46 protein-coding genes, 1 tRNA gene and 1 pseudogene (2 of these 48 cut by a window edge) are annotated in these 57671 nt (G+C 68.2%); 28 read left to right on the top strand and 20 right to left on the bottom strand.

Going from position 1 to position 57671, the window contains the following annotated elements:
- Together ABD693_RS03255 and ABD693_RS03250 are read right to left on the bottom strand one after the other, a co-directional pair.
- Nucleotides 1–636, bottom strand: partial view of a M1 family metallopeptidase gene (locus ABD693_RS03255; RefSeq protein ID WP_344695564.1) — the start only. The gene continues 1278 nt to the left of window position 1, outside the view; only the first 636 of its 1914 coding nucleotides appear in the window; it begins with the start codon at nucleotides 634–636; the stop codon falls past the left edge of the window.
- Between the two features lie 55 nt (nucleotides 637–691).
- Nucleotides 692–1276: an HD domain-containing protein gene (locus ABD693_RS03250; RefSeq protein WP_344695563.1), complete on the bottom strand. Its 585-nt coding sequence runs from the start codon at nucleotides 1274–1276 to the stop codon at nucleotides 692–694.
- A gap of 48 nt (nucleotides 1277–1324) precedes the next feature.
- On the opposite strand from ABD693_RS03250, the gene ABD693_RS03245 reads away from it, so the two are divergent.
- The 3 genes from ABD693_RS03245 to ABD693_RS03235 are packed head-to-tail and all read left to right on the top strand — an operon-like array spanning nucleotide 1325 to nucleotide 5722.
- The gene (locus ABD693_RS03245) at nucleotides 1325–2515 is read left to right on the top strand and encodes a sensor histidine kinase (RefSeq protein ID WP_344695562.1); all 1191 of its coding nucleotides are present in this window, start codon (nucleotides 1325–1327) and stop codon (nucleotides 2513–2515) included.
- A 29-nt stretch (nucleotides 2516–2544) separates the two neighbouring features.
- Complete coding sequence (locus ABD693_RS03240; protein ID WP_344695561.1) at nucleotides 2545–3348, top strand: LytR/AlgR family response regulator transcription factor; 804 nt, start codon at nucleotides 2545–2547, stop codon at nucleotides 3346–3348.
- 55 nt (nucleotides 3349–3403) lie between these two features.
- A complete protein-coding gene (locus tag ABD693_RS03235) occupies nucleotides 3404–5722 on the top strand; it encodes a PAS domain-containing protein (RefSeq protein WP_344695559.1) in 2319 nt (772 codons plus the stop codon).
- Here the strand turns inward: ABD693_RS03235 and ABD693_RS03230 are convergent.
- Nucleotides 5719–8052, bottom strand: coding sequence for a putative bifunctional diguanylate cyclase/phosphodiesterase (locus tag ABD693_RS03230; protein WP_344695558.1), 2334 nt, complete (start codon nucleotides 8050–8052; stop codon nucleotides 5719–5721). The genes ABD693_RS03235 and ABD693_RS03230 overlap by 4 nt on opposite strands.
- A gap of 56 nt (nucleotides 8053–8108) precedes the next feature.
- Nucleotides 8109–9113 carry a 2-dehydropantoate 2-reductase gene (locus ABD693_RS03225; protein WP_344695557.1) on the bottom strand — a complete coding sequence of 335 codons (1005 nt, stop codon included), beginning with the start codon at nucleotides 9111–9113 and terminating at the stop codon, nucleotides 8109–8111.
- Nucleotides 9114–9321: 208 nt separating this feature from the next.
- Between ABD693_RS03225 and trpD the strand changes: the two genes are divergently transcribed.
- From trpD to ABD693_RS03185, 8 genes are read left to right on the top strand one after another with little or no spacing between them, the layout of a single operon-like run.
- Nucleotides 9322–10392, top strand: a complete 1071-nt coding sequence (trpD, locus tag ABD693_RS03220) for an anthranilate phosphoribosyltransferase (protein WP_344695555.1) — start codon at nucleotides 9322–9324, stop codon at nucleotides 10390–10392.
- On the top strand, nucleotides 10389–11732 hold the full coding sequence (gene trpCF, locus ABD693_RS03215) for a bifunctional indole-3-glycerol-phosphate synthase TrpC/phosphoribosylanthranilate isomerase TrpF (protein WP_344695554.1): 1344 nt from the start codon (nucleotides 10389–10391) through the stop codon (nucleotides 11730–11732). Before trpD ends, trpCF begins: the two co-directional genes overlap by 4 nt.
- The gene (gene trpB, locus ABD693_RS03210; protein WP_344695553.1) at nucleotides 11722–12903 is read left to right on the top strand and encodes a tryptophan synthase subunit beta; all 1182 of its coding nucleotides are present in this window, start codon (nucleotides 11722–11724) and stop codon (nucleotides 12901–12903) included. Before trpCF ends, trpB begins: the two co-directional genes overlap by 11 nt.
- Nucleotides 12900–13718 (top strand): tryptophan synthase subunit alpha, encoded by an 819-nt coding sequence (gene trpA / locus ABD693_RS03205; RefSeq protein WP_344695552.1) that lies wholly within the window; start codon nucleotides 12900–12902, stop codon nucleotides 13716–13718. The genes trpB and trpA overlap by 4 nt, the downstream gene beginning before the upstream one ends.
- On the top strand, nucleotides 13702–14577 hold the full coding sequence (locus ABD693_RS03200; RefSeq protein ID WP_344695551.1) for an SDR family NAD(P)-dependent oxidoreductase: 876 nt from the start codon (nucleotides 13702–13704) through the stop codon (nucleotides 14575–14577). The genes trpA and ABD693_RS03200 overlap by 17 nt, the downstream gene beginning before the upstream one ends.
- 2 nt (nucleotides 14578–14579) lie before the next feature.
- Entirely contained in the window at nucleotides 14580–15668 is a 1089-nt protein-coding gene (locus tag ABD693_RS03195; RefSeq protein WP_344695550.1) for a 3-deoxy-7-phosphoheptulonate synthase, read from the top strand.
- Nucleotides 15572–16951: a 3-phosphoshikimate 1-carboxyvinyltransferase gene (gene aroA, locus ABD693_RS03190; RefSeq protein WP_425567288.1), complete on the top strand. Its 1380-nt coding sequence runs from the start codon at nucleotides 15572–15574 to the stop codon at nucleotides 16949–16951. The genes ABD693_RS03195 and aroA overlap by 97 nt, the downstream gene beginning before the upstream one ends.
- Entirely contained in the window at nucleotides 16948–17859 is a 912-nt protein-coding gene (locus ABD693_RS03185) for a chorismate synthase (protein WP_344695549.1), read from the top strand. The genes aroA and ABD693_RS03185 overlap by 4 nt, the downstream gene beginning before the upstream one ends.
- A gap of 198 nt (nucleotides 17860–18057) precedes the next feature.
- Here the strand turns inward: ABD693_RS03185 and paaD are convergent, their stop codons facing one another.
- From paaD to hppD, 3 genes are all read right to left on the bottom strand, one after another.
- Nucleotides 18058–18507, bottom strand: coding sequence for a 1,2-phenylacetyl-CoA epoxidase subunit PaaD (gene paaD / locus ABD693_RS03180; RefSeq protein WP_344695548.1), 450 nt, complete (start codon nucleotides 18505–18507; stop codon nucleotides 18058–18060).
- Nucleotides 18507–19709: a 3-oxoadipyl-CoA thiolase gene (pcaF, locus tag ABD693_RS03175; protein WP_344695547.1), complete on the bottom strand. Its 1203-nt coding sequence runs from the start codon at nucleotides 19707–19709 to the stop codon at nucleotides 18507–18509. Before pcaF ends, paaD begins: the two co-directional genes overlap by 1 nt.
- A gap of 108 nt (nucleotides 19710–19817) precedes the next feature.
- Nucleotides 19818–20906, bottom strand: coding sequence for a 4-hydroxyphenylpyruvate dioxygenase (gene hppD, locus ABD693_RS03170; RefSeq protein ID WP_344695546.1), 1089 nt, complete (start codon nucleotides 20904–20906; stop codon nucleotides 19818–19820).
- A 36-nt stretch (nucleotides 20907–20942) separates the two neighbouring features.
- Between hppD and ABD693_RS03165 the strand changes: the two are divergent.
- Nucleotides 20943–21215: pseudogene (locus ABD693_RS03165) on the top strand (4a-hydroxytetrahydrobiopterin dehydratase); the annotation flags it as partial.
- Here ABD693_RS03165 and ABD693_RS03160 read toward each other — a convergent pair.
- Together ABD693_RS03160 and ABD693_RS03155 are read right to left on the bottom strand one after the other, a co-directional pair.
- Nucleotides 21209–21361: a hypothetical protein gene (locus ABD693_RS03160; protein WP_344695545.1), complete on the bottom strand. Its 153-nt coding sequence runs from the start codon at nucleotides 21359–21361 to the stop codon at nucleotides 21209–21211. The pseudogene ABD693_RS03165 and the gene ABD693_RS03160 overlap by 7 nt on opposite strands.
- 14 nt (nucleotides 21362–21375) lie before the next feature.
- Complete coding sequence (locus ABD693_RS03155; protein WP_344695544.1) at nucleotides 21376–21705, bottom strand: DOPA 4,5-dioxygenase family protein; 330 nt, start codon at nucleotides 21703–21705, stop codon at nucleotides 21376–21378.
- Nucleotides 21706–21920: 215 nt separating this feature from the next.
- Between ABD693_RS03155 and ABD693_RS03150 the strand changes: the two genes are divergently transcribed.
- Nucleotides 21921–22673, top strand: coding sequence for a phenylalanine 4-monooxygenase (locus ABD693_RS03150; protein ID WP_344695543.1), 753 nt, complete (start codon nucleotides 21921–21923; stop codon nucleotides 22671–22673).
- A 27-nt stretch (nucleotides 22674–22700) separates the two neighbouring features.
- Nucleotides 22701–23135: a hotdog fold thioesterase gene (locus ABD693_RS03145; protein ID WP_344695542.1), complete on the top strand. Its 435-nt coding sequence runs from the start codon at nucleotides 22701–22703 to the stop codon at nucleotides 23133–23135.
- On the opposite strand, the gene ABD693_RS03140 is transcribed toward ABD693_RS03145, so the two are convergent.
- On the bottom strand, nucleotides 23132–23842 hold the full coding sequence (locus ABD693_RS03140; RefSeq protein ID WP_344695541.1) for an alpha/beta fold hydrolase: 711 nt from the start codon (nucleotides 23840–23842) through the stop codon (nucleotides 23132–23134). The genes ABD693_RS03145 and ABD693_RS03140 overlap by 4 nt on opposite strands.
- Complete coding sequence (gene serS / locus ABD693_RS03135; RefSeq protein WP_344695540.1) at nucleotides 23833–25092, bottom strand: serine--tRNA ligase; 1260 nt, start codon at nucleotides 25090–25092, stop codon at nucleotides 23833–23835. Before serS ends, ABD693_RS03140 begins: the two co-directional genes overlap by 10 nt.
- Nucleotides 25093–25237: 145 nt before the next feature.
- Between serS and ABD693_RS03130 the strand changes: the two genes are divergently transcribed.
- A complete protein-coding gene (locus tag ABD693_RS03130) occupies nucleotides 25238–26203 on the top strand; it encodes a DUF808 domain-containing protein (protein ID WP_344695539.1) in 966 nt (321 codons plus the stop codon).
- On the top strand, nucleotides 26200–26571 hold the full coding sequence (crcB, locus tag ABD693_RS03125) for a fluoride efflux transporter CrcB (protein ID WP_344697559.1): 372 nt from the start codon (nucleotides 26200–26202) through the stop codon (nucleotides 26569–26571). The genes ABD693_RS03130 and crcB overlap by 4 nt, the downstream gene beginning before the upstream one ends.
- On the opposite strand, the gene ABD693_RS03120 is transcribed toward crcB, so the two are convergent.
- Nucleotides 26568–27086: an acyloxyacyl hydrolase gene (locus tag ABD693_RS03120; RefSeq protein ID WP_344695538.1), complete on the bottom strand. Its 519-nt coding sequence runs from the start codon at nucleotides 27084–27086 to the stop codon at nucleotides 26568–26570. The genes crcB and ABD693_RS03120 overlap by 4 nt on opposite strands.
- A gap of 119 nt (nucleotides 27087–27205) precedes the next feature.
- Here ABD693_RS03120 and ABD693_RS03115 point away from each other — a divergent pair, with 119 nt between their 5' ends.
- Nucleotides 27206–27682, top strand: coding sequence for a DUF4142 domain-containing protein (locus tag ABD693_RS03115; protein WP_344695537.1), 477 nt, complete (start codon nucleotides 27206–27208; stop codon nucleotides 27680–27682).
- On the opposite strand, the gene ABD693_RS03110 is transcribed toward ABD693_RS03115, so the two are convergent.
- Together ABD693_RS03110 and dmeF are read right to left on the bottom strand one after the other, a co-directional pair.
- A complete protein-coding gene (locus ABD693_RS03110) occupies nucleotides 27679–28236 on the bottom strand; it encodes a DUF2585 family protein (protein WP_425567244.1) in 558 nt (185 codons plus the stop codon). The genes ABD693_RS03115 and ABD693_RS03110 overlap by 4 nt on opposite strands.
- Nucleotides 28227–29123, bottom strand: coding sequence for a CDF family Co(II)/Ni(II) efflux transporter DmeF (gene dmeF, locus ABD693_RS03105; protein ID WP_344695534.1), 897 nt, complete (start codon nucleotides 29121–29123; stop codon nucleotides 28227–28229). The genes ABD693_RS03110 and dmeF overlap by 10 nt, the downstream gene beginning before the upstream one ends.
- Before the next feature lie 67 nt (nucleotides 29124–29190).
- Here dmeF and ABD693_RS03100 point away from each other — a divergent pair, with 67 nt between their 5' ends.
- Nucleotides 29191–30171 (top strand): magnesium transporter CorA family protein, encoded by a 981-nt coding sequence (locus tag ABD693_RS03100; RefSeq protein WP_344695533.1) that lies wholly within the window; start codon nucleotides 29191–29193, stop codon nucleotides 30169–30171.
- Here the strand turns inward: ABD693_RS03100 and ABD693_RS03095 are convergent.
- Entirely contained in the window at nucleotides 30168–30365 is a 198-nt protein-coding gene (locus ABD693_RS03095) for a hypothetical protein (protein WP_344695532.1), read from the bottom strand. The genes ABD693_RS03100 and ABD693_RS03095 overlap by 4 nt on opposite strands.
- A 148-nt stretch (nucleotides 30366–30513) precedes the next feature.
- Between ABD693_RS03095 and ABD693_RS03090 the strand changes: the two genes are divergently transcribed.
- From ABD693_RS03090 to ABD693_RS03080, 3 genes are all read left to right on the top strand, one after another.
- Nucleotides 30514–30966 (top strand): low affinity iron permease family protein, encoded by a 453-nt coding sequence (locus ABD693_RS03090; protein WP_344695530.1) that lies wholly within the window; start codon nucleotides 30514–30516, stop codon nucleotides 30964–30966.
- A gap of 83 nt (nucleotides 30967–31049) precedes the next feature.
- On the top strand, nucleotides 31050–33728 hold the full coding sequence (acnA, locus tag ABD693_RS03085; protein WP_344695529.1) for an aconitate hydratase AcnA: 2679 nt from the start codon (nucleotides 31050–31052) through the stop codon (nucleotides 33726–33728).
- The gene (locus ABD693_RS03080; protein WP_344695528.1) at nucleotides 33725–33991 is read left to right on the top strand and encodes a CBU_0592 family membrane protein; all 267 of its coding nucleotides are present in this window, start codon (nucleotides 33725–33727) and stop codon (nucleotides 33989–33991) included. Before acnA ends, ABD693_RS03080 begins: the two co-directional genes overlap by 4 nt.
- On the opposite strand, the gene ygfZ is transcribed toward ABD693_RS03080, so the two are convergent.
- Nucleotides 33988–34686, bottom strand: coding sequence for a CAF17-like 4Fe-4S cluster assembly/insertion protein YgfZ (ygfZ, locus tag ABD693_RS03075; protein WP_344695527.1), 699 nt, complete (start codon nucleotides 34684–34686; stop codon nucleotides 33988–33990). The two genes, ABD693_RS03080 and ygfZ, sit on opposite strands and share 4 nt — an antisense overlap.
- Nucleotides 34687–34805: 119 nt before the next feature.
- Between ygfZ and pyrC the strand changes: the two genes are divergently transcribed.
- Nucleotides 34806–35837, top strand: coding sequence for a dihydroorotase (gene pyrC / locus ABD693_RS03070; protein ID WP_344695526.1), 1032 nt, complete (start codon nucleotides 34806–34808; stop codon nucleotides 35835–35837).
- On the opposite strand, the gene ABD693_RS03065 is transcribed toward pyrC, so the two are convergent.
- Nucleotides 35838–36596: a Crp/Fnr family transcriptional regulator gene (locus tag ABD693_RS03065; protein ID WP_344695525.1), complete on the bottom strand. Its 759-nt coding sequence runs from the start codon at nucleotides 36594–36596 to the stop codon at nucleotides 35838–35840.
- Between the two features lie 292 nt (nucleotides 36597–36888).
- On the opposite strand from ABD693_RS03065, the gene ABD693_RS03060 reads away from it, so the two are divergent.
- Nucleotides 36889–36981, top strand: a tRNA-Ser gene (locus ABD693_RS03060).
- Between the two features lie 25 nt (nucleotides 36982–37006).
- Here the strand turns inward: ABD693_RS03060 and ABD693_RS03055 are convergent.
- Entirely contained in the window at nucleotides 37007–37582 is a 576-nt protein-coding gene (locus ABD693_RS03055) for a response regulator transcription factor (protein ID WP_344695524.1), read from the bottom strand.
- Entirely contained in the window at nucleotides 37579–39591 is a 2013-nt protein-coding gene (locus ABD693_RS03050) for a PAS domain-containing hybrid sensor histidine kinase/response regulator (protein ID WP_344695523.1), read from the bottom strand. The genes ABD693_RS03055 and ABD693_RS03050 overlap by 4 nt, the downstream gene beginning before the upstream one ends.
- 303 nt (nucleotides 39592–39894) lie before the next feature.
- Here ABD693_RS03050 and ABD693_RS03045 point away from each other — a divergent pair, with 303 nt between their 5' ends.
- Entirely contained in the window at nucleotides 39895–40473 is a 579-nt protein-coding gene (locus tag ABD693_RS03045; protein WP_344695522.1) for a YMGG-like glycine zipper-containing protein, read from the top strand.
- A gap of 54 nt (nucleotides 40474–40527) precedes the next feature.
- Complete coding sequence (locus ABD693_RS03040; protein ID WP_344695521.1) at nucleotides 40528–41772, top strand: L,D-transpeptidase family protein; 1245 nt, start codon at nucleotides 40528–40530, stop codon at nucleotides 41770–41772.
- Here the strand turns inward: ABD693_RS03040 and ABD693_RS03035 are convergent.
- Nucleotides 41769–42491 (bottom strand): energy transducer TonB, encoded by a 723-nt coding sequence (locus ABD693_RS03035; RefSeq protein ID WP_344695520.1) that lies wholly within the window; start codon nucleotides 42489–42491, stop codon nucleotides 41769–41771. The genes ABD693_RS03040 and ABD693_RS03035 overlap by 4 nt on opposite strands.
- Nucleotides 42492–43129: 638 nt before the next feature.
- On the opposite strand from ABD693_RS03035, the gene ABD693_RS03030 reads away from it, so the two are divergent.
- From ABD693_RS03030 to ABD693_RS03020, 3 genes are all read left to right on the top strand, one after another.
- Complete coding sequence (locus ABD693_RS03030) at nucleotides 43130–54721, top strand: Ig-like domain-containing protein (RefSeq protein ID WP_344695519.1); 11592 nt, start codon at nucleotides 43130–43132, stop codon at nucleotides 54719–54721.
- A 72-nt stretch (nucleotides 54722–54793) separates the two neighbouring features.
- Nucleotides 54794–56293 (top strand): TolC family protein, encoded by a 1500-nt coding sequence (locus ABD693_RS03025; RefSeq protein WP_344695518.1) that lies wholly within the window; start codon nucleotides 54794–54796, stop codon nucleotides 56291–56293.
- Between the two features lie 26 nt (nucleotides 56294–56319).
- On the top strand, nucleotides 56320–57671 hold the 5' portion of the coding sequence (locus tag ABD693_RS03020; protein ID WP_344695517.1) for a type I secretion system permease/ATPase. It continues 814 nt past the right edge of the window; the window shows 1352 of its 2166 coding nt (coding positions 1–1352); the start codon lies at nucleotides 56320–56322; its stop codon lies beyond the right edge, outside the window.

Genomic DNA, 57671 nt, shown 5'->3' with positions numbered 1-57671 from the left:
GTTCTGGCCGCCCTGCACCCCGCCGCCCGGCGCACTCATCACCGCGGTCAGCGGATAAGGAACCCGGATCGTCGCCGACCAGGTCTGGCGGATGCCGGGGCTGTCCTGCGTCGGAATCCAGCCGCGGTTGAGGATTGCCTGGCCCTGGCTGAAGAGGAAGGGCTGGCGCTTGCCGGCGGTCTGCGAAGGGGCGAGCCACTGCAGCGCCTCGGCATTGCGCGCGACATAGGCCACGCGGACCTTGCGGGTGCGCGGGCCGAGCTGGATCGTCAGTGGCCGGCCGAGTTCCGGGTCGGCCTTGCCGAAGGCGAAGGCGAGCGGACGGCCGGTCTCGGCATCATTGACCTTGGTGACCTGATAGCCCTTGCTGTCGAGGACCAGCGCGCCGGCGCCGGGGCGGCGGGCGATGTCGAGGGTGGCGCTGCCCGCTACCGAGCGTTGCGCGAAATTGACATCGAGATCGAGCGCGACGTGGGTCACCCGTGCCTCGCGCGGCCGGGCGAAGCTGTGCGGATCGACCGCGTCGGCGGTGGCGAGGACGGGCGCAATCGCCGGCGCTTCGCGCATCTGGGCGGGGAGGGCAGCCGGCGCGGAAAGCGCGAGGGCCGAGGCGAAAAGGAGAGCGTGACGGGTCATGGGAAACTCCTAGACTTTCCCGTGCACTAACCCCGACTGAACGGGGCGAGAAGCCTCAGTCGATCGCCCGGGCGTAGATGCTGTTGCGCGGCGCGGCCATCACCCGGCGCACCATCGGCTCGAAGAAGTCGAGCGGTGCGCTGTCATAACCCGGATCGAACGCGGCCTGGTCGTACAATTCGCAGAAGCGGGCGGTCGCCTCGAAGTGCGGGTGTCCGCGAAAGGCTTCGCGCATGTCGCGGTCGAGCCCGAGATGATGGAAGAAATAATAGCCCTGGAAGATGCCGTGCTGAGCGGTGATCCAGTGCAGTTCCTCGCTCACGAACGGCTTCACGATCGCCGCTGCGATATCAGGATGATTGTAGGAGCCGAGCGTGTCGCCGATGTCGTGGAGGAGAGCGGTCACCACATAATCTTCGCTTTCGCCCGCCCGGTGCGCGCGGGTGGCAGTCTGGAGCGAATGCTGGAGCCGATCGACCGGGAAGCCGCCATAGTCGCCGTCGAGCAATCGCAAATGATCGAGCACCCGGTCGGGCAGGGCCTTGGCGAAGGGCGAGAAGTGGCTGGCGATCGCCTGCCAGTCCTCCGCTGTTCCGTCCTCCATCGCGGTGAAACGGGCCTGCGCGGGATGCTCGGTCATGCTGTGACTCCTCAGGGCTTGTTGTGTCACCGTGCCCTGCCGCTCGCAATGGCGGGAGGCAGGGTCTATATGGCGGCGATGGCGACCGACAGCGCCCTGTTGACCGAACGGCCGCGACGGCCAGCGCGGGCGCTCGCGCCGCGCAAGGGGCCGATCGCGCGCACGGTAGGACTCGATGTCCCTTTCTTCGCCGACAAAAACCGCGCTTTTTGGGTACTCCAGTCGGCGGGCTGGATCGGCTATTTCATGCTCCGGACACTGGGCGGCGTCGCCAATGGCGTGCCCGCGATGTTCGTCGTTCATGCCCTTCTGCTGACGGCCACCGGCTATTCGCTGACCCTCCTGCTGGCCAGCCTCTACCGCCGTCTGATCACCATGCGGGCGCTCTACACCGTGATCCTGAGCCTCGGCGCGGTCCTGCTCGCGTCGGCCGCCTTCTCGGTCATCGAGACGTGGAGCAACGCGACCTTCGTCAAGCCGGGCGGCAGCGTCGTCGGGGTTCAGTGGTTCGGCGCGATCCTGCTCAACTTCGCCCTGCTCGCGGCCTGGTCGGCGCTCTATTACGGGATCAACTATTACCTCCTCCTTGAAGAGGAGATTGATCAGCGCGCCCGGCTCGAAAGCCAGGCCTCGACCGCGCAGCTGGCGATGCTGCGCTACCAGCTCAACCCGCACTTCCTGTTCAACACGCTCAACAGCATCTCGACGCTCGTCCTGTTGAAGCAGACCGAGCGGGCCAATGCGATGCTTGCGCGGCTGTCGTCGTTCCTGCGCTACACGCTCGCGAACGAACCGACCGCGCAAGTGACCCTCGCGCAGGAAGTGGAGACGCTGAAGCTCTACCTCGAGATCGAGAAGATGCGCTTCGAGGACCGCTTGCGGCCGCATTTCCGGATCGAGGCGCAGACGATCGGCGCGCGGCTGCCGAGCCTGCTACTTCAGCCGCTGATCGAAAATGCGATCAAATATGCGGTGACGCCGAGCGAAACCGGCGCCGACATCTGGCTCACCGCAGTGCCCGAGGGCGAATATGTCCGGATCGAAGTCGCCGATAACGGGGCCGGGGGGCAGGACGCGCTGGTCGCGACGCAGTCGACCGGCGTCGGTCTGGCGAACACCCGGGACCGTCTGGCGCAAGCCTATGGCGAGCGGCACCGGTTCGCGACAGGCAAGAACGAACATGGGGGGTTCAGCGTTACCGTCGAGATTCCGCTCGACGCCCGCCCGCTGACGGGCTGACGAGCGGCACGAACAACATAAGGACTTTCATGACGATCCGAACCATCCTGGTCGATGACGAACCCCTGGCGACCCAGGGCCTTCTCCTGCGTCTCGAGGCGCATGACGACGTCGAGGTGATCGCCACCGCCAGCAACGGTCGCGAGGCGATCCGCGCGATCAAGACCCACAAGCCCGATCTCGTCTTTCTCGACATCCAGATGCCGGGCTTCGACGGCTTTTCGGTGATCCAGGGCCTGATGGACGTCGATCCGCCGCTGTTCGTCTTCGTCACGGCCTATTCCGAGCATGCGCTCCGCGCCTTCGAGGTGCAGGCGGTCGACTATCTCGAGAAGCCGGTGCTCGAGGACCGGCTCGCGACGACCATGGAGCGGGTTCGCCAGCGCCTCGCCGAGCGTAATGCCGCGAGCCACGCGGTGCGGCTTCAGGAAGCGCTCGCTGAGCATGCGCCCGAAGCGGCCGAGGAACTCGAGGACGGCGCGCCCGCCGATCTCGCCCCCGGCCGGTTCGAGAAGATGATCAACATCAAGGACCAGGGACAGATCTTCCGGGTCGATGTCGACACGATCGAGCGGATCGACGCCGCCGGCGACTACATGTGCATCCAGACGGGCGACAACACGCTGATTCTGCGCGAGACGATGAAGGACCTCGAAAAGCGTCTCGACCCACGCCGCTTTCAGCGCGTCCACCGGTCGACCATCGTCAACCTCGATCTCGTCCGGCAGGTGAAGCCGCACACCAACGGCGAATGCTTCCTTGTGCTCAATTCGGGCGCGCAGGTGAAGGTCAGCCGGTCCTACCGCGACGTCGTTGCGCGCTTCGTGCACTGACGCAACGGTTCGCCAGGGCCTTGTGATCTTGCTGGATCGGCGGGATTGAGGGGGCATGAGCGGCACGTCTGACAGCGAAGCGATTGCGGGCGGCTTTGATTTTGCCCGCGTGCTCGGGATCGCCGACGCGCTGCCCATGCCGATCGCTTATGTCGACCGCTCGCTCCGATATCGCTTCACCAACAAGGCGATGGCCGAGTTCTTCGAGCGGAAGCGGAGCGACATTCTCGGCCGGAGCGTGATCGACAATCTCGGCGAGGAGGCGTTCCGGATCCGCGAGCCGATGCTCCGCGCGGCACTGGCCGGCGAGCGGCAGTGGTTCGCGGCGCATTATGACCATCCCTCGCGCGGACCGATCGCGCTCCAGACCGAATACCTCCCGCAGACCGATTCCGCCGGAAACGTGCTCGGCATCGTCATTATCGTCCAGGACGTGACCGAGCAGCGGGTCGCCGAGCGGGCCCTGCGCGAATCCGAGGCGCGTTTCCGCCGGATCGCCAACAATGCGCCGGTGATCATGTGGGTGACTCGGCTCGACCGGCACCGCGAATTCGTCAACGACGCCTATCTCGAATTCGCCGGGATCGCCCGCGAACAGGTCAACACCCACGAGTGGCGCGAGTGGATCCATTCCGAGGATTTCGAGCGGATGGTGGCCGAAAGCATCGCTGGCGAAGCGAGCCTCCAGCCTTTCTCGCTCGAAGGGCGCTACAAGCGCGCCGACGGCGAATATCGCTGGCTTCGTTCGGTTTCGAGCCCGCGCTTCGGTCCGGACGGCGAACTGATCGGTTTCATTGGCGCGGCATTCGATGTCACCGTGGCCAAGCAGGGCGAATTGCAGCTCAAGGCCGAGGTCGAGGCCCGGACCGAGGCGCTGGTGGACAGCGAGGCACGGCTCCGCGCCATCTTCGACAGCATCCGCGAGGTGGTGGTGCTGCTCGAACCCGACGGCACGGTGGTCCAGCTGAACCGCACCCGGACGAACTGGCGGCAGGCAGATCCCGACCAGGCGGTCGGCAAGAAGCTGTGGGACGCCCCGACCCTCCAGATGTTTCCCGAGCACCGGCCGCTGATCAGGCGCGCGGTCGCCGAGGCGGCGCAGGGAAAGGTGGTGCAGACCGAGATCGTGATGGAGCGGCCGGGCCAGCCGGGGGTGACGCTCGACATCTCGCTCAGTCCCGTGGCGGGCAAGGAAGGGGCGGTCACCTACATCCTGTTCGAGGCGCGCGATCTCACCGAACTCAAGCGCGCGCAGGAGCAGCTTCGCCAGAGCCAGAAGATGGAAGCCCTTGGCCAGCTGACTGGCGGCATCGCGCATGACTTCAACAATCTGCTGACCGTGGTCGTCGGCGGGCTCGATCTTATCGTCAAACGCGCCGAGGATCCCAAGCTCGAACGCTATGCCCGCAACGCACTCGAAGCAGCCGAGCGCGGTGCCCGCCTGACGGCGCAGCTGCTGGCCTTCAGCCGGGTCCAGCGGCTCGAGGTCAAGCCGACCTTCGTCGCCCCACTGATCGAGAACATGCGGCCGCTGCTCCGCAACGTCCTCGGTCCGGGGATCGAAAAGCGCTTCGATCTCGATACCGACATGGTGCCCGTGCTCGCCGACCCGACCCAGCTTGAGCTGGCGGTACTCAACCTCGCGATCAACGCGCGCGACGCCATGCCCGAAGGCGGGCGGCTCACCTTTGTCACCCGCACGACCGCGATCAGCAGCGATCCCGAGCTCGAACCGGGCGATTATATCGAGCTCAGCATTTCCGACACCGGCACCGGCATGACCGAGGAGGTGATGAACCGCGCCTTCGATCCCTTCTACACGACCAAGGAGGTCGGGCGCGGCACGGGCCTAGGCCTGTCGATGGTCTATGGCGTGGCGCGGCAATCGGGCGGCACTGCTCGGATCGAAAGCCGGGTCGGCGAGGGGACGACCGTTCGGCTTTACTTCCGGAAGGCGGACGGCGCGGTCACGGGGGAGCCGGGAGGGGCACCCGAAGCGGTCGAACCCGCCAAGGCCGAACCGACTGCCGACGTGCTGGTGGTCGATGACGATCACGATGTCCGCGGCTTCATCGTGGCGAGCCTCGAGGATCTCGGCTATTGCGTGCGCGAAGCGGTCGACGGTGCCTGCGGGCTCGAGGAATTTCGCCGTGCGACGCCCGACCTCGTGGTGCTCGACTATCTGATGCCGAACCTCTCGGGGGCCGAGGTGGCGGCGATCATGCGCGAGGAGCGGCCGGGTCAGGCGATCCTCTTCGTTTCGGGCTACAGCCAGACTGATGCGATCCGCGCCGCGGCGCCCGACGCCTTGCTCCTGCCGAAGCCCTTTCGCGCCGACGCGCTTGGTGCGGCGGTCAGGAAGGCGCTCGCCTAGCTCGCGAGCTTGCGGGCCTTGAGGCCAAGCACCAGCTGGTTCGCCCGCTCGTAGGAGAGCGGCTTGCCGAACAGATAGCCTTGGATCGTGTCGCAGCCGAGTTCGCGCATCCGCTCGAAGTCCTCGGCGGTCTCCACGCCCTCGGCAGTGACCGACATGCGGAAGTCTTTGGCCAGCTGCACGATCGACTTGATGATCGCGACATTCCCCGGGCGGGTGCCAGCGTCGCGCACGAAGCTGCCGTCGATCTTCAGTTTGTGGAACACAGCCTTGTTCAGATAGCCGATCGACGAATAGCCGGTGCCGAAGTCGTCGAGCGCGATCCCGACGCCGAGCGCGCGCAGCCGACCGAGGATGTCGAGGCTGCGGGTTGAGCTGTCGAGGAACACGCCCTCAGTCACTTCGAGCTCGATCCGGTTGCCCGGCAGCCGGTGGCGCGACAGCGCCTGGCTGACGACGTTCGGCAGGTTCGGCAGGATGATCTGCTTGGGGCTGACGTTGAGCGCGACGGTGATCGGCTCGGGCCAGCTCGCGGCAGCGCGGCAGGCTTCCTCGATGATGAATTCGCCAAGCGGGCCCATCAGGCCGCAATCCTCGGCCACCGGGATGAAGACGTTGGGTGGCACGAAGCCGCGGCGCGGGTGGTTCCAGCGGACCAGCGCCTCGAAGCCGACGAGCTTCTGGTTCTTCGCGCTGACGAGCGGCTGGAAGGCGAGGTGAAACTGCTTTGCCTCGAGCGCGGAACGCAGGTCGGCTTCGAGCCGGACGCGGTCCTCCTGCTCGCTCTGGAGCTCGGAACTGAAGTAGCGGACCACGCCGCGGCCGGCGTCCTTGGCTTCGTAGAGCGCGAGGTCGGCCTTGAGGATGAGGTCGTCGACGGTCGCCCCGTCGATCGGGCCGAAGGCGCAGCCGACCGAGACGCCGATGCGGATCTCGGTCCCGTCGACCATGAACGGTTCGGCGATGGCGACGATGATCCGGTCGGCGAGCTGCTCGATCTTCTTGCGGCTCTGCGCGTCCGGGATGACGATCGCGAATTCATCGCCGCCGAGGCGTCCGACATGGCCGTCAGCCGAGACTTCGTCGCACAGCCGTTTGGCCACCGCCTGGAGGACCGCGTCACCCTTGGGATGCCCGAAGGTGTCGTTGACCGGCTTGAACCCGTCGAGGTCCAGGAACATGATCGCGCAGGGCACATTGCCCGCCGTGGCGGCGCGCAGCGCTTCGCCGAGGAGCTGGCGGACGCGGCCGCGATTGGGCAGGCCAGACAGCACGTCGACATTAGCAAGGTGGGTCAGGCGCTCCTGCGTGTGGCGGACGTCGGTGACGTCGAGTCCGACGCCGCGGAAACCCTCGAACCGGCCGGCGGTGTCGATAATCGGGTCGCCCGACAGCGCGATCCAGCGATGGCCTCGCCCGGTCTTCAGCTCCATCTCGAGATTGGTGAAGGGCTGCTTGTTGAGCAGCACCTTGCCCAGTTCCGAATGGCCACCAAGCAGCGAGGGCAGCGAGTGGCCGAGGATCTGGGTCGAGGGCCGACCGATCAGCGCGCCCATCCGGCTCGAGATATAGACCACGCGGTTTTCGGCATCGACCTGCCACAGCCAGCCCACGCCGCGCTGCTCATACTCCTGGAGGAGGAGCGTGGCGCTCTCGGACTGCGAGCCCATGTCGGCATTGGTCTTGAGCTGGCCGGCGGCCCAGCGCGCGACGGTCAGCACCCCGAAGATGGCGACGCCGAGGACGAAGAGCATCGCCAGCAGTTGCTGGAACTCGACCGTCGACTTCATCAGCAGCAAGGCGACCGAAAGGCCCGCGGTGAAGGCGCTCATCCAGGCGACGGCGCAAGCAAAGGTAACGACGAGGCCAAGCCCTGCGATGCCGACGCCTGCGATGAGCGTGCCGGCGATGATCTGGCCAGGCGTGCCGAGCGTCGGGAACAGATACAGCGGAAGGCTCAGCCACACGGCCGCGCGCACCAGCACGTCGCCGATCATCAAGGAGACCGGAACCGAATGGCCGGCCCGGCCGACGCAGCTGACCGCCTGGCTCTGGCTCCAGCGCATCGCGACATAATTCAACAAGCACACGGCACCCGACCAGCCGAGCAGCCAGCTCGCCGGCACCGAGCCCCAGAGCGCGACGGTGAACAGCACGGCCGCGACGCCATTGGCGAGGGCGAAGAAGGGAGCGAGCTGACCGCGGGCGATCAGCTGGACGTCACGCAGCGGGGAAGATGCCGAATCATTGTCGCGGGCGAACGCGGCCGATTCGCCATCGGGAAGGCGAGCAGCGATCATGCGCTTGTAGCGGTCGGGGGCCTCGTACATCGTCTCGATCTGACTCCTGTCAGAGGCGAGCTAGCCCGAAGAGGGTTGAGACCGAGTTAAGAGACGCGACTTAACAGCACGTCCGGCGAGAGCCCGGGGCTGCCGGCGCCGGCCTGTTCGGCGGCACGGATGGCGTCCGCGATGACGCGATTGACCGGGGTCGCGATCCCGAGCTTTTCACCCCGGCGGATGATCGCCCCCTGAAGGTCGCCGATCTCGGTCGGGCGTCGCCGTTCGAGATCCTCCCACATCGACGATCGCGCGGTGCGGTCGATCCGGACCCCGCGCTTCGCCACCTGCCGGAACAGGAAATTCGGCAGCCGAAGCATGCGCGGCATCCGTGTCACCGGAATCTTGCTCATGCTCCACGGCGCGAGCCCCTCGGCCCGGAACACCGCCAGCGCCTCGTCCTGCGCGGCGGCGAAGAGCTTGCGCCAGCGCCGGTCGGCGAGCTGCTCGGCGAGCGTCAGGCCCGACAGGGCGTTGAGCGCATTATTCAGGTTGTAGAGGAGTTTGCCCGCCAGCACCTCGTCCATCCGCGGGTGGCAGACGAGATCGAGATGCGGCGCCACGAACAGCGGGCACTCGCCGCCGACGTCCTCGATCACCACCGGCCCGCTGGTCCCGCGATGGAAGACCCCGTCGCCGCGACCGAGCACGTTGAAGCTCACCATCCCGGCATGGATCCGGCGACCGGGCAGCACCGCCCGCAGCCGCGCTGCATTGTCGAGCCCGTTCTGAAGGCTGACCACCACTGCCGTCTCGGGCGCATGTGTCGCGATGAGGCGGCCCATTTCCTCGGTCTGCCCGCTCTTGACTGTGACGAGGATCAGGCTGGCGTCGGCGAAGGCGGCCTGAGGGTCGGCGGTGACCGCGACGTCGCTGCTCGAAATCGCCTCCGAGCAGCCTTCGAAGCTCGTCAGGGTCAGGCCCTTCGTCGCCACCGTGTCAACCAGCGTCGGCCGCCCGAGCAAGGTCACCCGGTTGCCGCCGAGCGCGGCCAGCCCGCCGACGAAACAACCGATGCTGCCCGCGCCCGCGATGGTGATCCTATGGTCCATCGGCCGTGTCGTGGCGTGCGTCCAAGGCATTGACAAGCATGGCGCGTGCCGGAAAGAAGGCCGCCATGATCCAGCAGTGGCATCAGTGGCGGAACATGGTGGCGGCAGCGCGATGGCGTTGGCGGTGAACTGAAGTCGTCACCGTCCTTCCAAGCGAACAGCCGCCCGCCCTCATCAGGCGGGCTTTTTCATGTCCGAAAGCATTTTCATGAGCCCCACTGCCCAATATACCGCCGTCATCCCGCCCGCGCCGCCGGTCGATACCGGACCCGTACCCAATCCCCTGCCGCGCCTGCTTGCGGGCGAGGACCTCAGTGCCGAGGATAGCCAGCACCTGTTCGAGCGGCTGGTTCTCGGCCGGCTCGAGCCGGGAGAGATCGGTGGGATGCTCATCGCGCTTCGAATGAAGGGCGAAACGCCCGAGGAAATGATCGGTGCAGCCCAGGCCCTCCTCGCCGCCGCCACGCCCTTCGAGCGCCCGGACGGGCAGTTCGCCGATTGCTGCGGCACCGGCGGCGACGGGTCGGGGACGATCAACGTCTCGACCGCGGCCGGGCTGGTCGCGGCGGCAGCGGGCCTCAAGGTCGCCAAGCACGGCAATCGCTCGGTCTCGAGCAAATGCGGGTCGGCCGACGTCCTCGAAGCGCTCGGGGCAAAGCTCGAGCTCAGCCCGGCGCGGGCCCGCGCAGTGCTCGACGAGACCGGCTTCACCTTCCTGTTTGCGCCGGCCTATCACCCGGGCATGCGCCACGCCGCCGTCGTCCGACGCCAATTGTCGGTGCGAACGGTGATGAACCTCCTGGGCCCTTGCGTGAACCCGGCCCGTCCGCCGGTTCAATTGCTCGGCGTCGCCGACGTCCGCATGCTCCGCCGGATCGCGCAGGTTCTCCAGGCGCTCGGCGTCGAGCAGGCGCTGGTGGTCCATGGCAGTGGCCTCGACGAGGTTGCGCTTCACGGTGAGACCCGGGCCATCCGACTCTCGGGCGGCGAACTCGAGGAACTGACCCTGTCGCCCGAGGACGCCGGCTTCGAGCCGGTCGCGCTTCATGCGCTCGAGGGCGGCGATCCGGCCGAAAATGCGCAGCGCTTGCGGGCTCTGCTCGACGGCGGCGGATCGGACGCCGAGAATCAGGCGGTCGCGCTCAATGCGGGTGCCTTGCTCTGGACTGCGGGTCGCGCTCCCTCCTTCCGCGATGGCGTCGCCCACGCCCTCGATCTGCTGCGCTCGGGTGCGGCCGGACGAACCCTCGACGCCTTCGTCGCGGCGAGCCGCGCATGAGCGTTCTTGCCGAGATAGTCGCGCACAAGCGCCGCGAGGTCGCCGAGCGTCTCCGCGACTTCGATCCCGCCGGCGTCGCGCCGACCACCCGCAGCATGCGCGCCGCGCTGGCCCGGCCAGGCGCCCGCTTCATCATGGAAGTGAAGCGCGCCTCGCCCTCGGGGCATCGCTCGCGCCACGACGTCGGCAGCGCCATCGCCGCTTATGCCGGGGTCGCCGATGGAGTCAGCGTCCTGACCGACGAACGCTATTTCGCCGGCTCCTTCGCTGCGCTCGACGAGGTTCGCGCCAGGTTCGATGGCCCGATCATCGCCAAGGACTTTGTGGTCGTCGCGGCCCAGGTCGGCGAGGCCCGCCGCCACGGCGCTGACGCGGTGCTGTGCATGCTCTCGGTCCTCGACGACGACGAGGCGAAGGCGGTGATGGCTGAGGCGCAGCGGCTCGGCATGGACGTGCTGGTCGAGGTCCATGACGAAGCCGAACTCGCCCGTGCGCTCGGCCTTGGCGCAACCCTTGTCGGGATCAACAACCGCGACCTCAAGACGCTGAAGACCGATCTCGCGGTGACCGAGCGCCTCGCCGCGCTCGTGCCGGACGGCGTCACTCTGGTGAGCGAATCAGGCGTGGCGACGCGCGCTGACGTCGAGCGGCTCGGCAGCCATGCCAACGCCTTCCTCGTCGGCTCCTCGCTGATGGCGGCCGACGATGTTCACGAGGCGGCGCGGGCGCTGGTCTTCGGGCGGGTGAAGATCTGCGGGCTGACCCGGGACGAGGACGTCGAGGCCGCCGCTGCATCGGGTGCGACCCATGCCGGCCTCATCATGGTTCCGGGTACGCCCCGCGCGCTCTCCCTCGAGCAGGCGCGACCCCTCGCAGCCGCTGCCCGCACGGCCGGCCTCAAGCCCGTCGGCGTCTTCCGCGACCGACCTGCCGACGAGATCGCCGACACCGCCGAAGCGCTCGGCCTCACTGCGGTCCAGCTCCATGGCGATGAAAGCGCGGCCAACGTTGCGGGGCTCCGGGACCGCTTCGAAGGCGAAATCTGGACTGCCGGCTTTGCGGATCGCGGCGGCGACCGCCTCGTCTTCGACAGCCCCGGCGGCGGCACCGGCGAACCCTGCGACTGGGACGCAGTTCGCGCCCATCCCGACAGGGTCCGTGCCTTCCTCGCCGGCGGCATCGGTCCCGACAACGCGCGCGCGGCGCAAGCCACCGGCGTCTACGGCCTCGATGCCAGCTCGCGTCTCGAAAGCGCGCGGGGAATCAAGGATCATCACAAAGTGCGGGCGCTATTCGACGCGCTTCGCCTCCCCGACCGGAGTCAGACAAATGAAGCATGACGGACGTTTTGGCCGCTTCGGCGGATGCTTCGTGCCCGAGATTCTGGTCCCGGCACTGGAGCAACTCGAAGGCGCTTTCCTCGAAGCCGAGGCCGATGCGGGCTTCCGCGTCGAGCTCGACCATCTCCTCGCCACTTATGCCGGCCGTCCGACCCCGCTGACCCGCTGCCGCAATCTCGGCGCCGACACGCCCGCGCGCATTTACCTCAAGCGCGAGGACCTGCTCCACGGCGGCGCGCACAAGACCAACCAGGTGCTCGGCCAGGCCCTCCTCGCTAAGCGCATGGGCAAGACGCGCCTCATCGCCGAGACCGGCGCCGGCCAGCACGGCGTCGCGACCGCGCTCGCCGGGGCGTTGTTCGGTCTCGAGACCGAAATCTACATGGGCGCCGACGACGTCGCACGGCAACAATTGAACGTCTTCCGGATGGAGCTGATGGGGGCGAAGGTCATCCCCGTCACTGCCGGCGACCGGACCCTCAAGGATGCCGTCAACGAAGCGCTCCGCGACTGGACCGCGAGCTTCGCCAATACCCATTATCTGCTCGGCACTGCGGCCGGCCCGCACCCCTTCCCGACCATGGTCCGCCAGTTCCAGCGGGTGATCGGCAAGGAAGCGCGCGCGCAGGTGCTCGAGGTCGAGGGCCGCTTGCCCGACGCGGTCCTCGCCTGCGTCGGCGGTGGATCGAATGCGATCGGCATGTTCGCCGACTTCCTCGAGGATGACAGCGTCCGGCTCGTCGGCTGCGAGGCGGCGGGCAAGGGTCTTCACGGCCACGAGCATGGCGCGACCATCCTCAAGGGGACGCCGGGCATTCTCCACGGAACCGAGACCCTGCTGCTCCAGGATCGCGACGGGCAGATCGCCGATACCTGGTCGATGTCGGCCGGGCTCGACTATCCAGGTGTCGGCCCCGAGCACGCCTATCTGCGTGACATCGGCCGCGCCGACTATGTCGGGGTGACCGACGAGGATGCGCTCGCCGCTTTCCAGGCGCTGTCCCGCTCCGAAGGCATCATCCCCGCCTTCGAAAGCGCCCACGCCATCGCATACGCCCTCAAGATGGCGCGCGAGGCCGAGCGCGAAACCGTCATCGTCCTCAATCTCTCGGGCCGCGGCGACAAGGACATGGCGAGCGCGGTCAAGCTGCTGAAGGGCGACGCGCAATGAGCCGCTATGACGAGATGTTCGCCCGCCTGAAGCAGAAGGGCGAAGGTGCGTTCGGGGCCTTTCTCATGCTCGGCGACCCCGACAAGGTGACCAGCGCCGGCCTCCTCGACACATTGGTCGAAGCCGGCGCCGACATGATCGAGGTCGGTATTCCCTTCAGCGATCCCGTCGCCGACGGCCCGGTCATCCAAGCCGCCTCGGAACGCGCATTGCGCTCGGGCATGCGGGTCGACGACAGCTTCGCCCTCATCCGCGACTTCCGCGCCCGGCATCCGGCGGTGCCGATCGGCATCCTTACATACGCCAACATCCTCCACGCCCGCGGCCGGGAACAGTTCATGGCGGACGCGGCGGCGGCCGGCGCCGACTCGATCCTCGTCGCCGACGTCCCGAGCCTCGAAGCGCCGCGCTACAGTGAGGCGGCGAAGGCCGCCGGGCTCGACCTCGTGATGATCGCCGCGCCCAACACGCCCGCGCCCGTGCTCGACCGCATCGCTGCGCTGTCGAGCGGCTACACTTATTGCGTCGCCCGCGCCGGGGTCACGGGCACGAGCGAGCAGCTAACCCTCGATCACGGGCCTTTGTTCGAGGGCCTCGCCGGGGCGGGCGCGCCGCCGCCGATCCTCGGCTTCGGCATCTCGACCCCCGAGCAGGTCCGCGAAGCGCTCCGGAGCGGTGCCGCAGGCGTCATCGCGGGCTCGGCGCTGGTCAAATGCGGGACCGACCGCGTCGCGCTCGACAGCCTTGTCACCGCCCTCAAGGGCGCTACGAGCCTGCTCGAAACCGAAGAGGAACATCATGGCCGTATCGCTTGAGGGTCGCACCGCCATCGTCACCGGCGCCGGAGGCGGCCTTGGCCGCACCCATGCCCTGCTGCTTGCGCGTGCCGGCGCCCGGGTCATCGTCAACGACATCCCCCAGTCGCTTGGCAACGCCGAGGCCGTGGTCGCGGAGATCGAGGCCGCCGGCGGACAGGCCGAGGCCTTCGGCGCGAGCGTGACCGACGAAGCCGCGGTCGCCGAGATGGTCGCGCACGCCGGCGCCGTCGACATCCTCGTCAACAATGCCGGCATCCTGCGCGACAAGAGCTTCGCCAAGATGAGCCTCGACGAGTTCCGGCTCGTCATGGACGTCCACCTCATGGGCAGCGTCATCTGCACCAAGGCGGTGTGGGACGGGATGCGCGAGCGCAATTACGGCCGCATCGTCATGACCACCTCGTCGAGCGGGCTCTACGGCAATTTCGGCCAGAGCAATTACGGCGCGGCCAAGATGGCGCTCGTGGGCCTCATGCAGACGCTGTCGATCGAGGGCGCCAAGAACAACATCAAGGTCAATTGCCTCGCGCCGACCGCGCGCACCGCGATGACCGAGAACCTGCTTCCGCCGCAGGCGCTCGAGCTGCTCGGTCCCGAATATGTCAGCCCGGCGCTCCTCGCGCTGGTCGCCGACCATGCGCCGAGCCGGACGATCCTCGCTGCCGGTGCCCAAGGCGTCGAGCAGGCGCATGTCACGCTGACCAAGGGCATTTCGATCAAGGGCATGGACGACCTCGAGGCCGCTTCGGCGATCCTCGACCGGCTGGGCGAGATCGGCGATCCCGCCACCGCGACCATTCCCGCCTCGGGTCTCGAGCAGGGCCAGGTCGAGCTCGGCAAGGCCCTCGGCGCCTGATCATGGGCGAGGTCTGGCATCCGGCTCTCTGGCGATCGCGCCCAGCGGCGCAGCAGCCGGTCTATGCCGATGCCGAGGGCCTCGCTGCCGTCGAGGCTGACCTCGCGAGTGCCGACGCGCTCGTGACCCCCGAGGCGGTCGAAGCGCTCCGGCGCCGGCTGGCCGAGGCTTCGGACGGCCGGGCCCTGCTCCTTCAGGGGGGTGACTGCGCCGAGACCTTCGCGCCCGCCGACGTCGCCGGGCTCGTCGCCTTATTCGACCGCCTGTCCGACGCGCTGCCGCTGCCGGCGGTGCCGGTCGCGCGCCTCGCCGGCCAATATGCCAAGCCACGCACGGTCGAGGGCGAGGTGTGGCGCGGCGAGATCGTCAACAGCCGTGATGCACTCACGCCCGACCCCGCCCGGATGCGTACCGCCTACGCGCATGCGGCGGACACGGCGCGGAGGGTGCCCGATGGCCTCTTCCTCAGCCACGAGGCCTTGCTTCTGCCCTACGAGGAGGCGCTGGTCAGGGAGGGGCTGGATGGCCGCTGGTGGAGCGGGTCGGGCCACATGCTGTGGATCGGCGACCGGACCCGGCAGATCGATGGCGCGCATCTCGCCTTTGCCGCCGGCATCGCCAACCCGCTCGGGGTCAAGCTCGGCGACATTGGCGCCGACGAATTGCTGCGGCTGTGCGACCGGCTCGATCCCGATCATCGGGGGGGCCGACTGACATTGATCGTCCGGATGGGCGCCGCGATCGGCGACCGCCTGCCCGGGCTGATGCGCGCGCTCCGCTTGGCAGGGCGCCAGCCGCTGTGGGTCAGCGACCCGCTTCACGGAAACACCGAACGCGGCGGTCCGCGCAAGATCCGGCGCCTCGAGACCATCCTGCGCGAGGTCGCGGCCTTTGTCGCCATCGCCCGGAGCGAAGGCGTGCATCCGGGCGGCCTCCACCTCGAGATGACCCCCGAGGACGTCGCCGAATGCACCGGCGGCCTCGAGGGCGCTGGCTGGACCAGCGCCTGCGATCCGCGGCTCAACCCGCGCCAGGCGCTCGCCGTGGTCGGAGCCTTCGCCGCCGCCATCGAGCAGCGAGACGCGGCCTGAAACTGCGCGCCACCTCAGCCGGCCCTCTGAGCGGCCGCTTCGTCGTTCCCGGCGACAAGAGCCTGTCGCACCGGGCGCTGATTCTCGGCGCGCTTGCGAGGGGCGAGACGGTGATCGCGGGGCTGCTCGAAAGCGAGGACGTGCTCGCGACCGCGGCGGCACTGCGCGCCTTCGGGGTCCGGGTTGAGCAGTTCGGGCCGGGCCGCTGGCGTGTGCTCGGCGGCGACTGGACCAGCCCGAACGAGCCGATCGACTGCGGCAACAGCGGGACCGGCGTCCGGCTTCTGCTCGGCGCGGCGGCGGGCCGCGGGGTGAGGGCGACCTTCACCGGCGACGCAAGCTTGAGCAAGCGTCCGATGCGGCGGGTCAAGGCGCCGCTCGAGGCGATGGGGGCGACCTTCGAGGGCGGCGACACGCTGCCGCTGACGCTGACCGGCGGGGTGACGCACGGGATCCGTCACTTGAACGTGCCAGCGAGCGCGCAGGTCAAGTCGGCGGTGCTGCTTGCGGGGCTTGGCATCGACCAGCCGGTCGAGGTCGCCGAGCCCGTCCCGAGCCGCGACCATAGCGAGATCATGCTCGGCGAGTTCGGGGCCGAGCTCGAACGCGACGGCGATGTCGTCCGCCTCGGCGCGCGGCGGGGGCTGACCGGCCGGCTGGTCGAGATCGCCGGCGATCCGTCCTCGGCAGCCTTTGCGCTCGGCGCGGCGGCGATCGTGCCGGGGAGCGAGGTCATGGTCACCGACGTGCTTTTGAACCCGCATCGTTCGGGCTTCGTGATGGCGCTCCAGCGGATGGGCGCGGACCTTGCGATGAGCAACATCCGCGGGCGTGGCGGCGAGACGATCGGCGACGTCCGGGTCCGCTTCGGCCCGCTCTTTGGCGCCGAGTTCACGGCCGAGGAGATCCCTTCGATGGTCGACGAGATCCCCATCCTCGCGGTGGTCGCGGCGGGAGCGCGGGGCGAGACCCGGATCGAGGGATTGGACGAGCTCCGCCACAAGGAGAGCGACCGGCTGGCGCTGATGGCCGAGGGGCTGGCCGCCTGCGGGGTCGACGCCTTCGCCGACGGCGACGCGCTGGTGGTGCGTGGTGGTTCGATCCGCGGCGGGGCCAGTGTGCGAACCGAGGGGGATCACCGGATCGCGATGAGCCACCTCGTGCTGGGACTCGCGGCCGAGCAGCCAGTTACCGTCGACGCGGCCGAAATGATCGCCACCAGCTTTCCGACCTTCCGCGAGGCGATGCGGGGGATCGGCGCCAGGATCGAGGAAGTGGCATGAGCTGGAACAGCTTCGGGCGATTGTTCCGCTTCACCACCTGGGGCGAGAGCCATGGGCCGGCGATCGGGGTGGTGGTCGACGGCTGTCCGCCGGGCATCGCGCTGGGCGAAGACCATGTGCAGGGCTTCCTCGACGCGCGGCGGCCGGGAACGGGGCGTAACGTCTCACCGCGGCAGGAGCCCGACCGGGTGCGGATCCTGTCGGGGGTGTATGAGGGACGGACGACCGGCACGCCGATCGCGATGACCATCGAGAATGTCGACGCGCGTTCGAAGGATTATGCCGGCCTGCCGCCGCGGCCGGGCCATGCCGATGCGGCCTATGACGCCAAATATGGCTTCCGTGATCCGCGCGGTGGTGGCCGGGCGAGTGCCCGGGAGACCGCGATGCGGGTCGCGGCCGGCGCGGTGGCGCGGCTGGTGATCCCCGAGGTGACGATCACGGCCCGCGTGGCGGAGATCGGTGGCGAGGCGGATGCGGGCGCATGGGACGCGCTGCTTGACGCGGCGCGGGGCAACCAGGACAGCCTCGGGGCAATCATCGAAGCGACCGCCGAGGGCGTGCCGGCGGGGTGGGGGGCGCCCATCTATGCCAAGCTCGACGCCGAGCTGGCCGCGGCGTGCATGGGGATCAATGCGGTCAAGGGCGTCGAGATCGGCGAGGGCTTCGCGGCGGGCCGGGCACGGGGCCGGGAAAGCCTTGCCGCGATGCAGGCCAGCGGGATCGACGGCGGCATCTCGACCGGGCAGCCGATCCGGCTCCGAGTCGCGTTCAAGCCGACCAGCAGCATCGGCATCGGCGGGCGGCACGACCCCTGCGTCGGGATCCGCGGGGCGCCGGTGGTGGAAGCGATGGTGGCCCTGGTGCTGGCCGACCAGAAACTGCTGAATCGTGGCCAATGTGGTTAATCGGCCACAGCAAAGGTCTCGAAGGTCCCAGGGTAAGCGAGTCGAAATCGGCGTTTACGGGTTCTATTACTAAACACCTAAAGCGAACCGCTCCGGTACTTAGATCAGGTGAAATCATACTTTGCAAGGGGGTTGCGTGTGGCTTCTTCACCCCCTCGCTGCGCGGAGTGGTGCCCCCGTTACGGGAAGGAGCTCACTTCAATGACATTTGAAGCGGTCGAATGGCTCGAGGCAGTCGCGGCAACGCCATTGGCTCTTGCAGGGGGTCGAGCCGAAGCGGCTGACTTCCTCGACCGCTGACGAGCCGCATTGGGGGCAGGCAACCTCGCCCGAGGGCTCGGGCGGAGCGATGCCGTAGCGGCGGAGTTTTTCGCGGCCCTCGGGCGTGATCCACTCGGTCGTCCACGGCGGCGCGATGACGGTCTCGATGGCGGTCGAACGAAAACCGGCAGCATCGAGCGCGGCGCGGATCGACTGCTCGATGAAGAGGGTCGCGGGGCAGCCCGAATAGGTCGGGGTGATCGTCACCTTGTCGGGCGAGACAGCGCGGACGATCCCGAGCTCCACCACCGAAACGGCGGGAATCTCGGGATCGGGAACGTCGGCGAGGACGTCCCAGATCGCCTGCCCGGTCGACGCTGGCGGCATCAGACGCGTTCGACGACCATCGCGATGCCCTGGCCGACGCCGATGCACATGGTGGCGAGGCCGTAGCGGCCGCCGGTCTGGCGAAGCTGGAGCGCGGCGGTGCCCGCGAGGCGCGCACCGCTCATGCCCAAGGGATGGCCGAGGGCGATCGCGCCGCCATTGGGGTTCACGCGCGCGTCGTCGTCGGGAAGGCCGAGTTCGCGCAGCACGGCGAGGCCCTGGGCAGCGAAGGCTTCGTTCAACTCGATGACGTCGAGCTGGTCGAGGGTGAGACCGAGGCGCTTGAGGAGCTTGGTAGTCGCCGGTGCGGGGCCGATGCCCATGATGCGCGGGGGGACGCCCGCGACTGCGGTGCCGAGGACGCGGGCGATGGGCGTGAGGCCGTATCGCTTCGCGGCGTCTTCCGACGCGATCAGCAAGGCGGCGGCGCCGTCGTTGACCCCCGACGCATTGCCGGCGGTGACGGTGCCGTCCTTGCGGACGATGGGCTTCAGCGCCGCGAGCTTGTCGAGGCCGGTGAGGCGGGGATGCTCGTCCTTGTCGACCGTCGTCACCTCGCCCTTGCGGCCGGGGATGGCGACAGGGACGATCTCGGCGGCGAGGCGCCCATGGGCCTGCGCCGCGGCGGCCTTTTCCTGGCTGCGGTGAGCAAAGGCGTCCTGGTCCTCGCGGTTCACCTTGAAGTCGTCGGCGACGTTCTCGGCGGTCGAGGGCATGGTGTCGTCGCCATAGGCGTCACGGAGCTTCGGATTGACGAAGCGCCAGCCGATGGTGGTGTCGTAGATTTCGGCGTTGCGGTCGAAGGCGGACTGCGCCTTGGGCATGACGAAGGGCGCTCGGCTCATGCTCTCGGACCCGCCGGCGATGATCAGGTCGGCTTCGCCCGAGCGGATGGTGCGCGCGGCCATGGCGACCGCGTCGAGGCCCGAGCCGCACAGGCGATTGAGGGTGACGCCGCCGCTATCCTGGGGGAGACCGGCGAGGAGACCCGCCATCCGCGCGAGGTTGCGATTGTCCTCGCCCGCCTGGTTGGCGCAGCCGAGGATGATGTCGTCGAGCGCGGCCCAGTCGACCGACGCGTTGCGGTCCTTCAGCGCGCGGACCGGGATGGCGGCAAGGTCGTCGGCGCGGACCGGGGACAGCGCGCCGCCGTAGCGGCCGATCGGGGTGCGGATGTAGTCGCAGATGAAGGCGTCGATCATTCGTAACCTCAAGTTGAGTGTCATCCCGGGCTTGACCCGGGACCCGCCTTTTCTTCCTGCATGCGGAGAAGGCAGGCAGACCCCGGGTCAAGCCCGGGGTGACGGTAATCAGATCACGCCGCGGCGGATCTGGTCGAGTTCGATGCTCTCGAACAGCGCCTTGAAATTGCCCTCGCCGAAGCCCTCGTTCCCCTTGCGCTGGATGAGCTCGTAGAAGATCGGGCCGATGACGTTCTGGGTGAAGATCTGGAGCAGCAGGCCCTGGCCTTCGGTCGGCGCGCCGTCGACGAGGATCTTGCGCTTCTTGAGCTCGTCGAGGGGCTCGCCGTGACCCTTCACGCGCTCGTCGAGCAGGTCGTAATAGGTGTCGATCGTGTCCTGGAAGGGGATGCCGCGGGCCGAGAGGATGTCTACGCTGGCATAGATGTCGTCGGTGCCGAGCGCGATGTGCTGGATGCCCTCGCCCTTATATTCGCGGAGGAATTCCTCGATCTGGCTCTTGTCGTCCTGGCTCTCGTTCAGCGGGATTCGGATCTTGCCGCAAGGGCTCGTCATCGCCTTGGAGAAGAGGCCGGTGACCTTGCCCTCGATGTCGAAGTAGCGGATCTCGCGGAAGTTGAAGAGCTTCTCGTAGAAGTCGGCCCAGACGACCATGCGGCCGCGCTGGACGTTGTGGGTGAGGTGGTCGAGGTAGACGAGGTGGCTGGCGGCCTTGGCCATCGCGTCCTCGTAGCCGGGCAGATAGTCGAAGTTGGCGGCATAAGCGTCGCCGTGCGCGCCATATTGGTCGACGAGATAGAGGAGCGACCCGCCAATGCCCTCGATCGCGGGCCAGCCGAGGCCCTTCGCCGTGACGTCGGTGGCGCCGAGTGACAGCGCGCGGGCGTGGGCCGCGGCGGCGTCCTTCACCCGGAAGGCCATGGCGACCGCGCTCGGCCCATGCTCCTTCGAGAAGTCGGCCGCATGGCTCTCGTCATGGGCGTTGATCAGGAAGTTGATGTCGCCCTGGCGGTGGAGCGTGATGTCCTGCGTCTTGTGGCGCGCGATGGCGGGGAAGCCCAATTTGTCGAACAGGTCGCGCAGGAGCTTGGGTTCGGGCGCGGCATATTCGACGAATTCGAAGCCGTCGGTGCCCATCGGATTGTCGAGGCCGAGCGGACCCTTGTCGGTGGCGGGCTCGAGCGTGGTGGTGGCCATGGTGGAGGTCTCCTTCTTGGCCTATCCCCTGCGCTTGGGCGGGCGGAGTTTCAAGATGGCGGGAGACAGGTGATGGGTTGGGAAGAACGGGATGGCGCGCTGTGGAAGAGCTTCCGCTTCGCCGACTTCAGCGAGGCGTTCGGCTTCCTCACGCGGGTCGCGCTGCATGCCGAGAAGGTCGACCACCATCCCGAATTCACAAGTGTCTGGAACCGGGTCGACTTCCGGTTGACGAGCCATGACGCGGACGGCGTGACCGACCGCGACCATCGGCTGGCCGCGGCGATCGACGCTATCGCGGATCAGTAGGGGCGGCCGGTCAGCTTCTTGTTCTTGTTGGCGCCCATCACCGCGCCGACGATGCCGCCGATGATCGGTCCGACGATCGGCAGGGGGATGGCGACGATCGCGCCAACGGCGGCGTATTTGGCGATGCGCTTGCCTTCTTGGGTCATGGGTCTTGTTCCTTTCAGGTGAACATGTCGGTCTTGAGCGGCTCGGACGGGCCGAACCAGATGACGTGGCTTGTGTGGTCCGAACGGTCGTCGCCGGTCGAAGGATGCGCGAAAACGGTGAGGCCGCGGCGATGCATCGGCAGCCAGGCGGCGAGCGCGCCGAACCGCTCGGGCGCGACGGTCAGCTGGACCGAGCCACGCGGGTGGGGGCCGACAGGGCGGGTGTGGAAGTGGCCGGTGGCGGTGCCGAAGCGGCCGGCGATGTCGGCGGCGACCGCGCGGGCGAGATCGACCTCGTCGGCATCGAAATAGAGGTGAACGTGGAAGTCGGTCGGCTCGGTCATGCCGGTGAGGTGGGAATTGCGCGCCTGAATGGAAGGGCCAGCTTCCGTTCAGCCGCTTCGTGCGTTAAGCTGCGGTCATGACGATCCGCGTTGCCAGCGCTGCTTATTATTATCCCGCCACGGTGGGGATGAGCTGACGCGCGCATAAAACGCACCGAGTTCACCACCCCGCCAGGCCCACGGTCCGGCGGGGTTTTTTGTGTTTGGAGACAAAGATGTTCCAGGAATTTCAGGAGAGTGGCGGCGGGCGACCGGGCTGGTCGGCGTGGGTGGTCGACCAGGGCTGGGCGGTCTTTACCGCCGACGAGCATGCGACGTGGGACATCCTGTACGCGCGGCAGACGGCGCTGCTGGACGGGCTGATCGTCGATCGCTTTTTCGACGGGCTGGCGAAGCTCGGCCTCGGCGATGGCGGGATCCCCGAGCTCGGCGCGCTCAACGAGCGGCTGCTGCCTTTGACCGGGTGGCGCTGCGTGGCGGTGGCGGGGCTGGTGCCCGACGAGGCCTTTTTCGCGATGCTCGCGGCGCGCGTGTTCCCGGTCGGCAACTTCATCCGGACCCGGGCGCAGCTCGACTATCTCGAGGAGCCCGATTGCTTCCACGACATCTACGGGCATGTCCCGATGCTGGCGGACAAGGGTGTCGCCGACGCGATGCAGCGGTTCGGCGAGACGGGGGTGGCGGCGATTGCCGCGGGCGCGGGCGACAAGGTCGCGCGGCTCTACTGGCACACGATCGAGTTCGGGCTGGTGCGCGAGGGCGGCGCGGTCCGGATCCTCGGCGCGGGGCTGGCGTCGAGCTTCGGCGAGGCGGCCAAGAGCCTGCACGATCCGACGATCGAGCGGCGGCCGTTCACGCCGGAGAGCGCGGTCGCGACGCCCTACCGGCACGACGCGATGCAGCCGCTCTACCTCGTGGCGGACGACATGCACTCGGTGGTGGCGGCGCTCGAGGGGCCGTTGCCGTGAGCGGCGCTTGTGCCTAGTCCATCATCCATGAGCATCTGGCATAGCGACGCCTTCGACCCCGACGCCTCGAGCCGCTTCGGCGACAACAGCATGCCCGGCCATATCGGGATCCGGATCACCGCGCGGGGCGACGACTGGCTCGAGGCGACCATGCCGGTCGACCGGCGCACGCACCAGCCGTTCGGGCGGCTCCACGGCGGGGCGAGCGTGGCACTGGCCGAGACGGTGGCCTCGGTCGCGGGCTTCATGACGGTCGATCCGGCGGAGAAGGCGACGGTCGGGCTCGAGATCAACGCCAATCACATCCGTCCGGTGCGCGACGGGATCGTGACCGCGCGGGCGACCGCCGAGGCGATCGGCCGGACGACGCAGGTGTGGACGATCCGGATCTCCGACGAACGCGGCAAGCTGGTCTGCCTGTCGCGGATCACGCTCGCGGTGATCCCGGTCAAGCAGGCCTAGGGCCGGGGAAGCCCCCGCTCTTCGAGAAAGCGGCGGGTTTCGACGGCGACCTGCCGCGTGATCGGCCGCGAGACGCCGAACCCCATGTGATTGGAACGGAGTTCGACCGCCCGGTCGGTCTCGTCGGGGGCGCCGCGGGCCGAGGCCGGGGCAATGATCCCGTCGCGGCGCGACCAGAAGGCAAGCGCGGGGACCGGCGGCTTCTCGGGTAGGCGGGGAAGCGGCGGGCGGTCGACGGGGTGGCCCGCGACCCATTCGTAGAGCCGCCAGACATTGTTGGCGCGGGGGTCGCCGGAGAAGGGCGAGCCCAAGGTCACGACCGCCGAGATGCGCTCGGGGCAGGCGCGGGCGAGCTCGCGGGCGAACAGGCCGCCGAGACTCCAGCCGACGAGGAGAACGGGCTGGTCGCCGCCGATCTGGTCGAGCCGGCGCTGCAGCCGGTCGAGCGTGTCGGGGCGGGCGCCGCGATTGACACCGAGCGCCCAGGGATAGGTGCGGAAGCCCGCCTCGGCGAAGGCACGGCGAAGCTCCATCGTAGTCCGGTCGGTGGCGATGAAGCCGGGGACGACGAGGGCGGGCGGGCCGTCCTCGGGACCGCGCGGGCCGAGGTGGCCGAAGCTGCGGAAGATGCGCGGCGCAAGGCTCATCGCCTCGGACACTCGCCGGTAGCCCGGCGGTGCCCTGGTGTCGGGATCGCTCAGAGCCACTCCCCTCCCATCAGCGGCTGGAGCGCCTTGGGCAGGCGAACGCGGCCGTCCTCCTGCTGGTGGTTCTCAAGCAGGGGCACGAGGATCCGGGGGGAGGCCAGCGCAGTATTGTTGAGGGTGTGGGCAAAGCGGACCTTGCCCTCGCTGTCGCGGTAGCGGAGGTTGGCACGGCGGGCCTGCCAGTCGTGCAGGGTCGAGCAGCTATGGGTCTCGCGATATTTGCCGAGGCTGGGGACCCAGCTCTCGATGTCGTTCATGCGATATTTGCCGAGGCCCATGTCGCCGGTCGAGGTCTCGATCACCTGATAGGGAATCTCGAGGTCGGTCAGCAGTTCCTCGGCGAGCGCGAGGAGCTTCGCGTGCCATTCGGCCGAGACCGCCTCGTCGGCCTCGCAGATCACATATTGCTCGACCTTGACGAACTGGTGGACGCGCAGGAGGCCGCGGACGTCGCGGCCGGCGCTGCCGGCTTCGCGGCGGAAGCAGGGCGAGTAGCCGGCGTAGAGGACCGGGCCGGCGGACAGGTCGAGGATCTCGCCGGTGTGGAGCGAAGTCAGCGCGACTTCGGCGGTGCCGGCGAGCCACAGGTCGTCGTTGGGGAGCTGGTAGGTTTCCTCGCGGTGGCCGGGGAACTGGCCCTGGCGGACGAAGGCATCCTCGCGGACCAGTGCGGGGACGGTGATGGGGGTGAAGCCGGCGGCGGCGATCTTCTGCAGCGCCCAGCTCATCAGCACGGTCTCGAGGATCGCGAGCCGGCCCTTGAGGCAATATTGGCGGCTTCCGGCGACCTGGACGATGCGGCTGAGGTCCGCCCAGCCGTTCATCTCGATGAGGTCGACATGGTCGCGCGGGGTGAAGCCGAAGTCGGGAAGCGCGCCCTCGGTGCGGACGACGACGTTGCTGTTCTCGTCGGGTCCGATAGGGGCGCCCGCATAGGGAATGTTGGGGAGCTTGAGGAGCATGTCGCGCAGCGCCTGCTCCTTGTCGGCCATGCCCGCCTCGAGCTCGGAGGCCCGGGCGCCGGCTTCCTTGGCGCGGCGGCCGAGCTCGGCCTTTTCCTCGGGCGCGGCAGTCTTGAAGCCGGCGGAGATGGCGTTGCGCTCGGCACGGAGACGATCGATCTCGGCCTTGGACCCGCGCACCTCGGCGTCGAGCGCGAGGAGCGTATCGAGGTCGATCGCGACGTTCTTCTGCGCGGCGGCGAGGGCGACCGCGTCGCGGTTCTGGCGGATGAAGGCGAGGTCGAGCATGGGGGCGCGGGATGCTTTAGTTGACGCCGGGATGCAACCTTGGCCGTCATGGCGGGCTTGACCCGGCGTCCCGCAATCTTTCAGGCAATCGGCAGGAAGCGGAGTCCCGGATCGGGTCCGGGATGACGAGAGAAGGAAGAACGACTTGCCCTCCGGATTGATCGCGCTGCTCGACGACGTCGCCACCCTGACCAAGCTCGCCGCGTCGAGCATGGACGATATCGGCGCGGCGGTGGGCAAGGCCGGATCGAAGGCCGCGGGTGTGGTGATCGACGATACGGCGGTGACCCCGCGCTACGTCACCGGGCTCAGCCCCGAGCGCGAGCTTCCGATCATCGGCAAGATCGCGGTGGGCAGCCTCAAGAACAAGCTGCTGATCATCCTGCCGGTCGCGCTGTTCCTGAGCTGGCTCGGTGGGCGGCTGGGGTTCGATTTCATCACCCCGCTGCTGATGCTCGGCGGAAGCTATCTGTGCTTCGAGGGCGCGGAGAAACTGTGGGAGAAACTGTCGGGCACCAAGCATGACGATGCGGCGCTGCTCGCCTGCGACGAGCCCGAGGAACTGGAGAAAAGGCAGGTCGCGGGCGCGATCCGGACCGACTTCATCCTCTCGGCCGAGATCATGGTCATCGCGCTCGCCGCGCTTGAACTCGACGCGCTGTGGCTCGAGGCGATCGTGCTGGCGGTGGTGGGCATTGCCATCACCCTCCTCGTCTATGGTTCGGTCGGGCTGATCGTGAAGCTCGACGACATCGGGCTGCATATCTGCAAGCGCGGCGGTGCGACGGCGGGGTTCGGCCGGGCGCTGGTGCGCGGCGTCCCGAAGCTTCTCGCAGCCCTGTCGGTGGTCGGCACCGCGGCGATGCTGTGGGTCGGCGGACAGATCCTGCTCCACGGAATGGAGGTGCTGCACATCGGCGAAGCGCTGCCGCACCTGACCCACGCGCTGGCCGAGCGCGGCGCGGCGGCGATCGGCTTCTGGCAGGGCTTCTGGGCGTGGGCGCTGAACGCCTTGTTCGGCGCGATCGTCGGAATCGTCGTCGGCGGGATCATCGTCGCGGTGCTTCACGCGCTGCCGAAGAAGGACAAGCAGAAGGAAGCGACCGCCTGAACGCGCTGCTGGTCTTTGTCGGCGGCGGGCTGGGCGCGGTGCTTCGGCACGGCGCCAACCGGCTCGGCGCGACGCTGTTCGGGACCGGCTTTCCGGTCGCGACGCTGACCGTCAACGTCGTCGGATCGCTGGTGATGGGGCTGCTTGCGGGGCTGTTCGCCGAGTCCGCGCCCGTAAGCCAGCAGGTGCGGTTGTTCCTGACGACAGGCGTGCTCGGCGGCTTCACCACCTTTTCGGCCTTCAGCCTCGACGCGCTGACCCTGTGGGAGCGCGGCCAGCCGCTGGTGGCGGCCGGCTATGTGGTCGGCTCGGTGGTCCTGTCGCTGGGCGCGGTGGCGCTCGGTTATGCGCTGGGGCGAATGCTCTAGAGCTTGAAGGTCAGGCGGGCGCCGATGTTGTCGATGCCCGGGTTCTGGCGTCCGAAGATCTGCGCGTGGCTGAAGTGGACCCAGCTCGCCTCGATGCCGACGCACTCGTTGAGCTGGGTGCCGATCGCGAGTTCTGGCTCGAACAGGACGCGGCTGCCGAAGGCGATCCGGTCGGGGACCGAGAAGTTGCTCGCCGAGCCGTCGTGGATCGCGATGCCGAGACCCGGGCGCACATAGACTCGGTTGCCGAACTTGGCCGAGAGCCCGGCGGCGAGGAAGTTGGTGTCGCCTGAGGTGTTCAGCGAGCCGAAGACATAGGGCTGGATCGGGGTGCCCGCGATGCGCTTGCCGCGAATGCCGACGCTGAGGTCGGTCCCGCCCTCGCGGCCGGCCTGGAGGCTGAGCGGGGTCTTCACCGCATGGGCATGGACGCCGGCGAAGACCTCGGTGGCGGCGGCCGGGGCTGCGCCGAGCGCGGCGACGGCGATGGCGGCGGCGGGGAGGAGTATGCGCATGGGTCGATCAATCCCGTGATTGGTGTGCGGTTCCGCTAGGGGCTTCGAGATTAAGGGGAACTTGCCGGACCGACACAGTTTGGCGACACTGCGAGCTCGTGTCGAAGGAGCCTGTTGCCATGCGTAAGCTGTTTGCCCTCGCCCTCATCAATTTAGGCGGCTGCGCGACGGTCGGCACCGGCGCGACGTCGAACCGCGCGGCGGATTATGTCAGGCTTGCGGCCTCGTCGGACGCTTATGAGATCGAGAGCAGCCGGCTGGCGCTGCAGCGGAGCCGCGATCCGTGGGTGCGGGCCCATGCCACGCTGATGATCCGCGACCATGGCTATACCAGCGCGCAGCTGGCGAGCGCGGCGGCCGAGCAGGGGATTGCGGTTCCGGCCGGGATGATGCCGATGCAGGCGGCGATGATGCGGACGCTGGAAGGATCAGCGAGCTTCGACGCGACCTATCGCCAGCAGCAGATCGACGTGCACCGGCAGGCGCTGGCGCTGCACGACCGTTATGCAAGGCGCGGCGACCGGCCGGCACTGCGCGGGGTGGCGGCGGTGGCGGTGCCGCTCGAACGCAGCCACCTCGACCACCTGCGCCCCTAGGCGCCGGCCTGCCAGGCGCGGATCCCGTCGGACGGGTGGACCAGCATCCACACGTTCAAGGTCAGATTGTCGCGGATGATCGCCAACGGGACGAGCTCGAGGACGAGCACGATCATCACGCTCGCCCACACCGGCAGGCGGCGGGCGAGGAGGAAGCCGAGGATCATGCAGGCGATGTCGCTGACCGAATTGAGGATCGAATCGCCGCGATAGCCGAGCGCGATCGTCGCCTCGCGGTAGCGGTTGATGATGACCGGCGAATTCTCGACCAGCTCCCACGCGGCCTCGACGATCGTCGCGAGGAGCAGGCGGTCCTCGATCTTCTTGGGCCGTCCGACGAGGTGGAGCAGACCGTAGAAGAGGAAGCCGTGGACGATGTGGCTGGCGGTGTACCAGTCGAACAGCATCTGGCTCTGCTTGGGGCCCACCGGACCCCACAGCTCGATGAGGCCGTGCTTGTAGGTCGGCGGGCGCCCCATCAGCCAGAGGATAGCGGCAGCGGCGATGACGACGGCGAGGGTGGCCGCATAGGGCCGGAGATTTTTCACGAACATTCCACGGTGACGTGGGCGAGACGGGGGTCGGCGCCGAGACGGCGGCGGACCTCGGACGGCGTTGTCCCGGTGGCCGAGACGATCACGGCATAGCGGTTGGGACCGATGGTCCACAGGTGCCAGTCGACGACCGCAATGGTGCCACCTTCCTCGAGCTTGGCGCGCATCTCGGCCGAGAGCTGCTCGTCGGGGACATGGTCGAGAAGGATCCGGCTGGTCTGGCCGACGAGGATCACGCTCCAGCGGACGATGATCACGGCGCCGAGGATCCCGACCGCGGCGTCGAGCCAGCGGATTCCGAACTGCCATGCGGCGGCGAGCGCGACGATGGCGGTGAGGCTGGTCACCGCGTCGGCGAGGACATGGAGATAGGCCGAGCGCAGGTTGAGGTCGTCGTGGGGATGGCCGTGATCGTGATCGTGGTCACCGCCGTGGGCATGGTCGTGGCCGCCGTGACCGAGGATGGCCGCGCAGGCGAGGTTGATCGCAAGGCCGACCGCGGCGACGATCAGCGCCTCGCGATATTCGACCGTGACCGGATTGAGCAGGCGCGAGACGCTTTCGACGAGGATCCCGATTCCGACCGCGAGGAGAACCAGCGCCGAGGAATAAGCGGCGAGCGTGCCGACTTTCCCGGTGCCCCAGCTGAACCGCGGATCGGCAGCGCGCTTCTTGGCGTAGGAATAGGCAAAGGCGGTGATCGCCAGCGACAGGCTGTCGGTCGCCATGTGCCAGCCATCGGCGACCAGCGCCATCGAGCCGGTGATCGTCCCGAAGACGATCTCGGTGACGGTGGTGATCGCGGTCAGCCCCAGCACGATCCGGGTGCGCCGGGCGTTGCGGTCGTGCGAGGCGCCGAGGAAATCGTGGTCGTGCGAGGAAGGCATTGCCTGCTCTGGCTAGGGGAGGGGGCGGGGCTTGCCAAGGCGTGTCGCAGCGGCAAGGCTCCGCCTCATGTTGCGCACCTACGGTCCTGCCTGCGATGGAAGCCTCGTCGAGACCGAACATGGCGAGACCATTCCCGAGACGGTCACCTGGATCGATCTCGAGGAACCGACGCACAAGGAAGAGCAGGCGGTCGAGAAACTGCTCGGAATTGCCATTCCGACGCGTGACGACATGGTCGAGATCGAGCCGTCGAGCCGTCTCTATGAGGAAGGCGGGGTCCTGTTCATGACCTTGAGCACCTTGTGCGGGGTCGAGGACGGAATGCCGACGACCGATCCGATCGCCTTCGTGCTGACGGCCAACCGGCTGGTGACGGTGCGCTATGCCAGCCCCAAGCCGGTGCGCGCTTTCTCGCAGGACGTTCGGCGGCGGCCCGACCTCGCGCGCGACGCGCTGACGGTGCTGATGCGCCTGCTCGACGCGATCGTCGACCGGACGGCTGACGAGCTCGAGCGGTCGGGGGCCGAGATGGAGGCGCTGTCACGCAAGATCTTCGCCGACAAGGAGGATGAGCGGCGGATTCCGGCGAAGAACCTCACCGCCTTGCTGTCGCGGATCGGACGGGCGCAGAGCCTGCTGGGCCGGGTTCGCGAGACCAATGTCAGCACGCTCCGGCTCCTGAGCTTTCTTGGCGGAAGCGAGCGGATGCAGCAGCCCGACGCGCAGGGAGCGCGGGCGCATCTGGCGAGCCTGCAGACCGACGTCACCGCGCTCCTCGATCACGCGGGCTATCTCGGGGACGATCTCACCTTCCAGCTCGACGCGAGCCTGGGGCTGATCTCGATCGAACAGAATGCGGCGATGAAACTGTTCAGCTGGATGGCGGTGGTGTTCCTGCCGCCGACGCTGATCGCGGGGATATTCGGGATGAACTTCGAATATATGCCCGAGCTCAAGGACCCGTACGGCTATCCCCTGTCCCTGGTCTTGATGCTGCTGAGCGCGGTGGTGCCGCTGATGATCCTGAAGCGGCGGGGCTGGATCTAGCGCTGGAGCAGGAAGCCCGAGCCCCGCGAAACGGTGGCGGGGTCGGCGACCGCGGGCGAGACGGCGCGGGCGATGCGGCGGGCAAGCGCGACGCGGGCGAGGCTGTCGTCACCGAGCGGGCGACCGAAGCGACCCTGCTCGGCCCGCTCGAAAGCGGCGAGACGGCGGTCGAAGGCAGAGCTGGTGAACGGCATTCGCTTTCCCCACTCATCACGAATGATGCGCGCGCAAGGCGCGCCAGACTCTGCTCAACCCCCAGGGCACAGGCTTGTTCCCTCCGGCGTCAACTCTTCCCCAGATCGGACGCAACATTTGGGGGACTCGGATCGTTGAGGGGCCGCAATGGCCACCGAAAAGAACATCATGGTCCGGATCGGCGACCGCTTCTCGGACGCCATGAGCCGGCTTTTCGCGCATCCTGCGATGCAGATCGGGGTCATCGTCTTTTGTGCCGGCTGGTTCCTGCTGGGCTTCCATGCCGACGGCCTGACCGCGGCGCTGTCGATCCTCGCCATCACGCTCACCCAGATGGTGCTGAACGGGCAATATGACCGCGAGCAGGAGGCCCATCGTCGCGACGTGGCGATGCATGCCAAGCTCGATGAATTGATCAAGGCGACGCGCCGGGCGCGCAACGAGCTCGCGGGGATCGAGGAAGAGCTCGACGAGGAGGAAATCCGCGAGCTTCGCCACGAAGCCAAGCAACTGGTCGAGGAAGCGGCCAAGCGGACCAACGACATTGCCGACGGCGAGAAGGCCAAGCGCGCGATCGAGCGGGTAGGCGACGGTCACTGACGAAGTTGCGCGGCCCTTTGCGGCCCCTCGAAAGCCTTGCTAAGGGCGACCGCAATCCCACAGTCTGAAGCGAGATTTTCCGCATGATTCCGACCGGCCAGGACAGCCTCGGCACCCGCTCGACCCTTGAGGTCGGTGGCAAAAGCTACGCCTATTACGACCTCCAGAAGGCCGGCAAGGCGCTCGGCGACGTCAGCCGCCTGCCCTATTCGATGAAGGTCCTGCTGGAGAACCTCCTGCGCTTCGAGGACGGGGTCACGGTCACCCGCGACGATCTGCAGGCCATGGCCGACTGGCAGAAGGAGCGGCGGATCAGCCGCGAGATCCAGTATCGCCCGGCGCGCGTGCTGATGCAGGACTTCACCGGCGTGCCCGCGGTGGTCGACCTCGCCGCGATGCGCGACGCGATGAAGCAGCTCGGCGGCGATCCGCAGAAAATCAATCCGCTGGTGCCGGTGCACCTCGTGATCGATCACTCGGTCATGGTCGACGAATTTGGCACGCCGACGGCGGCCGATGCCAACGTGGCTTATGAATATGCCCGCAACCGCGAGCGCTACGAGTTCCTGAAGTGGGGCTCGTCGGCCTTCGACAACTTCAAGGTGGTGCCGCCGGGAACCGGCATCTGTCACCAGGTGAACCTCGAATATATCAGCCAGACGATCTGGACCTCGAAGGACCAGAGCGGCGCCGAGATCGCCTATCCGGACACGCTGGTCGGCACCGACAGCCACACGACGATGGTTAATGGCCTCGGCGTGCTCGGCTGGGGCGTCGGCGGGATCGAGGCCGAGGCCGCGATGCTCGGCCAGCCGGTGTCGATGCTCATCCCCGAAGTCGTCGGCTTCCGCATGACCGGCGAGCTCAAGGAAGGCATCACCGCGACCGACCTCGTGCTGACCGTCACCCAGATGCTTCGCGCCAAGGGCGTGGTCGGCCGCTTCGTCGAATTCTTCGGTCCGGGCCTCGACGCGATGACGCTCGCCGACCGCGCGACCATCGCCAACATGGCGCCCGAATATGGCGCCACCTGCGGCTTCTTCCCGATCGACAACCGCACCATCGACTATCTGCGCCTGTCGGGCCGCGACGAGGAGCGGATCGCGCTGGTCGAGGCCTATGCCAAGGCGCAGGGCATGTGGCGCGACGCCTCGACGCCCGAGCCGGTGTTCACCGACACGCTCGAGCTCGACCTCGGCAGTGTCGTCCCGAGCCTTGCGGGTCCCAAGCGTCCGCAGGACCGGGTGGTGCTGTCGGAAGTCGACGACCAGTTCAACGCCGAGCTCGCCGACACCTACAAGAAGGCGGATGATCCGCGCGTCGCGGTCGCGGGCGAGGATCATGACCTCGGCAACGGCGACGTCGTGATCGCGGCCATCACCAGCTGCACCAACACCTCGAACCCGAGCGTGCTGATCGCGGCCGGCCTGGTCGCCAAGAAGGCGAACGAACTCGGCCTCACCCGCAAGCCGTGGGTCAAGACCAGCCTCGCGCCCGGAAGCCAGGTCGTCAGCGATTATCTGGCGGCGAGCGGGCTTCAGGAGCATCTCGACGCGATCGGCTTCAACACGGTCGGTTACGGCTGCACCACCTGCATCGGCAATTCGGGCCCGCTGCCCGAGCCGATCAGCCAGGCGATCAACGAGCAGGATCTCGTGGCGGTCTCGGTCCTGTCGGGCAACCGCAACTTCGAGGGCCGGGTCAGCCCCGACTGCCGCGCCAATTATCTCGCCAGCCCGCCGCTGGTCGTCGCCTATGCGCTGTCCGGAACGGTGCGCAGCGACATCACCAGCCAGCCGATCGGCAAGGCGCAGAACGGCCAGGACGTGTTCCTCAAGGACATCTGGCCGACCAACGACGAGATCCGCGCGCTGATCGACGCGCACGTCCACTCGGACCTGTTCCGCCGCCGCTACGCCGACGTCTATCGCGGCGACGAGCGCTGGCAGGCGGTGAGCGTGTCGGGCGGCGACACCTATCAGTGGCCGGCGGCCTCCACCTACATCGCAAACCCCCCGTATTTCGAGGGGATGAGCATGACCGCCAAGGGTATCGAGGACATCAACGCGGCCCGCGCGCTGGCAGTGTTCGGCGATTCGATCACCACCGACCACATCTCGCCCGCCGGCTCGATCAAGGCCGAGAGCCCGGCCGGCAAGTGGCTGATGGAACGCCAGGTGCCGAAGACCGAGTTCAACAGCTACGGCGCGCGCCGCGGCAACCACGACGTGATGATGCGCGGCACCTTCGCCAACATCCGCATCCGCAACAAGATGCTGACCGGGGTCGAGGGCGGCTACACCCGCAACCTCCTCACCGGCGAGCAGGAAGCGATCTACGACGCGGCCATGGCCTACAAGGAAGCGGGCGTTCCGCTCGTGATCCTCGCCGGCAAGGAATATGGCACGGGCTCGTCGCGCGACTGGGCGGCCAAGGGCACGGTGCTGCTCGGCGTCCGCGCGGTCATCGCCGAAAGCTTCGAGCGCATCCACCGCTCGAACCTCGTCGGCATGGGCGTGCTCCCGCTGCAGTTCGCCGACGGCGAGACGGCGGCGTCGCTGGGTCTCGACGGGTCGGAGACCTTCACGATCAAGGACGTCGCCGGGATCAAGCCGCGTCAGGACGTCGAGGTCGAGGTGACCGAGGCCGACGGGCACAGCCGCACGATCGTCGCGCGCTGCCGGATCGACACCTTCAACGAGCTGGAATATTTCCACGCCGGCGGGATCCTGCCCTACGTGCTGCGCAAGCTGGCGGCATGACCGAAAAGCTGCTGGTCGATATCGCAGGGTGGGCCGCCGCTCTGCTGATCCTTGGCGGCTATGCGCTGCTGACCGCGGGCAAGGTCGATGCCAAGTCGCCGCTCTATCAGTCGATGAACGTGCTGGGGGCGATCGGCTTCATCATCAACTCGGGCTACTTCAAGGCGTGGCCGTCGGCGGTGCTGAACGTGATCTGGGCGGGGATCGGCATCGTCGCGCTGGTCAGGATCGCTTCTTCACGGCGGCGCGAGGCCGCCGCCTAGGCGATCGCGGCGGCGAGCCAGTCGGGAAGTGGCAGGCCGGCGAGGTCGTCGACCCGGCGGTGCTCCACCGCAAGGCCAAGGTCGGGATAATAGGCCTTGGCGCGCGGGCCGGGCTCGGCCGCGGGCACGACGACGAGCCGGCGGTTGACCTTCTGCCGCCAGTTCATCCGCGCGGTATTTTCCTGCCCGACGTAGCAGCCCTTGGTGAAGCTGACGCCGTTCAGCTCGGCGGCGTTGCATTCGAGCCAGAGGAGATCGCCGAGTTCGGCGCGGCCTTCGCACACGCCGAGGGAGAGGCGATGCGCCAGCCAGCCGAGGGCGGGTTCGCCGGCCGGCGCCAACCAGCGGCGACCGAGTGCGGGAAGGCGGGGGTCGGCGACACCTTGCTCGCCATCCGGGGACCAATGGACCGCCAGCGCCTCGTCGCGCTCGATCGTGATCGGGCGGCGGAGGCGATACATGCGCAGGCGTTTCGCCAGCTCGTCGATGGTCTCGGCCTCGCCGTCGACCAGCAGGTCGTCACCGTCGCTCCAGACGAGGAAATCGAACAGGCACTTGCCCTGCGCCGAAAGGAGGCCGGTCCAGACCGGAAGCGGGCCGGTGACGTCGTTGGTGACGAGCCCCTGGAGAAAGCCGCGAACGTCCTCGCCCGAGAGACGGATAAGGGCGCGGTCGGTGAGGGTGGTCTGGGGCATGGAGCTTAGCTAAGGACTGCGGCGCCAAAGAACAGACCTCGTTCGTGCTGAGCGAAGTCGAAGCACGCCAGCGCCAACCGCCCTTCGACTGCGCTCAGGGCGAACGATCCCGGGGACCCATGACCGACCGCCTCACCATCCGCAGCCCCGACGACTGGCACCTGCACCTGCGCGACGGCGCGATGCTCGAGGCGGTGGCGCCGTACAGCGCGCGACAGTTCGCACGGGCGATCATCATGCCCAACCTCGTGCCGCCCGTGACGAGCGTCGATGCGGCGCGCGCCTATCGGGAGCGTATCCGGGCAGCGGCGGGGCCGGGCTTCGAACCGCTGATGACCTGCTATCTGACCGACAGCATCGATCCCGACGAGCTCGAGCGTGGCCATGCCGAGGGCGTGTGGGTCGCGGCCAAGCTCTATCCGGCGGGGGCGACGACCAACAGCCACAGCGGCGTGACCGATGTCCGGTACATTCATGCGGCGCTCGAGCGCATGCAGCGGATCGGAATGGTGCTGTGCGTCCACGGCGAGGTGACCGATCCCGAGATCGACATCTTCGATCGCGAGGCGGTCTTCCTCGAGCGGGTGCTGGCCCCGGTTCTGCGCGATTTTCCCGATCTGCGGATCGTGCTCGAGCATATCACCACCGCCGACGCTGCCGAATTCGTGATGGCGGCAGGGCCCAATCTTGCCGCCACGATCACCCCGCAGCACCTGCACCTTAACCGGAACGCGCTGTTCGCCGGCGGGCTGAGGCCCCACGCTTATTGCCTGCCGGTGGTGAAGCGCGAGCGGCATCGGCTGGCCGTACGCGCGGCGGCGGTGTCAGGCAGCCCCAAGTTCTTCCTCGGCACCGACAGCGCGCCGCACCTCAAGGAAGCCAAGGAAAGTGGCTGCGGCTGCGCGGGCATCTGGAACGCGCCCTTCGCGCTCGAAAGCTATGCGGCGGTGTTCGACGAGGAAGGTGCACTCGATCGGCTGGAGGGGTTCGCCTCCGAGCACGGGCCGCGTTTCTATCGCTTGCCGCTCAATGAGGGGACGGTGACGCTCGAGCGCGCGGCGGTGACGGTGCCCGAGCGGCTGCCGGCGGCGGGGTCGGACTTGGTGCCTTTCCATGCGGGCGAGACGCTCGGCTGGCGCCTCGCCGGCTGATCAGACCTTGCCGCGGCCGTCGTCGCCGAGCACGGCCTGGAAATGATCCTCCACCGCGCGGTAGCAATCGCAGCTCGCGCGCAGGAGGCCGGGGCGGTCGATGACCTGGATCGCGCCGCGGCGATAGGCGATGAGCCCCTGCTCCTGAAGGACGCGCGCGACCGCGTTGACGGTGGTGCGCTGGACGCCGAGCAGGCCGGCGAGGCTCTCCTGGGTCAGCGCGAGGCGGTCGCCCGCCGCACGATCCTGCGCGTGGAGCAGCCAGCGGGCGGCGCGCGCCTCGATCGGGTGGAAGGCATTGCACGCGACCGACTGCATGACCTGCGCGAGGAGCGCATCGGAATAGCGACAGAAGAGGTTCTTGAGGTGTGGGCTTTCGCTCTTGGCATCCTCGAGGACTTCGAGCGGGACGACCAGGGCGGGCCCCGGCAACTGCACCACGGCGTTGGTGAAAGCGGGCGCCTTGCCGCAGCTGATGATTCCGCCGACGGCGCCCTCGCGGCCAATTGCCGCAACCTCGACCGAGCGGCAGCCGACCAGTTCGCGCTGCAGCGAGATCATGCAGCCGTCGAAGGGGAAGAGGCTTTGCTGAACCGTCTCGCCCGACCGGAGCACGGCCTCGCCGCTGGTCAGGGTCAGAATGCGCGCGTGGGGCGACAGGCGCGCACGATCGCTCTCGCCAAGCGTGGCCAGCAAGCGGTTACCGGTAAAGGCGGCCGCAAGGCTGGGCTCGCCAATCGTCTCTCCAGGAAGATCCATTGCCCCCACTCTCTAAACTGGCGATGAGCCCCCCGGCCCGTAACAGCACCGCGGCGCGAAGCATTACGCTATCGTTTCGAGCCGAAGCAATAGCTTATTTTATAAGGGCTTAGGCGAGTTTCAGTGTCGGCTTTCCGACATTTTCCTTTGCTCTGGATCAAGGCCGTTGGCGATCGCAGGAACGAATGCGAGCGACCCGTTCATCCGTTGCGACCATCTTCGTGACACTTCCGCAGCAAACAGGTTGAACGGCACGGGAGCGTCCGCTAAGCGCCTGCCTGCCGATGCATCCGGAGACGTGGGTGAGTGGCTGAAACCAGCGGTTTGCTAAACCGCCGTACGGGGATTACTCGTACCGAGGGTTCGAATCCCTCCGTCTCCGCCAGCATTTCCTTCTTCTTGCGAAGCGCTCAACAGGCCGTCCGGGCCTGATCGTCGACGCGCAGCTTGGCGAACAGCAATTTCATCGTCATCCGAACAGTCGCTTCGTTAAGCCCGAGGTCGCGCGCGAGGTCGGCGCTCGAGCGACCGCTGCGAATGCCTTCGAGGACCTGCTGCTGGCGCGGGCTGAGTTGGACCGTCGGGGCGGCGGCTTCGGGGCCGGCGGGCGCCCAGCGCGACGGGCCCGCCGTGGCGAGGTTGCGAAGCTCGATCTTGAGTTCCTCGAGCGGCATAGTCTTCGACAGGAAGGCCGCGGCCCCGCAGCGCAGCGCCGCCGCGCCGACATCGGCGTTGGCGGTGCCCGAGAAGAGGGCGACCGGGCGGCCGCCATTGGCCGACACGACTTCGCGCAGGCCGTCGAGCCCGTCCATGCCGGGGAGCTGGAAGTCGAGGAGGACGATGTCGAACCCGCCCTCGCGACGGATGGTGCGAAGCGCGGAGGGGACGTCCTCGGCCTCGGCGACGGTGAAGTCGGGATCGTTGCGCAGATAGGCGCAAAGCGCATCGCGCAGCATTTCGTGATCGTCGACAACGAGGAGCTTCATGTCCGGGTCTCCGTGGGCGGGCTCGCAGGCAAGAGCGACGCGAGCGCACGCGGCAAGTTCTTGTGGAGAGCGCTCTTCGAGATGATCGCGGCGAAGAGATCGCGTTGCGCGGCGGTAAGGATCAGGTCCTCGGCGACGGCGGAGCAGAGCAGGATGGGGACCTCGGGCCGAAGCCGGCGGGCGACGGTGGCGAAGTCGACCCCGCTCATCTCGGGCATGTCGTAGTCGACCACGATCGCGTCCCAGGCGGTGCCCTCGTCGCGCAGCACCTCGAGCCCGTCGAGTGGCGACAGGCAAGGGCAGACCTCGGCGCCCGCGCGCTCGAGGTGGACCGCGATGAGGTCGAGGAGCGCGGGATTGTCGTCGACCGAGATGATGAAGCGGCCCGACAGGTCGATCGGCGACTGGCGGCGTTCGGGCTGGCCGGCGTCGCGTCCGGGCGGGCCGGCGGGGAGCGCGAGGGCGAAGCTGCTACCGGCGGGACCGGTGGTGAGGTAGATGGCGCCGCCTGCCTCGGTGACGAGCCGCGCGACGACCGCGAGGCCGAGCCCGGTGCCGAGCGCCTTGCCGTGGGTGACGAAGGGTTCGAAGATCCGGGCGAGGTCGGGGCCCGCGATGCCGCAGCCAGTGTCGCTGACGTGAAGGAGGGCGACCTTGCCGCGCGGGCGGGTCCCGACGGTCGGAGTCGCGCCGAGGCTGTCCCCGTCGACGAGATCGACCGCGAGGCTGATCCGCCCGGCGCCACCGGCCGGAAGCGCGTCGCGGGCATTGGTGCACAGGTTCATCAGCACCTGCATGACCTCGCTTTCGTCGGCATGGATCGAGACCGGCTCGGCGGGGACCGAAACGTCGATGGCGTGGCCGGGACTGAGGCTGACCTCGATGAGGTCGGCGACTTCGCGGACGACCTTGCCGAGGTCGATGGCCTGGCGGTCGGCGGCGCGGCGCTCGGGCTTGAGGATCTTGTGAAGGAGCTTGGAGGCGGCCGCGGCGGCGCTCTGGATTCGGTGCGCCTTGGCGACTCGGTCGCCGCTGTCGTCCTCGAGCGTCGCGGCCGAGGCCGAGATCATCGCCATCAGATTGTTGAAGTCGTGGGCCATGCCCGACAGGACCCGGCCGATCGTCTCCTGCCGTTCGGCGAGCAGCAATTGTTCGCGCGCCTGGATGCGTTCGCGCAGCGCGCGTTGGCGCTCGGCGATGTCGCGGGTGGTGCAGACGAGCCCGCCGTTGGCGCCGGCGGAGAGCGTGATCTCCTGCTCGATGGCGTGCCCGTCGCGGTGGCGTCCGCGCGCTTCGCCGCGCCACGCGCCGTGCGCCATGACGACGGGCATGGCCTCGGCCTCGATCCGCTCGGCTTCTGCGGGCTCGTACAGCGTCTTCCAGTGGATCCCGACCGCTTCCTCGGCGGTGTCGAAGCCGAATAGCCGCGCATGCGCTGTGTTCATGAAGAGGAAAATGCCCTCGGCGTCGGTGATCCCGATGCCGTCATTCGATGCCTCGACGGCGGCCATCTGCTCCTCGAGCCGGCGGGCGGTGGCGTTGCGCTCTTCCTCCAGCTCGCGGCGGCGGGTGATGTCGCGCATGATCGCGGCGAAGCCAGCCGGACGATCGGTGCCTGGCTCGCTCCACATGGTGAGCGAAAGCTCGACGGGGAGGCCGGTCCCGTCCTTGCGGAGCGAAGGGACCTCGACGGCCTTGCCGACAAGCTTGGGTACACCCCCTTCGACAAGGCGCCTGACGCCGGCCGAATGGGCCGCCTGATGCGCGTCGGGAATGATCATGTCGAGCGACTGGCCGATCGCCTCTTCGCGCGCCCAGCCGAAGGTCACCTCGGCACCGCGGTTCCAGTAGACGATCCGGTTGTCGCCATCGACTGCGACAAAGGCATCGCGGGTCGTCTCGGCGATGAGGTGCGAAAGCGAGCGGGCATCGAAGTCCCGCAGATCCTCGCCCTCCCTGAGGCGCCAGGCATCGCCGAGCGGGAATGGGATGCGCTGGTGGAAGGTCACGGGCGAGGCTCTCGCAAGGTCGGTTCGTCACTCCATCTTAGGAGGATTGGAGGCGGCTCGGGCGAGGGCGTGCGAGGATGCCGGCGGGGGTGGGCGAACAGGGGTTCATCACACAGCCATCAAAGCTGCTTAATTAGCAAATAATCGTTGGAATCGAGCGGCTTGTTGCGTGGCCGGAACCGGTTGCGAAAGCCTTGCGTTGCTGCCGCGCTGACCATGGTTGTTCTCCTGCGCCGGTGGCGCGGGGTGTGCCGATTAGCGGCACGAACCGCCGGGTCGCCGGAAACCAACGGGAGAAGGCATATGAAGAAGACACTGATCGCACTGGCGGCTGCCAGCTCGCTCTCGCTCGGCGCTTGCGCCACCACCAGCAATGACACCCTCGCCGACGCCGCCACCGGCGCCGCTGTGGGTGCCGTTGGCGGTGCCGCGGTTGGCGCCGTCGTTCCTGGCGTGAGCGCCATCACCGGTGCCGCCGTCGGCGCCGCGGTCGGCGGTCTCGCCGGCGCGGTCTGGTCGGACAGCAACAATGACGGCGTGGCCGATGGCTACGTCCAGAACGGACAATATTATTCGGGCGCGCCGAGCGGCTGGGATTCGACCACGGGCCGTGTCGTCACGGGCGTCGGCGCCGGTGCGGCGATCGGTGCCGTCGGCGGCGCGCTGATCCCGGGCGTCAGCGTCCTCGAGGGCGCGGTTGCGGGTGCGGTGGTTGGCGGTCTCGCCGGCGCCATCTGGGCCGACCAGGATCGTGATGGCCGGGTCGACGGTTACGTCCAGAACGGGCAATATTACCCGGGCGCCCCTGCCCAGACCCAGGCGCCTGCCGGCACCTACCAGCAGCCGATGAGCACGCCGACCCGGAGCGGCGAGCGCGGCTAAGGAGAATTGATGACCCACTTGCGTATTCTGAGTGGCGTTCGTGCCGGGCGCGTCATGCGCCCGGCACTTGTTTGTGCGGGCCTTTTGCTCGCACCGATGAGCCTCGCCGCGCCCGCGACCGCGCAGGTCGCCGCCGTGCGGATTCCGGGCTCGATCTTCTTCAGGGATCAGGGTGGGCAGGCCGCAACCGAGCTCGTCCGGCTGCTCTCGACTGCGCAGGTAGATGGCCTCGATCCCAAGCGCTATCGCACCCGCGAACTGTCGCGACTGGTGCGCGGCGCCTTTGGCGGGAACCCCGCCGCCGTCGCCCGGGCCGACCGCGCGCTGAGCGAGGCCTATGTGCGTTACGCGCAGGATCTTCGCCGCGCGCCCAATGTCGGCGTCATCTACGTCGATCCGCAATTGAAGCCGCAAGCGCCTGCCGCCGCGGAGCTGCTGCGGTCGCTCTCGAGCGCCCCCGACCCGGACGCCTTCGTCCGCAACATGGGCTGGATGCACCCTTATTATGCGCAGCTGCGTCGCCAGGTGACCGACGGGTCGCTCGACCCGCGGACCCGCCAGCTCGTGCAGCTCAACATGCAGCGCGTCCGCAGCCTCCCGGCGAGCGGCAAATATGTGCTGGTGAACGCCGCCGCCCAGCGCCTCTTCATGATCGAGAACGGGCAGACGGTCGACATGATGCGGGTGGTGGTGGGCAAGCCCAAATATGCGACGCCGATGATGGCGGCCTATATCCGCTACGCCTCGCTCCGGCCTTACTGGAACGTGCCCAGCGACCTTGCGGCCGAGCGGATTGCGCCCAACGTGGTCAAGGGCGGGCTGCCTTACCTCAAGGCCAAGGGCTATCAGGTGCTGTCCGACTGGTCCGATAACGCCAAGGTGGTCAATCCCGCCGGGCTCGACTGGTCGGCGATCGCCGCAGGCCGTCAGGAAGTGCGGCTGCGCCAGCTGCCCGGTCCGTCGAACAGCATGGGCGACATGAAGTTCATGTTCCCCAATGCGCAGGGCATCTATCTCCACGACACCCCGCAGGACGAATTGTTCGGCGAGGCCTCGCGGCTGTTCAGCGGCGGCTGCGTCCGCCTCGAGGCGGCCAGCCGGCTTGGCGCCTGGCTGTTCGGCAAGCCGCTCAAGGCCAAGGGCATGGCCCCCGAGCAGAAAGTCCCGCTGGCGACGCCGGTGCCGGTCTATCTCACGTATCTGACGACGGTGCCGAGCGGCAGCGAAATCGCGGTCTACGACGACATCTACGGGCGCGACGGCGCCGCCCGCGCCCAGCCCCGGCTCGCCCGCCGCTAGTCGCGGTCCCAGGTCGCGACGTAGCGGAGCGACACGGGCACGGGCAGGCCCGCGCGGTCGCGCGCCGGCTCCCAGCGGGTGCGCGCCAGAAGGCGGCACAATTCCTCGTCGAGCGCGCCGTCGCCCGATGACGCGAGCGGCGTGCAGCGCGTCAGCCGGCCGGCGGGACCGACTTCCAGCGCGAGGACGGCCTGGCCGCGCAGCGCGCCGAAGTTGCGGATGCGTCGATAGTCGCCGCGGGTAAGATTGCCCGACAAGAGCCGTGCCTCGCTGCCAAGACCGGCACCCGCGCCAATGCCAGCGCCGCCGGTGCCACCACCACCCACGCCAGTCCCGCTTCCACCGGCGCCCTGACCAGGCCCCGCCTTCGCCGACGCGCCCGCACTCGGCGCTGCCGCGGTCTCCGGAGCCTTGTCGTCGGCGGTCGCGAGCGGTGTGGGGGCGGGGAGGCGGACGGATGGCTGCGGAAGAACCACTGGCGCGGGCTTGGCCTCACGATCGGCCGCACCGGCGCGCTCCTTTGCGCCCTCCTTCCGGTCCTCGGTCGGCGGCGTCGGCCGGATCGGCGGGAGTACGTCGAAGGTGACAAGCGGGGGCACGCGCCGGGCGAGTGGCTGAACGGCCAGTCCGATAACCAAGGCCGTGCCGAGCGCCACATGCAACGCGATCACGAGCGCGAGGCTCTTGCGGCGATCGGATCGGCGTGGCTGCCAGGGCATGGCAGGCGAACGCGCGAGCGGGAATAGGGCTTCAGCGGTTCGACGGCGGCAGACCGCGGACTCCGGCGGTTCGCGCGAATCTGCCGTTCCCCCGCGCCCGAGTCGCGAGGCCGACTCACCCGCCGATAGGCGTTCTTCCCGTTATGGGACGCCCGGCCAAATTTTCTCGCGGTCGCGATCCATTACAGTCCCGACACAACATTGATCAGTGCGCGCGTTGAACGAAGATGCTTAACGAAAGCTAAACGCCGCTTGACGATTGGCGTAACGAAGCCGGAGCTCGTAACATCGCGGACGTTCATCTGACATCGCAAGCGCGTATTAGAAGAATAAAACAAGACAAGACAGTTGAAAAGGCAAGCGACGACTAGAAAGTTAACGGACTAACATCTGCTTATTAGACTTCTCTACTAGCGCTTCGTCCAGAAGCGCGAAGGTTAACGCCCTTCCCAGTTTGACGGGAGTCGTGGCCAAACTTGCCTTGCCCCCCTTTATCGTGGTTGTTTTCCTCGTCACGTGTCTTTGCGGGCTCGGTCGTTAACCTTCGCCGTTGAACGGCATTCGACCAACCTTCGATGAACGCGGGGCACTGGGGACCGGTGGTGGGGACCACCGGCCGGCCAATCGAAGGGTGAAAGATGCGCTACGAAGATTCTTCGCTGTCGGGTTCGTTCGAGAACCAGGGACCCATCGCTCGGGACGATGCGGACCAGCTGCCCGCGGGTGACCGCGGTCCGGCGACCGGCAATGTGATCAGTGGCGCGGGAACCCAGACCGGGGCGGTCGGGGCGGACAGCGCTTCGGGGGCGAAGATCACCGCGGTCGCCGGGGCCGGCGGTAGCGACAACAGCGCCGAGGGCGGGCGCCTGCGGGTCGAGGGCGAGCACGGCATTCTCAGCCTCTCCCCGCGCGGCGAATATAGCTACACCGCCAAGGCCGGCACGCCCGAGAACAGCCGCGACATCTTCACCTACACCCTGACCGACGCCGCCGGCGCCAGCAGCCAGGCCCGTCTCACCATCGAAATCGGCAAGACCCCGGCCGTGGTACAGGCCAATGCCCAGCGCATCGTCCCCGGACCCGACGGCGTCGTCGTGCTTCCGGCGGGCGTCGAGCTGAGCGACATCCGGATCGTCGGCCGCGACCTCCTGATCATGCTGCCCGATGGCACGCAGATGGTGATCGTCGACGGCGCGGTGTTCGTGCCGCAGCTCGTCATCAACGACGTCCAGGTCCCCTCGACCAACCTCGCCGCCCTGCTGATCGAGCAGGAGCCGCGCCCGGCGAGCGGCGTGCCGCAGTCGAGCGGCGGCAATTTCATCGAGCCGGTCCGTCCGCTCGATCCGGGCACGCCGCTCGGCGACCTCCTGCCGCCGACCCAGCTCGGCTACACCCCGCCCGAGTTCCGCGACACCGCGGTCGCGCCGAACCGGCGTCCCGAGGTCGGCACCAACCCGCTGATCCAGATGGACGACGATGCGCTGGCCGGCGGCAATGCAGGCGGCATCGGGGACGATCCCAATGGCGTGAACGTCTCGGGCGTGCTGTCTGGCTCGGGCGGCGACGGCCAGCTCACCTTCGCACTGGCGACCACCGGTGCGCCGGCGGGCTTCACCTATGTGGCGGGCGCCAACGGCTCGCTCCTCGTCCAGCAGAACGGCGTCACGGTCCTCACTGTCACGCTGAACGCGCAGAGCGGCGAATATACGGTCACGCAGAATGCGCCGATCGCGCATCCGGCGGGCGGCGACGAGAACAACGTCGTCTTCACCTTCGACTACACCGTGCGCGACGTCGACGGCGACACCGCCGCGGGCACCTTCCAGGTCAATGTCGACGACGACACACCGGTCCTCGCCGGTGTCGCCGGCGGCGCGGGTGTCACGCTCGACGAGACCAGCGCGGTCACCCCGTCGGGCTTCCCGATTTCCGCGACCAGCAGCTCGGCGGTCGTCGTGGGCAACGGGCTCAGCTACGGCGCCGACGGCAAGGCCGCGACCGACGGCATCAGCTATTCGATCTCGGTCGTCGGCGGCGGGGCGACCACGCTCAAGACCGCGCAGGGCGATTATCCGATCTCGCTGGTCCAGACCTCGGCCTCGGTCATCACCGGCACCTATAACGACGGCAGCGGCGTCAAGACCGCCTTCACCCTGACCATCGGCGCCGACGGCAAGCTGACAGTCCAGCAGTCGGTCGCGCTCGATCATCCGGTCGCGGGCAGCACGGCCGCGGCTTATGACGATTCGATCAACTTGAACGGGCTGGTCAACGCCACCATCACGATCCGCGATGCCGACGGCGACAGCGCCTCGGCCTCGACCGGGATCGGCAACCTCGTCACCTTCAAGGACGACGGTCCCTCGAGCAGCCTGCTCGTCGAAGGCCCGCGCCCGACCCTGGTCCTCGACGAGACCCAGCCGGCCGGCAGCGACACCAGCGGCGGCTCGGCCCCGACGGGCCTCGCCTCGGCCTCGGCGGGCTTCGCGAACAGCTTCTCGGTACTGGTCTACGGCGCCGACGGCGCTGGCAGCACGGCTTATTCGCTCGTTCTCAACGGCAGCAACGTCGCGAGCGGGCTCTTCGCGCTGCAGTCGGGCGACGTCAGCACCGCCGATGGCGACGGCCTCGGCCAGGGCGCGCAGATCGTCCTCAACCAGAGCGGGAACACGATCACCGGCTCGGCCGGCGGGGTCGACTACTTCACCATTACGATCAACCCGGCGACGGGCGTGGTCACCTTCACGCAGCTTCAGGCGGTGTGGAACCCGGTTGCGGGCACGAGCTACGACGAAGCGGCGATCCTCAATGCCGCGACCGGCGCCTTGGTGGTTCGCCAGACGGTCACCGACAGCGACGGCGACACCGCGTCGAGCAACCTCGACGTGAGCAAGGGCTTCTTCCAGATCCAGGACGATGGTCCGATCGCGCGCAACGACGCCGATGCGGTCGCCGCGGGCACCTACGGTCCGGAGACCGGCAACGTCATCACTGGCGCCGGTACGGCAGCGGGCGCCGGCGGGGCTGGCGCGGACACGGCAGGCCGTGACGGCGCCTCGGTCGTCCAGATCAGCGCGGGCGAAAGCAGCGACTCGAGCTTCGACGAAGCCGGCAACCTCGTCGTGAACGGCCAGTATGGCCAGCTCTCGATCAAGGCCGACGGCAGCTACAGCTACGTCCGCTTTGCCGGCACGCCGGGCGGGGTCAGCGACAGCTTCACCTATGTCCTGCGTGACACCGACGGCGACACCAGCAACGCGACCCTGACGATCGCCATTGGCAACACGCCGCCGACGCTCAACGTCCCCGGCGCCGACGCGCCCGGCACCACGGTCTTCGAGGCCGCGCTCGGTGGCACGCCGCAGGGCTCGGGCGAGGAAGCCGCGCCCGGCGACAATGGCGATCCGCGCGAGGCGACCAGCGGCACCATCACCTTCAGCCAGGGTGACGGTCCGGCCGAGATCAAGATCAACGGCGTGATCGTGACCGGCACGCCCGGCCAGGTGATCGACACCGGCGAGGGCCTGCTGACCATCACCGGCAAGACCGACACGCAGATCACCTACACCTATGTGCTCAAGGACAATGTCCTTGTCCCGGGCACGAGCAGCAACGACACCATTCCGGTCACCGTGACCGACAAGGACGGGCAGGTCGCGTCGGCCGATCTCGTCATCAAGATCGTCGACGACGCGCCCGACGCGCGCAACGACACCGACAGCATCGCAGCAGGCAGCTTCGCGCCCGAGACCGGCAATGTCATTAGCGGCGAGGGCACGCTGACTGGCGCGCTCGGCAAGGATACGGTCGGCGCCGACGGCGCGAGCGTCACCGGAGCGACCAGCAACAATGCGCCGGCGAATGCGCCGGTCAGCGATCCCGTCACCGGACAGATCATCGTCCAGGGCCAATATGGCACCCTCACGATCAATCCCGACGGTAGCTATAGCTACGTTCGTGCACCGGGCACGCCGGGTGGCGTCAGCGACGTCTTCACCTATACGCTGAAGGACGGCGACGGCGACAGCGACACCGCGACGCTGACCATCAACATCGGCAACTCCACTCCGGAAGTGAACGCGCCCGACATCGGCGCGGCCGGCACGGTGGTCTATGAAGCGGCGCTCGGCGCGCGCGGGGCGGGCGAGAGCCAGGGCTCGGTCGAGGGCGCAGGCCCCGGCGCGAACGACGATCCGCGCGAGACGACCAGCGGCATCATCGCGGTCAATCAGGGCGACGGTCCGGCGGTCATCACCATCAACGGCGTGGTCGTGAGCGGCGTCGCCGGCCAGGTGATCGACACGGGCGAGGGCCTGCTGACCGTCACCGGCGTGACCCCGAGCGCGATCGCCTACAGCTACACGCTCAAGGACAATATCGTCTTCAACGGCGACGCCACCGACAGCATTGCGGTCACGGTCACCGACAAGGACGGCCAGGTCGCGAGCGACACGCTGACCATCACCATCGTCGACGATGCGCCCGACGCGAAGGACGACACCGACGCGCTTGCCGCCGGTGCCTATGGCCCCGAGACCGGCAATGTCATCAGCGGCGCGGGCACCACCTCGGGCGCGGCTGGCGCCGATATCCAGGGCGCGGACGGCGCCTCGGTGGTCGCGGTCACCGGCTTCGGCGGCAGCGCCGACGACAGCTTCGACGCGGACGGCAATCTTCAGGTCGCCGGCCAGTATGGCACGCTCACGATCAAGGCGGACGGCAGCTACAGCTACGTCCGCAACGCCGGTTCGCCGGGCGGCGTCAGCGACGTCTTCAACTACACCCTCAAGGACGCGGACGGCGACGTCGACACCGCTAAGCTGACGATCACGATCGGCAACAATGCGCCGACCGTCGATGCGCCCGACGCGGGCGCGCCCGGCACGGTCGTCTACGAGGCGGGCCTGCCCGCGCGCGGCGCCGAACCGGCCGGCTCGGGCGAGATCGCCGACGGCGATGCGGCCAACAACAGCGACACCCGAGAAGCCACCAGCGGCACGATCAACTACACGCAGGGCGATGCCCCGGCGGTGGTCCGGATCGAGGGCGCGGTGGTCAGCGCGGTCGGCCAGGTGATCGACACCGGCGAGGGCCTGCTCACCATCAAGAGCATCACCGCCGGCGCGATCGGCTACGATTACGTCCTCAAGGACAACACCATCGGCGTCCAGGCGACCGACGGCGGCAACACCAAGGACAACATCAGCGTCACGGTGACCGACGCCGACGGCTCGGTCGCGAGCGACACGCTCGTGATCACCATCGTCGACGACGCGCCAGTTGCGCGGGCCGACACCGACAGCGTCGGTAACTTCACCGGCCCCGAGACGGGCAACGTCATCACCGGCGTCGGCACCACCTCGGGCGCGGCGGGCGCGGACACGCTCGGTGCGGACGGCGCGCGAGTGATCGCCGCCGGCAGCATCAACAACGCCACGCCGGCCTCGGTCCTCTCGGGCGCGAGCGTCGTCATCCAGGGCCAGTATGGCCAGCTGACGATCTTCCAGAACGGCAATTACAGCTACACCCGGACCAACGGCGACCCGCTGGTCGCGGTGGAGAAGTTCTCGTACGTCCTGGTCGACGGCGACGGCGACACCTCGCCCTCGACGCTGACCATCAGCATCAACGACAATCCGGTGAACCTCACGGTCCCGGCGCTCGGCGATGCCTCGACCCTGGTCTATGAATCGGCGCTCGGGACCCGCCCCGGCGAGCCCAACGGCTCGACCGAGGGCTCGGCCGCCGGCTCGAACGTCGACCCGCGCGAGGCCGTGTCGGGAAGCTTCAGCTTCACCGCGCCCGACGGGGTCGACTCGCTGGTCGTTGCGGGCTTCAGCATCCCCTCGGCCACCTTCACCGGAACGGTCTTCAGCGACGCCACCGGCAAGCTCGAGATCACCTCGATCGTCTACAATGACGTGACCGGCGCGGGCCAGGTGTTCTACAAGTACACCCTGCTCGACAACACGATCGGCGGCGCCCAGCCGGGCGACGTGGTGGTGCCCTTCGCGATCACCGTCACCGACGACGATGGCGACTCCAAGTCGGCCACCCTCAACATCACGATCAAGGACGACGCGCCGCTCGCGGTGAACGACGTCGACAGCGTGGGCAATTCGAACAATCCCGCGACGGGCAATGTCATCACCGGCGTCGATGTCGCGGGCGGCGACGCCAATGCGACCGACGGCGTCAAGGACACGCAAGGTGCCGACGGCGCCAACGTCTACCAGGTGGCGAGCAACAACCTCGCCTCGGCGGCGGTGTCGGTCGCCGGCACGACGGTCATCACCGGCCAGTACGGCCAGCTGACGATCAAGGCCGACGGCAGCTACAGCTACGTTCGCGCCAATGATGCGCCGCTGACCGGCAACGACGTCTTCACCTATGGCATCAAGGATGCCGACGGCGACGTCTCGAGCGCGACGCTCACCATCTCGATCAACGACCAGGGCGTCACCACCACCCTGCCGGTGGCGGGGACGGCGGGCACCGTGGTCTATGAAGCGGCGCTCGGCGCGCGCGGTCCGGGCGAAAGCCAGGGCTCGGTGGAGGGAGCGGCGCCCGGCGCGAACGACGATCCGCGCGAGGCGACGAGTGGCTCGATCGGCTTCACCGCGCCCGACGGGCTGGGCTCGGTCACCATCGGCGGCCAGACCTTCACCCTCGGCAGCACCTTCCCGAGCTCGGCCATCACGGTCGACAAGGGCTCGCTGGTGGTCACCGGGATCAGCTTCAATGCCGCGACCGGCATCGGCAGCGTCAGCTACACCTACACGCTGGCCGACAACACGCTCGGCGACCCGAGCAGCGCGCTCATTCCGTTCACCGTCACCGACAGCGACGGCGACTCGAGCAGCAAGACGCTGACCATCGCCATCGTCGATGACGCGCCCACCGCGCGGGCCGACACTGACAGCGTCAACGAGGGCTCGGCCACCGACGGCAACGTCATCTCGGGCGTCAACACCACCAGCGGGGCGGCGGGTGCCGACACGCAGGGCGCCGATGGCGCGGTCGTGGTCGGCGTCAAGGCCGGCACTTCGGCGACCGACGTCAGCGGCAGTGTCGGGACCGAGATCAACGGCCTCTACGGCAAGCTGATCCTCAACGCCGACGGCAGCTACAATTATGTCGCCAACCCGAACAGCGTGACGGCCAATTCGCCCGACCTGTTCACCTACACGATCCGCGACGCGGACGGCGACACCAGCACCACCACGCTGACGATCAACGTCGTCAACGTGAGCATCCCGGCCGACAACCAGACCAAGACGGTCGACGAGGCGGCGCTGGATCTCGTCAAGGACGGCGCGGACCTGGCGGCAGGCACCACGACGGGCTCGAACCCGGGCTCGACCGGCGAGACGGTCACTGGGCAGCTCAATGTCGTTGGCGCGACCAGCTATACGCTGGTAGGCCCGGCCACGGGGGCCAACGGCATCCTCCAGCTCAACAGCAACGGCAGCTATACCTACACGCTGACCTCGCCGGTCACGACCAGCCCGGCGGCCAATGACGGCGCGGTCGTGAGCGGCAGCAATGTCTTCACCTACACCGCGGTGGATGCCAACGGGAACAGCACCCAGGGCACCATCACGATCAACATCAAGGATGACGTTCCCACCGCCATCAACGACGTCGACAGCGTCACCGAGGGCCTTGGCAACAAGGCCGACGGCAATGTCCTGAGCGGCATCGGCGGGACCGACGCCAATGCCACCGACGGCACTGCGGACACCATCGGTGCTGACAAGCCGGGCAGCGTGGTCGGTGCGCGCACCGGCGCCGAGGCTGCTGGCGGGGCGTTCAGCACCGTCACCGCGGCCGGGACCACCATCAGCGGCACTTACGGCGACCTGTTGATCAAGGCCGATGGCAGCTACGTCTACACGCTCAAGACCGGGTCGATCCCGACCAATGTCACGAGCGAAACCTTCAGCTACCTGATGCAGGACGGCGACGGCGACACCGATGTCGCGCAGCTGACCATCAACCTCGTCCAGGACGCCCGCATCCCGAGCGTCACCAACCCGGCCGGTACCGTCTACGAGGACGGGCTCGCGGACGGCGTGCAGCACGGGATCGGCAGCCAGACCACGACCGGATCCTTCCAGGTCGATTTGAAGGGCGAGACCGGTAGCGTCACCATCGGCGGCGTCGCGGTCACCAACGGTGCGGCGTTCGACACCGGCGAGGGCACGCTGACCATCACCGGCGTCAGCACGGTCGCGGGCGTCACGACCTACAGCTACAGCTATACGCTGAAGGCCGCGCTCATCCAGGCTGGCCAGGGTGAGGTCAATCCGACCATCGACACCGTCACCGTCAGCGTCACCGACGCGACCGGCGACAGCGCCAGCGGCACCATCACGATCAGCATCGTCGACGACATTCCGGTCGCCAAGTTCGATACGGGTTCGGTCAGCGAAGGCGCGACCCTCTCGGTCAATGCGGCCAATGGCGTGCTCGCCAACGACGTGTTCGGCGCCGACGGCAAGGACGCGGGCGGCGGGGTCGTCGGCATTGCCGCCGGCAACACCGGGGTCGCCAGCACCTCGGGCGTCGGCACCGCGATCGTCACGGCCAAGGGCACGCTGACGCTCTTCGCGGACGGCAGCTACACTTATGTCGCCAAGCCCAACGTCATCTCGGCCGATACCACCGACGTGTTCACCTACACGATCCGGGACGGCGACGGTGACTTGAGCTTCACCACGCTGACGATCGATCTGAAGGCGGTGACCCTGGTCGCCGACAACCAGACCGCGCTCGTCAACGAGGCCGCGCTCGACACCACCAAGGACGTGAACGACCTGGCCGCGAGCCTCGTCACGGGCTCGCAGCCGGGCCTGACGACCGAGACCTACAAGGGCACGCTGGCCGTGGCCGGCGGCTCGGGCATCAGCTACACGCCACAGACGGTGACCGGCCTCTACGGCCAGTTCGAGCTCAAGGCCGACGGCAGCTATACCTACACGCTGACCAAGAACATCGTCGGGGCGGCGGCCAACAATGGCGCGAACACCGTGCCGGCGGCCGAAACCTTCACCTATGTCGCGACCGACGCCAACGGCAACACGGTCACCGGCACTATCAAGGTCGATGTGGTCGACGACGTGCCGACCGCGGCCAACGACACGGTCGGGCAGGTCGCCGAGAACCAGGCGGTCAGCTTCAGCGTGTTCGGCAACGACAAGTTCGGGGCCGACGGGGTCAACACCGCCGACGCGAGCAAGGTGACCTTCACCCAGCCCGCCGCCGGCACGGTCAGCTACAATGCGGTGACCGGCCTCTTCACCTTCACCCCGGCCGCCGGCCAGGAAGGCAGCACGACCTTCACCTACACCATCGAGGATGGCGACGGTGACAAGTCGACCGCCACGGTGACGATCAACCTCCAGCCCGACTCGGTCCCGGTAGTCACCAACGCGGTCGCCAAGGTCGACGACGACGGCCTCGCGGGCGGCATCGCGGGCGGGACGGGCGACATCGACGCCAATGCCGGCGAGACCCCGGCTTCGGCGAGCGAGGCGGTGTTCAACGGCAAGATCAACGTCAACTGGGGCAATGACGCCGCCGGTTCGTCGATCACCTTCGCCAACCTCAACGGCACCACCGGCACCGTGGGCACCGAGACGGTGACCTACAGCTGGAGCGGCAGCACGCTGACCGCGACGAGCGCCCGTGGCCCGGTCTTCCAGATCGTGGTCGATCCGGCGACGGGCAATTACACGCTCACCCTGCTCAAGCCGATCCTCCATGCGGCGGGCGGCGGCGAGGCTTCGGCCCTCGTCGACCTCAACTATCGCGCGCAGGACGGTGACGGCGACGTCGTCACCACCGGCAAGCTCAGCATCGAGTTCAACGACGATGCGCCAAGCCCCTTCACGCCGGGGTCGGTGACCACCACCAACGGCGACACGCCGGCGGTGCAGGGCAACCTCAACCTCAGCATCGGCGCCGACGGCTTCGGCAGCCTGGTGTTCAGCGCGGCGCTGAACGGCCAGGTCGCGACCGACCAGAACGGCAAGACGCTCACGGTCGGCGGCCAGACGCTCTATTACTCGGTCAACGGGGCGACGCTAACGGCGCAGACCCAGGGCGGCGTCGTCGGCTACACGACTACGCTCAACCAGAACGGGACCTATTCGTTCGACGTCCAGAATGTCATCTCGAACGGGACGGAGACCACCTTCTCCAACCTGACGAGCTCGGCGGCGGGCAACGTCCTCTATCGCGGGGTCGGCGCCGACGATCCGACGACGCCCACCGACATCCTCCTGTCGGGCAGCCTCGGCGGCACGTCCCAAACGGTGAACACCGACAGCGACTCGATCGGCACGGCCAATCAGTCGATGGACCCGGGCGAGACGCTGCGGATCGACCTCGTGTCGAACCTCACCAGCGGCGCGGCGACGGCCACCGGCTTCAACTACGGCGCGCATGTCGGAACGACGAACTTCGACCAGCTCATCCCGCAGGTGCAGGGTGCGCAGAATCAGGTCGTGAGCTTCCGGGTCTATGCGCTCAACACCACGCTGACCGCGTCGGGCACGCCCGACAGCGATCCGGCCGGCGGCTTCTCCGACAGCACGCTGGTCCAGGTGAAGAGCGTCTCGGTCCAGGACTATCTGACCGGTGGGACCGCCAGCGCCAACCTGACCACGGTCGGGCAGGTCGTGACCGTCGGCTTCGGGATCACCGCGACCCTCCAGTCGGACGGCTCGGTGATCTTCGCGGGGGTCCAGGAAGGGGATCGTTACGCGATCAACACCAACACGACCCAGTTCAACGCGGTCGTGGTCCAGGACCTGACGGGCAGCTTCGATCTCGGCATCTTCAAGATCGGCGCCGTCTCGGCGGGCACGCCGATCATCCAGGTGCTGCCGGTCATCGCCACCGACGCCGATGGCGACAGCGTCAACGCGACCATCACCGCGACGATCAACCCGGTCGGCTCGCCGCCGGTGGCGCTCGACATGAATGGCGATGGCCAGATCAGCTATCTTAGCCATGATGCACTGGTCGCCTATGACTATAACGGCGATGGCACCAAGGAAGCGACCGCGTGGGTGGGGCCGCAGGACGGGCTCCTCGTCCGCGACGCCGACGGCAACGGCACGGTCAGCGGCTCGAGCGAGTTCGTCTTCGGCGGCCAGTCGGCAACCGACCTCCAGTCGCTGCGGGCCCAATATGGCGACGTGCTCGATGCCAATGACGCCGACTTCGCCAAGTTCGCGGTCTGGCAGGATCTGAACTCGAATGGTGTCGCCGATGCCGGCGAGGTGAAGAGCCTGGCCGAACTGGGGATCAGTTCGATCAACCTCGTCGGAGACGGCGTGGTCGGGACCGCGGCGAACGGCGACGTGACGATCGTCGGCTCGACCAGCTTCGTCCGCAACGGCAGCACCGAACTGGCGCAGGACGCCATCTTCAAGCTCGGCGCGGCGATCGAGACGGCCAAGCAGGCCGAGCCGGCGAACAGCACGTCGGCGGTGCTGGTCGCGGCTGCCGCCGCCGCCGCCGCCCTCGCCTCGGCCCCGGTCGCGGCGCAGCCCGCGCCGCAGGACGAGCATGCATCGCCGATCGCCGACGACAGCCATCCGGCGGTGGGCTCGGCCCCCGCGCCGCAGGCGATCGAGCATGCGGCCGAACCGGCCCTCGATCACCTCGCCGCGGCGGCGACCAAGGCGCCGGTGCAGCCACCGGTCGGCGAGCCGGTCCAGCACTTCGCCGATGCGGGTCATCGGCAGCTCGAAGTGGCGCATGCCGACGACGGTGGCGCCCAGCTGCAGGCGCTCGACCACGGGACCAGCCTGCCAGCCACGGCGGCGGTGCTTGCCCCGGCGAGCTTCGCCGGCGGCGAGATCCAGCTTCCGAGTGCGGACCAGCTGGCGGCGCTGATGGGCAAGGGTGAAGCGATCCAGCACAATCCGGCGCTTGAGCAGGTGCTCAGCGATGCGCTGGCTGGCGGGGCCAAGGGGCCCGACCTCGACCAGCTCATCGGTGCTGCCATCAAGCTCGCCGAGCCGGTCCAGCACCAGCCCGGCCACGAAATGGCGGCGGTTCCGGACGGCGGAGTCGCAGCCCTGGCAACCCAGCTGGCAAGCGCTGTTCCGTCATGGGACGCGGGCCATGCAGGGGCTTTCGTCCCGATGATGGCGGCCGCAATGGAGAGCCCAGCGCTTCATCCTGACGCGGTTCAGCCAGTCGCCAACGGCTAGGAGAACCCAAGGCAGGGCAGGGCGCCAGTGGACGGGCGCCCTGCTCTGCTCGTTTGACCAGAAGGGGGATTTATGACCTTGAAGAAGATGCTGCTGATCGTTCCGGGCGCCCTGCTCGCGAGCGCCGTTCCCGCTTATGCGGTCGACCTTCGTTCCGCGGTCCAGGCCGCGCTGCAGAGCAATCCCGAGATCCGGCAGGCGGTCCACAACCGCGAAGCCACGATGGAAGAGCTCAACCAGGCCCGCGGCCTGTGGGGCCCGCGCGTCGACCTGCGCGCCTCGGCGGGCGTGCGCGAACTGCGCAATCCGTCGCGCCGCCGCATCGGCCTTGGCGATCAGATGCTGAAGCCGGTCGAGGGCGAACTGGTCGTCGACCAGCTGCTGGTCGATGCCGGCGGCCGCAACGCCGAGATCCGCCGCCAGGCGAGCCGCACCGACGCCGCCGCCGCCCGGATCGAGGAGCGCAGCGAATTCGTCGCGCTGAACGTCGCGCGCAACTACATCGACTATCTGCTCCAGCAGCGGCTCGTCGCCATCTCGGAAGACAATGTCGCCTTCCACGAGAAGCTCGCGGGCGATCTCCGCCAAGGCGTGCAGCAGGGTTCGATCTCGATCGCCGACCAGCAGCAGGCCGAAGAGCGGCTGCAGGCTGCCCGCGCCCGGGTCACCGAGGCCCGCGAGGATCTCGAGACCGCGGCCATCTCCTTCCAGACGCTGACCGGCATGCCGATCGACAGCGTCTCGGTGCCGCCCGACCTGACCGCCTCGGTGCCGGCGACACTGGCCGATGCCGAGAATCTCGCGCGCAACAACAATCCGCGCGTTCAGGAAGCGATCGCCGACCTCAGCAGCGCCCGCGAAGTGGTGCGCTCCGCGCGCAGCGACGTGGGGCCGAAGCTCAACGCCGAGGGCCGTGCCCGGGTCGGCAATGACGTCGACGGCTTCGCGGGCAATACCCGCGACCTCCAGGCCAATCTGGTGCTTCGCTGGACGCTGACCAACGGTGGCATCAAGGAAGCCAATGTTCGTGAGCAGCAGCGCCGCGCCGACGAGGCCCACGCCCGCCTGTTCCAGACCCAGCGTTCGGCCGAGGAGGATGCGCGCTCGGCGTGGAGCCGCCTGCAGAACCAGCAGCGCCTCGTCAGCGAGCTCGAGAACCAGAGCCGCATTAGCGACGACCTGCTGCTCTCGTACCGCGAGCAGTTCAACGTCGGCCGCCGCTCGCTGCTCGACGTGCTCGATGCGCAGAACACCCGCCAGAACGTCCAGGCCCAGGCCGAGACCGCGCGCATGAGCCGCCTGTTCGCCCAGTATCGGGTGCTCGCCGCCTCGAACAAGCTGGTCGAGGCCCTCGGCGTGCCGATGCCGCAGGGCGCCTACAGCGACCTTCGCAGCCGCTTCAAGGTCCGCGCCGTGCCGGCAAGCGATCGCCAGGAGAACAGCCTGCGCTATCCGGTCATGGGTCCGCCCGCCGATCCGCAGGACGTCGGTGCAACCCCGCGCCCGGCGACCGGTGCGGCCGCGACGGCGCCGCCGGCCGAGCCGATGCCGGCCCCGGCCCCGGCCCAGTAAATGCGTCACGCAGTGAGGATTGTCCGTTGAGCTTCGTCAATCTGGTGGAAGCCTCGTCCAACGAGGCACTCGACCCCGTCCTCGACTGCCTTGCCTATCTCGCGCGCGCAGCGGACCGGCCTTCGTCGCCTGTCCTGCTGCGCGCCGGACTGGCGCTCAATTCGCAGGGGCTGCTGCCCTTCCACCAGGTCGAGCCGGCGCTCGAGCAGGTGGGGATGCGCGGGCATCCGCTGACCCGCAATCTCAAGGGCTGGCCCACGGCGCGGTTGCCCGCGATCCTCGAGCTCGAGGACGATCGTGCGCTGGTCCTCAACGAACTGAACGGCCGCGAGGCGCTCGTCTACGTGCCCGGCGCGGCCGAGCCGATCTGGGTTGAGGCGAGCGAGATCGAGCCGCTGTTCACCGGCCGCGCGGTGCACGTCGAGGCCGACCCGACGCAGGAACGCGCCGGCGAACGGCCATGGGACCGGGCCAAGCGCGTCCACTGGTTCTGGAGCGAGGTCAACAAGATCCGCGGCGAATTCCGCCCGGTGCTGCTCGCCGCCCTGGTGGTGAACCTGCTCGCCTTCGCGGTGCCGTTGTTCACCATGCACGTCTACGACCGGGTCATCCCCAACAAGGCGATCCCGACCCTGTGGGTGCTGGCGCTTGGCGTCCTCCTTGCGCTCGGGCTCGACTTCATGCTCCGGCTCGCCCGCGCGCAGCTTATCGACGAAGTCGGCCGCAAGCTCGACGCCAAGCTTAGCCAGAAGCTGTTCGAGAAGATCATGAACATCCCGCTCGCCGAGCGCGCGGGAAGCACCGGCGCCATGGCCCGCCGGGTCAGCGAATATGAGACGGTGCGCGACTTCTTCGCCTCGACCACCGTGGTGCTCGCGGTCGACGTCATGTTCCTGTTCGTCTTCCTGATCCTCATCACCGTGCTCGCCGGCTGGCTGGTGCTGGTGCCGCTCGTCGGCATGGCCGTGATGCTGCTCGCAGGGGTGAGCCTCCAGAAGAGCATGAATCAGGCCGCGCTCGACAGCCTCGCGGATTCGAGCCTTCAGCACAGCGTGCTGGTCGAGAGCATCTCGGGGCTCGAGACGCTCAAGGCCCAGCGTGCCGAAGGGCAGATGCTCGGCCGCTGGCGGCGCCTGGCGGACATGACTGCCGGCACGCAGGAGAAGATGCGCCGCCTGACCAGCATTGCGGTCAATCTCGCCAGCCTGTCGCAGCAGCTGATCTCGATCGGCCTGCTGATCGGTGGGTTTTACATGTTCAACGCCGGCCTGATGAGCATGGGCGCGATCATCGCGATCGTCATGCTCGCAGGCCGTGCGTTGTCGCCGGTCGGCCAGTTCGCCTTCCTCATCACGCGGGGCAAGCAGGCGTTCACCAC

Source organism: Sphingomonas rosea (assembly GCF_039538065.1).
GTDB classification, from domain to species: domain Bacteria; phylum Pseudomonadota; class Alphaproteobacteria; order Sphingomonadales; family Sphingomonadaceae; genus Sphingomicrobium; species Sphingomicrobium rosea.
Note: the sequence above shows the minus strand (reverse complement) of the source record. Positions and strands in the feature narration are given on the sequence as shown.

Coding starts and splice junctions, on each gene's coding strand:
- ABD693_RS03250 (WP_344695563.1), bottom strand. CDS start 1,276: ATGACCGAGCATCCCGCGCAGGCCCGTTTCACCGCGATGGAGGACGGA.
- ABD693_RS03245 (WP_344695562.1), top strand. CDS start 1,325: ATGGCGGGAGGCAGGGTCTATATGGCGGCGATGGCGACCGACAGCGCC.
- ABD693_RS03240 (WP_344695561.1), top strand. CDS start 2,545: ATGACGATCCGAACCATCCTGGTCGATGACGAACCCCTGGCGACCCAG.
- ABD693_RS03235 (WP_344695559.1), top strand. CDS start 3,404: ATGAGCGGCACGTCTGACAGCGAAGCGATTGCGGGCGGCTTTGATTTT.
- ABD693_RS03230 (WP_344695558.1), bottom strand. CDS start 8,052: ATGTACGAGGCCCCCGACCGCTACAAGCGCATGATCGCTGCTCGCCTT.
- ABD693_RS03225 (WP_344695557.1), bottom strand. CDS start 9,113: ATGGACCATAGGATCACCATCGCGGGCGCGGGCAGCATCGGTTGTTTC.
- trpD (WP_344695555.1), top strand. CDS start 9,322: ATGAGCCCCACTGCCCAATATACCGCCGTCATCCCGCCCGCGCCGCCG.
- trpCF (WP_344695554.1), top strand. CDS start 10,389: ATGAGCGTTCTTGCCGAGATAGTCGCGCACAAGCGCCGCGAGGTCGCC.
- trpB (WP_344695553.1), top strand. CDS start 11,722: ATGAAGCATGACGGACGTTTTGGCCGCTTCGGCGGATGCTTCGTGCCC.
- trpA (WP_344695552.1), top strand. CDS start 12,900: ATGAGCCGCTATGACGAGATGTTCGCCCGCCTGAAGCAGAAGGGCGAA.
- ABD693_RS03200 (WP_344695551.1), top strand. CDS start 13,702: ATGGCCGTATCGCTTGAGGGTCGCACCGCCATCGTCACCGGCGCCGGA.
- ABD693_RS03195 (WP_344695550.1), top strand. CDS start 14,580: ATGGGCGAGGTCTGGCATCCGGCTCTCTGGCGATCGCGCCCAGCGGCG.
- ABD693_RS03185 (WP_344695549.1), top strand. CDS start 16,948: ATGAGCTGGAACAGCTTCGGGCGATTGTTCCGCTTCACCACCTGGGGC.
- paaD (WP_344695548.1), bottom strand. CDS start 18,507: ATGCCGCCAGCGTCGACCGGGCAGGCGATCTGGGACGTCCTCGCCGAC.
- pcaF (WP_344695547.1), bottom strand. CDS start 19,709: ATGATCGACGCCTTCATCTGCGACTACATCCGCACCCCGATCGGCCGC.
- hppD (WP_344695546.1), bottom strand. CDS start 20,906: ATGGCCACCACCACGCTCGAGCCCGCCACCGACAAGGGTCCGCTCGGC.
- ABD693_RS03160 (WP_344695545.1), bottom strand. CDS start 21,361: ATGACCCAAGAAGGCAAGCGCATCGCCAAATACGCCGCCGTTGGCGCG.
- ABD693_RS03155 (WP_344695544.1), bottom strand. CDS start 21,705: ATGACCGAGCCGACCGACTTCCACGTTCACCTCTATTTCGATGCCGAC.
- ABD693_RS03150 (WP_344695543.1), top strand. CDS start 21,921: ATGTTCCAGGAATTTCAGGAGAGTGGCGGCGGGCGACCGGGCTGGTCG.
- ABD693_RS03145 (WP_344695542.1), top strand. CDS start 22,701: ATGAGCATCTGGCATAGCGACGCCTTCGACCCCGACGCCTCGAGCCGC.
- serS (WP_344695540.1), bottom strand. CDS start 25,092: ATGCTCGACCTCGCCTTCATCCGCCAGAACCGCGACGCGGTCGCCCTC.
- ABD693_RS03120 (WP_344695538.1), bottom strand. CDS start 27,086: ATGCGCATACTCCTCCCCGCCGCCGCCATCGCCGTCGCCGCGCTCGGC.
- ABD693_RS03115 (WP_344695537.1), top strand. CDS start 27,206: ATGCGTAAGCTGTTTGCCCTCGCCCTCATCAATTTAGGCGGCTGCGCG.
- ABD693_RS03110 (WP_425567244.1), bottom strand. CDS start 28,236: ATGTTCGTGAAAAATCTCCGGCCCTATGCGGCCACCCTCGCCGTCGTC.
- dmeF (WP_344695534.1), bottom strand. CDS start 29,123: ATGCCTTCCTCGCACGACCACGATTTCCTCGGCGCCTCGCACGACCGC.
- ABD693_RS03100 (WP_344695533.1), top strand. CDS start 29,191: ATGTTGCGCACCTACGGTCCTGCCTGCGATGGAAGCCTCGTCGAGACC.
- ABD693_RS03095 (WP_344695532.1), bottom strand. CDS start 30,365: ATGCCGTTCACCAGCTCTGCCTTCGACCGCCGTCTCGCCGCTTTCGAG.
- ABD693_RS03090 (WP_344695530.1), top strand. CDS start 30,514: ATGGCCACCGAAAAGAACATCATGGTCCGGATCGGCGACCGCTTCTCG.
- acnA (WP_344695529.1), top strand. CDS start 31,050: ATGATTCCGACCGGCCAGGACAGCCTCGGCACCCGCTCGACCCTTGAG.
- ABD693_RS03080 (WP_344695528.1), top strand. CDS start 33,725: ATGACCGAAAAGCTGCTGGTCGATATCGCAGGGTGGGCCGCCGCTCTG.
- ygfZ (WP_344695527.1), bottom strand. CDS start 34,686: ATGCCCCAGACCACCCTCACCGACCGCGCCCTTATCCGTCTCTCGGGC.
- pyrC (WP_344695526.1), top strand. CDS start 34,806: ATGACCGACCGCCTCACCATCCGCAGCCCCGACGACTGGCACCTGCAC.
- ABD693_RS03065 (WP_344695525.1), bottom strand. CDS start 36,596: ATGGATCTTCCTGGAGAGACGATTGGCGAGCCCAGCCTTGCGGCCGCC.
- ABD693_RS03055 (WP_344695524.1), bottom strand. CDS start 37,582: ATGAAGCTCCTCGTTGTCGACGATCACGAAATGCTGCGCGATGCGCTT.
- ABD693_RS03045 (WP_344695522.1), top strand. CDS start 39,895: ATGAAGAAGACACTGATCGCACTGGCGGCTGCCAGCTCGCTCTCGCTC.
- ABD693_RS03040 (WP_344695521.1), top strand. CDS start 40,528: ATGCGCCCGGCACTTGTTTGTGCGGGCCTTTTGCTCGCACCGATGAGC.
- ABD693_RS03035 (WP_344695520.1), bottom strand. CDS start 42,491: ATGCCCTGGCAGCCACGCCGATCCGATCGCCGCAAGAGCCTCGCGCTC.
- ABD693_RS03030 (WP_344695519.1), top strand. CDS start 43,130: ATGCGCTACGAAGATTCTTCGCTGTCGGGTTCGTTCGAGAACCAGGGA.
- ABD693_RS03025 (WP_344695518.1), top strand. CDS start 54,794: ATGACCTTGAAGAAGATGCTGCTGATCGTTCCGGGCGCCCTGCTCGCG.